General features: G+C 72.5%; 50 protein-coding genes. 26 read left to right on the forward strand and 24 right to left on the reverse strand.

Annotation, left to right across the window (positions count from 1 at the left end; genetic code table 11):
• Nucleotides 1-130: 130 nt before the first annotated feature.
• Nucleotides 131-1,426, reverse strand: a complete 1,296-nt coding sequence (locus ACFVDP_RS09735) for an ABC transporter substrate-binding protein (protein ID WP_383486081.1) — start codon at nt 1,424-1,426, stop codon at nt 131-133.
• A 117-nt stretch (nt 1,427-1,543) separates the two neighbouring features.
• On the opposite strand from ACFVDP_RS09735, the gene ACFVDP_RS09740 reads away from it, so the two are divergent.
• The gene (locus tag ACFVDP_RS09740; protein ID WP_383486084.1) at nt 1,544-2,044 is read left to right on the forward strand and encodes a hypothetical protein; all 501 of its coding nucleotides are present in this window, start codon (nt 1,544-1,546) and stop codon (nt 2,042-2,044) included.
• A 68-nt stretch (nt 2,045-2,112) separates the two neighbouring features.
• Entirely contained in the window at nt 2,113-2,991 is an 879-nt protein-coding gene (gene purU, locus ACFVDP_RS09745) for a formyltetrahydrofolate deformylase (protein WP_383486087.1), read from the forward strand.
• Between the two features lie 215 nt (nt 2,992-3,206).
• Here the strand turns inward: purU and ACFVDP_RS09750 are convergent, their stop codons facing one another.
• Together ACFVDP_RS09750 and ACFVDP_RS09755 are read right to left on the reverse strand one after the other, a co-directional pair.
• On the reverse strand, nt 3,207-4,496 hold the full coding sequence (locus ACFVDP_RS09750) for a zf-HC2 domain-containing protein (RefSeq protein WP_383486090.1): 1,290 nt from the start codon (nt 4,494-4,496) through the stop codon (nt 3,207-3,209).
• A complete protein-coding gene (locus ACFVDP_RS09755) occupies nt 4,493-5,068 on the reverse strand; it encodes a sigma-70 family RNA polymerase sigma factor (protein ID WP_383486093.1) in 576 nt (191 codons plus the stop codon). Before ACFVDP_RS09755 ends, ACFVDP_RS09750 begins: the two co-directional genes overlap by 4 nt.
• A gap of 347 nt (nt 5,069-5,415) precedes the next feature.
• Here ACFVDP_RS09755 and ACFVDP_RS09760 point away from each other — a divergent pair, with 347 nt between their 5' ends.
• Complete coding sequence (locus ACFVDP_RS09760; RefSeq protein WP_383486096.1) at nt 5,416-5,796, forward strand: STAS domain-containing protein; 381 nt, start codon at nt 5,416-5,418, stop codon at nt 5,794-5,796.
• A 162-nt stretch (nt 5,797-5,958) separates the two neighbouring features.
• The gene (locus tag ACFVDP_RS09765) at nt 5,959-6,462 is read left to right on the forward strand and encodes an EF-hand domain-containing protein (RefSeq protein ID WP_383486098.1); all 504 of its coding nucleotides are present in this window, start codon (nt 5,959-5,961) and stop codon (nt 6,460-6,462) included.
• 57 nt (nt 6,463-6,519) lie between these two features.
• Here the strand turns inward: ACFVDP_RS09765 and ACFVDP_RS09770 are convergent, their stop codons facing one another.
• Nucleotides 6,520-8,055: a class I adenylate-forming enzyme family protein gene (locus ACFVDP_RS09770; RefSeq protein ID WP_383486101.1), complete on the reverse strand. Its 1,536-nt coding sequence runs from the start codon at nt 8,053-8,055 to the stop codon at nt 6,520-6,522.
• A 195-nt stretch (nt 8,056-8,250) separates the two neighbouring features.
• On the opposite strand from ACFVDP_RS09770, the gene ACFVDP_RS09775 reads away from it, so the two are divergent.
• From ACFVDP_RS09775 to ACFVDP_RS09790, 4 genes are all read left to right on the forward strand, one after another.
• Nucleotides 8,251-8,379 carry a hypothetical protein gene (locus ACFVDP_RS09775; protein ID WP_383486104.1) on the forward strand — a complete coding sequence of 43 codons (129 nt, stop codon included), beginning with the start codon at nt 8,251-8,253 and terminating at the stop codon, nt 8,377-8,379.
• A gap of 5 nt (nt 8,380-8,384) precedes the next feature.
• Nucleotides 8,385-9,533, forward strand: coding sequence for an acyl-CoA dehydrogenase family protein (locus ACFVDP_RS09780; RefSeq protein ID WP_383486107.1), 1,149 nt, complete (start codon nt 8,385-8,387; stop codon nt 9,531-9,533).
• A 7-nt stretch (nt 9,534-9,540) separates the two neighbouring features.
• Entirely contained in the window at nt 9,541-10,425 is an 885-nt protein-coding gene (locus tag ACFVDP_RS09785; RefSeq protein ID WP_383486110.1) for an acyl-CoA dehydrogenase family protein, read from the forward strand.
• Nucleotides 10,426-10,858: 433 nt separating this feature from the next.
• Complete coding sequence (locus ACFVDP_RS09790) at nt 10,859-11,341, forward strand: ATP-binding protein (protein WP_383486113.1); 483 nt, start codon at nt 10,859-10,861, stop codon at nt 11,339-11,341.
• Nucleotides 11,342-11,675: 334 nt separating this feature from the next.
• On the opposite strand, the gene ACFVDP_RS09795 is transcribed toward ACFVDP_RS09790, so the two are convergent.
• Entirely contained in the window at nt 11,676-12,602 is a 927-nt protein-coding gene (locus ACFVDP_RS09795) for a cyclase family protein (protein WP_383486116.1), read from the reverse strand.
• Nucleotides 12,603-12,726: 124 nt separating this feature from the next.
• Here ACFVDP_RS09795 and ACFVDP_RS09800 point away from each other — a divergent pair, with 124 nt between their 5' ends.
• Genes ACFVDP_RS09800 through ACFVDP_RS09820 form a run of 5 tightly spaced genes read left to right on the forward strand, consistent with a single transcriptional unit; the run spans nt 12,727 to nt 17,147 of the window.
• On the forward strand, nt 12,727-13,641 hold the full coding sequence (locus ACFVDP_RS09800; protein WP_383486119.1) for an SDR family oxidoreductase: 915 nt from the start codon (nt 12,727-12,729) through the stop codon (nt 13,639-13,641).
• Between the two features lie 17 nt (nt 13,642-13,658).
• Nucleotides 13,659-14,843 (forward strand): acyl-CoA dehydrogenase family protein, encoded by a 1,185-nt coding sequence (locus tag ACFVDP_RS09805; RefSeq protein WP_383486122.1) that lies wholly within the window; start codon nt 13,659-13,661, stop codon nt 14,841-14,843.
• On the forward strand, nt 14,840-15,889 hold the full coding sequence (locus ACFVDP_RS09810) for a Zn-dependent alcohol dehydrogenase (protein ID WP_383486124.1): 1,050 nt from the start codon (nt 14,840-14,842) through the stop codon (nt 15,887-15,889). The genes ACFVDP_RS09805 and ACFVDP_RS09810 overlap by 4 nt, the downstream gene beginning before the upstream one ends.
• A gap of 19 nt (nt 15,890-15,908) precedes the next feature.
• A complete protein-coding gene (locus ACFVDP_RS09815; RefSeq protein ID WP_383486127.1) occupies nt 15,909-16,619 on the forward strand; it encodes a hypothetical protein in 711 nt (236 codons plus the stop codon).
• Between the two features lie 12 nt (nt 16,620-16,631).
• Complete coding sequence (locus tag ACFVDP_RS09820; RefSeq protein WP_383486130.1) at nt 16,632-17,147, forward strand: hypothetical protein; 516 nt, start codon at nt 16,632-16,634, stop codon at nt 17,145-17,147.
• 366 nt (nt 17,148-17,513) lie between these two features.
• Here ACFVDP_RS09820 and ACFVDP_RS09825 read toward each other — a convergent pair whose 3' ends face one another.
• On the reverse strand, nt 17,514-18,509 hold the full coding sequence (locus ACFVDP_RS09825; protein ID WP_383486133.1) for a GlxA family transcriptional regulator: 996 nt from the start codon (nt 18,507-18,509) through the stop codon (nt 17,514-17,516).
• Nucleotides 18,510-18,580: 71 nt separating this feature from the next.
• On the opposite strand from ACFVDP_RS09825, the gene ACFVDP_RS09830 reads away from it, so the two are divergent.
• A complete protein-coding gene (locus tag ACFVDP_RS09830) occupies nt 18,581-19,891 on the forward strand; it encodes an MFS transporter (RefSeq protein ID WP_383486136.1) in 1,311 nt (436 codons plus the stop codon).
• 125 nt (nt 19,892-20,016) lie between these two features.
• On the opposite strand, the gene ACFVDP_RS09835 is transcribed toward ACFVDP_RS09830, so the two are convergent.
• On the reverse strand, nt 20,017-20,625 hold the full coding sequence (locus ACFVDP_RS09835; protein ID WP_383487289.1) for a flavin reductase family protein: 609 nt from the start codon (nt 20,623-20,625) through the stop codon (nt 20,017-20,019).
• A gap of 88 nt (nt 20,626-20,713) precedes the next feature.
• Here ACFVDP_RS09835 and ACFVDP_RS09840 point away from each other — a divergent pair, with 88 nt between their 5' ends.
• On the forward strand, nt 20,714-21,256 hold the full coding sequence (locus ACFVDP_RS09840; protein ID WP_383486138.1) for an HPP family protein: 543 nt from the start codon (nt 20,714-20,716) through the stop codon (nt 21,254-21,256).
• 23 nt (nt 21,257-21,279) lie between these two features.
• Here the strand turns inward: ACFVDP_RS09840 and ACFVDP_RS09845 are convergent, their stop codons facing one another.
• From ACFVDP_RS09845 to ACFVDP_RS09865, 5 genes are all read right to left on the reverse strand, one after another.
• The gene (locus ACFVDP_RS09845; RefSeq protein ID WP_383486141.1) at nt 21,280-22,083 is read right to left on the reverse strand and encodes an enoyl-CoA hydratase/isomerase family protein; all 804 of its coding nucleotides are present in this window, start codon (nt 22,081-22,083) and stop codon (nt 21,280-21,282) included.
• A gap of 649 nt (nt 22,084-22,732) precedes the next feature.
• Entirely contained in the window at nt 22,733-24,955 is a 2,223-nt protein-coding gene (locus tag ACFVDP_RS09850) for an acetate--CoA ligase family protein (RefSeq protein ID WP_383486144.1), read from the reverse strand.
• 276 nt (nt 24,956-25,231) lie between these two features.
• On the reverse strand, nt 25,232-25,885 hold the full coding sequence (locus tag ACFVDP_RS09855) for a glyoxalase (protein WP_383486147.1): 654 nt from the start codon (nt 25,883-25,885) through the stop codon (nt 25,232-25,234).
• Nucleotides 25,886-25,954: 69 nt separating this feature from the next.
• Complete coding sequence (locus ACFVDP_RS09860) at nt 25,955-27,478, reverse strand: flavin monoamine oxidase family protein (RefSeq protein ID WP_383486150.1); 1,524 nt, start codon at nt 27,476-27,478, stop codon at nt 25,955-25,957.
• A gap of 201 nt (nt 27,479-27,679) precedes the next feature.
• On the reverse strand, nt 27,680-28,837 hold the full coding sequence (locus tag ACFVDP_RS09865) for a flavin-containing monooxygenase (protein ID WP_383486153.1): 1,158 nt from the start codon (nt 28,835-28,837) through the stop codon (nt 27,680-27,682).
• A 162-nt stretch (nt 28,838-28,999) separates the two neighbouring features.
• On the opposite strand from ACFVDP_RS09865, the gene ACFVDP_RS09870 reads away from it, so the two are divergent.
• From ACFVDP_RS09870 to ACFVDP_RS09880, 3 genes are all read left to right on the forward strand, one after another.
• Nucleotides 29,000-29,449: a DoxX family protein gene (locus ACFVDP_RS09870; protein ID WP_383486156.1), complete on the forward strand. Its 450-nt coding sequence runs from the start codon at nt 29,000-29,002 to the stop codon at nt 29,447-29,449.
• A complete protein-coding gene (locus tag ACFVDP_RS09875) occupies nt 29,449-29,898 on the forward strand; it encodes a Zn-ribbon domain-containing OB-fold protein (protein ID WP_383486159.1) in 450 nt (149 codons plus the stop codon). The genes ACFVDP_RS09870 and ACFVDP_RS09875 overlap by 1 nt, the downstream gene beginning before the upstream one ends.
• Nucleotides 29,899-29,971: 73 nt before the next feature.
• Nucleotides 29,972-30,922 carry a GNAT family N-acetyltransferase gene (locus ACFVDP_RS09880; protein ID WP_383486162.1) on the forward strand — a complete coding sequence of 317 codons (951 nt, stop codon included), beginning with the start codon at nt 29,972-29,974 and terminating at the stop codon, nt 30,920-30,922.
• On the opposite strand, the gene ACFVDP_RS09885 is transcribed toward ACFVDP_RS09880, so the two are convergent.
• The 4 genes from ACFVDP_RS09885 to ACFVDP_RS09900 form a co-directional block, all read right to left on the reverse strand.
• Complete coding sequence (locus ACFVDP_RS09885; protein WP_383486165.1) at nt 30,900-31,613, reverse strand: pyridoxal 5'-phosphate synthase; 714 nt, start codon at nt 31,611-31,613, stop codon at nt 30,900-30,902. The genes ACFVDP_RS09880 and ACFVDP_RS09885 overlap by 23 nt on opposite strands.
• A gap of 20 nt (nt 31,614-31,633) precedes the next feature.
• Nucleotides 31,634-33,799, reverse strand: a complete 2,166-nt coding sequence (locus ACFVDP_RS09890) for a serine/threonine-protein kinase (RefSeq protein ID WP_383486168.1) — start codon at nt 33,797-33,799, stop codon at nt 31,634-31,636.
• Between the two features lie 90 nt (nt 33,800-33,889).
• Nucleotides 33,890-34,462 carry a dihydrofolate reductase family protein gene (locus ACFVDP_RS09895; protein WP_383486170.1) on the reverse strand — a complete coding sequence of 191 codons (573 nt, stop codon included), beginning with the start codon at nt 34,460-34,462 and terminating at the stop codon, nt 33,890-33,892.
• Nucleotides 34,463-34,558: 96 nt separating this feature from the next.
• Nucleotides 34,559-35,728 carry an acetyl-CoA acetyltransferase gene (locus ACFVDP_RS09900; protein ID WP_383486173.1) on the reverse strand — a complete coding sequence of 390 codons (1,170 nt, stop codon included), beginning with the start codon at nt 35,726-35,728 and terminating at the stop codon, nt 34,559-34,561.
• Between the two features lie 281 nt (nt 35,729-36,009).
• On the opposite strand from ACFVDP_RS09900, the gene ACFVDP_RS09905 reads away from it, so the two are divergent.
• Both ACFVDP_RS09905 and ACFVDP_RS09910 read left to right on the forward strand, forming a co-directional pair.
• Nucleotides 36,010-37,212 (forward strand): acyl-CoA dehydrogenase family protein, encoded by a 1,203-nt coding sequence (locus ACFVDP_RS09905; RefSeq protein ID WP_383486176.1) that lies wholly within the window; start codon nt 36,010-36,012, stop codon nt 37,210-37,212.
• Nucleotides 37,212-37,700, forward strand: a complete 489-nt coding sequence (locus ACFVDP_RS09910; RefSeq protein WP_383486179.1) for a nitroreductase family deazaflavin-dependent oxidoreductase — start codon at nt 37,212-37,214, stop codon at nt 37,698-37,700. Before ACFVDP_RS09905 ends, ACFVDP_RS09910 begins: the two co-directional genes overlap by 1 nt.
• 139 nt (nt 37,701-37,839) lie before the next feature.
• Here ACFVDP_RS09910 and ACFVDP_RS09915 read toward each other — a convergent pair whose 3' ends face one another.
• Complete coding sequence (locus ACFVDP_RS09915) at nt 37,840-38,487, reverse strand: TetR family transcriptional regulator (RefSeq protein ID WP_383486182.1); 648 nt, start codon at nt 38,485-38,487, stop codon at nt 37,840-37,842.
• A gap of 174 nt (nt 38,488-38,661) precedes the next feature.
• Between ACFVDP_RS09915 and ACFVDP_RS09920 the strand changes: the two genes are divergently transcribed.
• From ACFVDP_RS09920 to ACFVDP_RS09930, 3 genes are all read left to right on the forward strand, one after another.
• Nucleotides 38,662-39,474, forward strand: coding sequence for a VOC family protein (locus ACFVDP_RS09920; RefSeq protein WP_383486184.1), 813 nt, complete (start codon nt 38,662-38,664; stop codon nt 39,472-39,474).
• Nucleotides 39,475-39,614: 140 nt separating this feature from the next.
• The gene (locus ACFVDP_RS09925) at nt 39,615-41,987 is read left to right on the forward strand and encodes a PQQ-binding-like beta-propeller repeat protein (RefSeq protein ID WP_383486187.1); all 2,373 of its coding nucleotides are present in this window, start codon (nt 39,615-39,617) and stop codon (nt 41,985-41,987) included.
• A gap of 118 nt (nt 41,988-42,105) precedes the next feature.
• Nucleotides 42,106-42,651 carry a hypothetical protein gene (locus ACFVDP_RS09930; protein WP_383486189.1) on the forward strand — a complete coding sequence of 182 codons (546 nt, stop codon included), beginning with the start codon at nt 42,106-42,108 and terminating at the stop codon, nt 42,649-42,651.
• A 10-nt stretch (nt 42,652-42,661) separates the two neighbouring features.
• Here ACFVDP_RS09930 and ACFVDP_RS09935 read toward each other — a convergent pair whose 3' ends face one another.
• The 3 genes from ACFVDP_RS09935 to ACFVDP_RS09945 form a co-directional block, all read right to left on the reverse strand.
• A complete protein-coding gene (locus tag ACFVDP_RS09935; protein WP_383486192.1) occupies nt 42,662-43,435 on the reverse strand; it encodes an enoyl-CoA hydratase/isomerase family protein in 774 nt (257 codons plus the stop codon).
• The gene (locus ACFVDP_RS09940) at nt 43,432-43,896 is read right to left on the reverse strand and encodes a Zn-ribbon domain-containing OB-fold protein (RefSeq protein WP_383486195.1); all 465 of its coding nucleotides are present in this window, start codon (nt 43,894-43,896) and stop codon (nt 43,432-43,434) included. The genes ACFVDP_RS09935 and ACFVDP_RS09940 overlap by 4 nt, the downstream gene beginning before the upstream one ends.
• Before the next feature lie 86 nt (nt 43,897-43,982).
• A complete protein-coding gene (locus tag ACFVDP_RS09945; protein WP_383486197.1) occupies nt 43,983-45,134 on the reverse strand; it encodes a lipid-transfer protein in 1,152 nt (383 codons plus the stop codon).
• A 110-nt stretch (nt 45,135-45,244) separates the two neighbouring features.
• Between ACFVDP_RS09945 and ACFVDP_RS09950 the strand changes: the two genes are divergently transcribed.
• A complete protein-coding gene (locus ACFVDP_RS09950) occupies nt 45,245-46,810 on the forward strand; it encodes a FadD3 family acyl-CoA ligase (RefSeq protein ID WP_383486200.1) in 1,566 nt (521 codons plus the stop codon).
• On the opposite strand, the gene ACFVDP_RS09955 is transcribed toward ACFVDP_RS09950, so the two are convergent.
• Both ACFVDP_RS09955 and ACFVDP_RS09960 read right to left on the reverse strand, forming a co-directional pair.
• Nucleotides 46,785-47,501: a nucleoside/nucleotide kinase family protein gene (locus ACFVDP_RS09955; RefSeq protein WP_383486203.1), complete on the reverse strand. Its 717-nt coding sequence runs from the start codon at nt 47,499-47,501 to the stop codon at nt 46,785-46,787. The two genes, ACFVDP_RS09950 and ACFVDP_RS09955, sit on opposite strands and share 26 nt — an antisense overlap.
• A 20-nt stretch (nt 47,502-47,521) precedes the next feature.
• Complete coding sequence (locus tag ACFVDP_RS09960; RefSeq protein ID WP_383486206.1) at nt 47,522-48,277, reverse strand: DUF4232 domain-containing protein; 756 nt, start codon at nt 48,275-48,277, stop codon at nt 47,522-47,524.
• A 175-nt stretch (nt 48,278-48,452) separates the two neighbouring features.
• Here ACFVDP_RS09960 and ACFVDP_RS09965 point away from each other — a divergent pair, with 175 nt between their 5' ends.
• A complete protein-coding gene (locus ACFVDP_RS09965) occupies nt 48,453-49,724 on the forward strand; it encodes a helix-turn-helix domain-containing protein (RefSeq protein ID WP_383486208.1) in 1,272 nt (423 codons plus the stop codon).
• Nucleotides 49,725-49,761: 37 nt separating this feature from the next.
• Here the strand turns inward: ACFVDP_RS09965 and argS are convergent, their stop codons facing one another.
• The gene (argS, locus tag ACFVDP_RS09970; protein WP_383486211.1) at nt 49,762-51,528 is read right to left on the reverse strand and encodes an arginine--tRNA ligase; all 1,767 of its coding nucleotides are present in this window, start codon (nt 51,526-51,528) and stop codon (nt 49,762-49,764) included.
• A 375-nt stretch (nt 51,529-51,903) separates the two neighbouring features.
• Here argS and lysS point away from each other — a divergent pair, with 375 nt between their 5' ends.
• Nucleotides 51,904-53,679: a lysine--tRNA ligase gene (gene lysS / locus ACFVDP_RS09975; RefSeq protein WP_383486214.1), complete on the forward strand. Its 1,776-nt coding sequence runs from the start codon at nt 51,904-51,906 to the stop codon at nt 53,677-53,679.
• Nucleotides 53,680-53,790: 111 nt separating this feature from the next.
• Here the strand turns inward: lysS and ACFVDP_RS09980 are convergent, their stop codons facing one another.
• Entirely contained in the window at nt 53,791-55,119 is a 1,329-nt protein-coding gene (locus ACFVDP_RS09980; protein WP_383486217.1) for a DUF2637 domain-containing protein, read from the reverse strand.
• Between the last annotated feature and the right edge of the window lie 122 nt (nt 55,120-55,241).

Consider the following 55,241-nt stretch of genomic DNA (forward strand, 5'->3'; position numbering starts at 1 on the left):
GGTTACAACGTTGGAGAAGGATCCCCCGACAACGCCGATACGACCAGGGTGTCCTCCTGCACATTGGCAAGCGGGAGGGGGAAGTGGGCCCCCCCCCCCCCGCCCCTCTCGTCCGTCGCGGCTCAGCGCCTCAGGGCGCGTCCGCCAGGGTCTTCGTCACGTCCACCGACGTGGAGCGCGTCGCCACCAGCCGGCCGTCGCGCACCTGCTGGAACGTGACCCGCGCGTTGACCAGCCGGGGGTAGTCGCCGGCCGCCGACATGTGGTCGTAGTCCCAGCGCAGCGACGGTGTGAGGCCGGCCGTCGTGACCTTCAGGCCCTTGTCGAGGGTGCGGCGCACCGAGTCCGAGGTCACCTCGCCGTCGCCGATCGCCTCGACGACCTGGCGCAGCACGGTGTACGCGATCCAGGTGGTCTGCACCCCGGCGTCCGCCGGGTCGATCCGGTTGTCGCCGAAGGCCCGCTCCTTGATCGCCTTCTTCATCGGGTCCCAGCGCCTGTCGCTCGCCGCCGGGTACCAGCCGGTCACGTACGCCCCCTCGTAGGCGCTCTGCGCGCCGCCGGAGCGGTCGATGACGGACTGGTCGACGCTGCCGAGCACGCTGGCCGTGCGCACCTTCGGGTAGCCGTCGCGCAGCCGCCGGAACGAGTCGAAGAACGTGTCCGTCCGTTCGCCGAGCGCGCCCACCACACAGCCCTTGCCGTCCGGCACGGCGCTTGCCGCGCTCAGCGCCCGGACCGCCTGGTCGTTGTAGTCGGTGGCGTCCTCGGCGGCCCGCAGATCGGTGGCGGCGGGGCGGTCGCCCAGCGCGAGGCCGGTGTTCATCAGGGAGACGAGGTCGTCGCCCGCGACGGTGTCGGGCCGGACCAGGACGGTGCGCGCGCACTCCCCGGCGAGCTGCTGCCCGTTCCCGGCGAGCAGGGCCGCCTGGCCGCCGTTGACCGGGTAGGACAGCGGGCTGGTGAACTCCGTGTCGGTCACCCCGTAGCCGCCTATGTAGGGGATGCCCGCCGATTCGAGCGGCGACATGAACGCCCGCCCGTACTGGCTGTAGGAGCCGACGACGGCGACCGCGTGCTGGTCGACGGCCGCGCGGGCGCACTTCGTGGCGTCCACGCTGTCGTTGTGATCGTTGCAGGTCAGCACCTTCAGCGGGCGGCCGTCGATACCGCCGTGGGAGTTGATCCAGCGCGCGTACGCCTGCGCCATGGCGGGCATGCCCGGCTGGTTCGTCGCCCCGGTCTTCTCCGGCGCCCAGGTCATCACGGTGACCGGCTGGTCCCCGGAGCCCTCCGTGATCCCCGGGATCAGCCCGCAGCCGGCGACCAGGGCCGTGCCCGCCACGAGGGTCGTGGCCCTCCTGAGCAGAGTGAGGGTGCGCTTGACGGTGGTGGTGAGAGGGCGCTCGTCGCCCGTGCCGGTCATGATCCTGCACGATTCCCCCGCCTCCCCAACCCGGAGGTGACCCGTGGTCAACGAGTGGTGACGCGCAGGTGAATTACGGGGGCCGGTCGGCGCGCCCGGTGACGGCACGTACGATCGATGACCGTGCAAAGCTCGGAGAAGTCTTCCCGCCGCGGCCGTCGCTCCACGACTATGGACGGCATGCCACTCAACGACATGCCGTGGTGGCGCTGGCGCAGCAATGTGCGCTCCGCGCTGCACATGCTCTCCGATCCGTCCTTCCAGCGGGAAGTCTGGCTGGCCGGTGTGGACGGGTACGGAGACGTGACCGACGCCGTGTACCGCCTCGTCGAGGACACCTGGCTGGACAACTGGTCCGCCGAGAAATACGTCGGAACGATTTTCCGGGACGCGCAGGAGGCGGCGCTCGTCGACTCCGCGGTGCTCAAGGTGCTGCGCATCATGCACCAGGTCGGCCCCGACGCCCCCGTCTCCGTGTACCTCCAGCACGAGGGGTGGCCGGAAGCGGTGGGCGCGGCCCGCGAGGCGCACGTGCGGCTCGCCACGAGCGACGGCGAGGAACCCGACACGGCGCCGCGGACCCTGGAAGTGCTGCGGATCATGACGCGGGCCGCTTAGGGCCTGGTGCCTGTCCGCGCAGCGGAACGGTGGGCTGTCGTCGGGCGCGGTGTGCGAACCTTGCCCCTATGAATGCGCAGTCCGCGGCCGTCGCCGGTCCCGATCAGTACGTCCTCACCCTGTCCTGCCCCGACAAGCAGGGCATCGTGCACGCCGTGTCGAGCTATCTCTTCATGACCGGTTGCAACATCGAGGACAGCCAGCAGTTCGGCGACCACGACACCGGTCTGTTCTTCATGCGGGTCCACTTCAGCGCGGACGCGCCGGTGACGGCGGAGAAGCTGCGGGCCAGCTTCGCCGCGATCGGTGACTCGTTCCGCATGGACTGGCAGATCCACCGGGCCGCCGACCGCATGAAGGTCGTGCTCATGGTCAGCAAGTTCGGCCACTGCCTGAACGATCTGCTCTTCCGGGCCCGGATCGGCGCGCTGCCCGTCGACATCGCCGCCGTCGTCTCCAACCACACGGACTTCGCCGAGCTGGTCGCCACGTACGACATCCCCTTCCGCCACATTCCCGTGACGAAGGACACCAAGGCGGCCGCCGAGGCGCAGGTTCTCGAACTGGTCCGGGAGGAGCAGGTCGAGCTGGTCGTGCTCGCCCGGTACATGCAGGTGCTCTCCGACGACCTCTGCAAGCAGCTCAGCGGGCGCATCATCAACATCCACCACTCGTTCCTGCCGAGCTTCAAGGGCGCCAAGCCGTATCACCAGGCGCATGCGCGGGGTGTGAAGCTGATCGGGGCGACCGCGCACTATGTCACCGCCGATCTCGACGAGGGGCCGATCATCGAGCAGGAGGTCGAGCGGGTCGCGCACGACGTCACGCCCGATCAGCTGGTCGCCATCGGTCGTGACGTGGAGTGTCAGGCGCTGGCCCGGGCCGTGAAGTGGCACGCCGAACGCCGAATCCTCCTGAACGGCCGCCGCACGGTCGTCTTCGCCTAGCCCACGGTCGGCTTGTCGGTCGGGTGCGGGCCGGTGGCCGCTTCTCGCGCAGTTCCCCGCGCCCCTGAAGGCATGCGCTTCGCGCGCCTTCCCCTCGGAGGCTGCGCCGAGCGCAGCCTCCCGATGAGATGCCGCACGAAGTGCGCATCTCAGGGGCGCGGGGAACTGCGCGACCAGCCACGACGAGAGCCGCGGACGACAACGATGCCCCCGCGCTACATGCGGCTCAGCGACGCGGTGGCGCGGAGGACGTCTCGGATGGCGTCCCGGTCGCCGAGCTGACCCGCCGCGGCCTCCTCAGGGGAGACGTGACCGGCGGCCAGGCGGCAGAACTCCACACCGTCCAGCGCGACATGAGCCACCTCCCGCTCGGCGGACCCCACCCCGGTGGGCGAGTCGAGGGCGATCAGCCACTCGCCGCCACCGGCCCCCTCGACCTCAAGTCGCAGACTGCGCCCGGGCGCCCCGGACGGCGCCGCCAGTCCACTGCGGCGGCGCTGGTCCAGCGAACCGGGAAGCATCCGCGCGGCCAGATCGATCATCCGGTTCAGATGGCGCGGCGACGGCGCGGCGTACGGATAGTCGACGGCGTCCGCGATGTCCCCGGCGTGCACCCAGCACTCGAAGGCCCGGTCGATCATGGCGTCCCGCAGCGGAAGCGTGAAGTCCCCGTACGAGATCGGGAGTTGCCCGGTGCCCCCGGCGCCCGCCGCGTCCTCCCCGGCGAACGACACGGTACGGATGACGGCATGCGTCTGGTCGCGCCACGGAGGGCGCGCGGCACGGGTCGGCGGGAAGTACGAGGCCTTCCAGTACGCCTCGGTGCGCTCCAGCGGCCCGAGCCCGTCGCGGACCGCGGGCCCGGCCGGATCGTCGAGCCCGAGGGACCGGGCGACCAGGCCGTCGACGCAGGTCAGATGGGCGATGACACCGGCGACGGTCGTCTTGCGGCTGACCTGCTCGTCACCCTCGTACCAGCGCAGCCGGACCGGCGCGTGCCACTCCGGGTCGCCGAAGTCCTGGAGCAGGGCGTCGAGCCGGGCGGTCTCGGCGTCGTACGGCACCGTCCAGGAGGGGACCGGGATGCGTGCGGGGCGCCGGGTGAGGCAGCCCTCCAGGACGCGGGCGCGGAGCATCGGGTCGAGGTCGAGGGTCTCCTCGGCGTGCAGCAGCCCGACGGCGTCCCGCAGCCGCAGGGCCTCCTCGGCACAGGTGCCGCACTCGCCGAGATGGTCCTCGACGGCGACGGCCTCCTCGGGCGAGCAGGCGGCCAGCGCCCACGCGCCGAGCAGTGACTTGAGCACGCGGTGCTCCAGGACGAGCGGTGCGGGTGCGGGTACGTCGGGCAGCGGGACCCCGGTGTCCTCGACGGAGCTGCGCGGCGTCGGTATCCGGGCCGCGGCGTCCGCCGTGCCACCGGTCTCCCCGGACCGGTCGGGCTCGTCGCCGAACGGGTCGTAGGGGTCGTACGGGTCGTGGCGGCCCGGTCCGCCCGCGCCGCTCACGCCGGCCTCCCGTAGCCACCGCCGGGCGGGCGGTCGCTGTCGTGGGCCGTGGACAGCAACTGGAGCCCCAGGCGCAGCCGACGACGGGCCTCGTCCTCGGTGACGCCGAGGTCGGCGGCGGTCTGGCGGTAGTCACGGCGCTGGAAATAGGCCAGTTCGAGCGCGGCGCGCAGCGGGGCGGGCATCGACGTGACGATGTAGTCGGCGCGGGCGGCGGCGGAGGCGCGGCGCACCTTGCGCTCCAGGTCCTCGGTGGTGCCGCGGCCGCTGCGCACGAGGGCCGCGGACTCGGTCTGCCGCAGCCGCTGGACGGCCTGGCGGTGGACGAGCGTGGCGATGAAGGAGCGCAGCGGGCCCGACTTCGGGTCGTAGGCCTCCGGGTTCTCCCAGATCTGGGTGAACACCTCGCGGGTGATCTGGTCCGCGGCGTCCTCGTCGTCCAGGACGCGGTGCGCCAGGCCGTGCACCAGGGATGCGAAACGGTCGTACAGCTCTCCGAGCGCCGCGGCCTCGCCGTGCGCCAGACGCTGCTGCATCCTCCGGTCCCAGCGGGACGGAGTGTCCTTGGGCATGGAGCCCCCTCACCGGCTGCCCGTACGTACTGCTACTCCTGAACTGCTTACTTCCGAACTGCGTGCCTCCTACCCGAATGTAGTCCGCGACACCGACAACGCACGCCCCTTTGCGGCATTGTGCGCCCCTGGCGGCGTCAGGTGATAAAGAGCCGGGGCCCTCCCGAGGTGCGCGGACGACCGTCTGACCGTTTTGGCTGAGAAGCAACCGGCTCGGTCTTAACAGAGTCATATGTGATAGGTGTGCGGGGGTGTTTCATCGCTGCGCGGCCGGGCAGCCGCGCAGATGAAACGAAGGCGTGGATTCCGGATCTAGTCAGAAGCGAAGTGACGTCGAGCGAGAGGCGATGAGCGTGGTGCTCAAGGTGACCGAGGCGGCGCAGGGCGACTGGGCCGTCGTGCAGGTCTCGGGCGAGATGGACCTCGTGACGTCCCCGGCGGTGCGCCAGCAGGTGCACGACGCCGTCGCCGACGGCCGGCACAGTGTCGTGCTCGACCTCTCGGACGTGCTGTTCTGCGACTCCAGCGGGGTGGGTGTGCTGATAGCCGCCCGCCGCCTGATGCGTTCGTGCCAGGGGCAGCTGCGGCTGATCCTGCCCGCGCGTGGGGCCGAGGACGGATCGCACGTGAACCGGGTGCTCGCGGCGCTCGGGGTGCGGCGGCTGTTCGAGGTGTATCCGGATGTGGCGGCCGCCGTCGACGAGGACACGGCGCCGATGTCCGCGTGACATCCGCGCGGGTTCCGTGCGCCTTCCGCGCGGTTTCCGTCCGGCTTATGTCGCGGGCATTCTCCGGTCCTGCCACAAACGCGCACTTCGGGCCCCCTGCCGCGCTGTGCGACGTACGCTCGCAGGCGTAGCACCCACCGACGTGAGAGGCGGCTCATCAGCATGGACGAGCGGAGGATCGCTGCCCGGTTCGCCGGCTTCGACCAGGACGGCAACGGATACATCGACCGCGAGGACTTCTACTCCGCCGCGAAGGCGCTGCTCGCCGAGTTCGATGTGACGGCGCGCTGCGACAAGGGGCAGGACCTGTTCGCCGGGGCCGAGGCGTTCTGGCAGGGCATGGCCGGGATCGCCGATGTGGACGGGGATCAGCGGGTGACCCGGGGGGAGTTCGTCACCGGGGCCGTCAAGCGGTTGCGGGACAGCCCCGAGCGGTTCGCCGAGATCGCCCGGCCGTTCTTGCGCGCTGCCATTGCTCTGGCCGAGCCTGATCGGAGGGATGGCGGGGTCGGGGTGGCTTCTGCCGAGCGGGTGTTGCGGGTGTTGGGTGTGGAGGGCGGGGTTGCCGCTCAGGCCGTTGCCTCGCTGGACGGTGACGGGGATGGGCGGGTCTCCGAGGACGAGGCCGTTCGGGGGTTCGCGCTCTATTTCACTGTGCCGGACTGATGCGGTTCGTTGTCGAGTGCCGGCCGGTGGCCTCTTCTCGCGCAGTTCCCCGCGCCCCTATCGGGGCGCGTAGCGCTCCCTCAGTTTGTACTTGAGGACCTTGCGCAGCGCGTCGTTGCGCGGGAGGGCCTCCACCGTCTCCAGTTGTTCCGGGAGTTTGAAGGTCGACAGGCCCTCGGCGCGCAGGTAGGCCGTGATCTCGGCGAGGGTCAACTCCGGCGCTCCAGGCATCAGTTCCAGCACCGCGCAAACGCGTTCGCCGCGTTCGGGGTCCGGGAGGCCGATCACGGCCGCGTCCTGGACCGAGGGGTGGGCGTGCAGGAGGTCCTCGATCTCCTTCGCCGAGATGTTCTCGCCCTTGCGGATGATGATGTCCTTCGCGCGGCCGGTCAGGACCAGATGGCCGGTGGGGAGCACGTGGCCCAGGTCGCCGGTGACGAGGAAGCCGTCCGCGTCGAAGGCGTCCGCCGACTGACGCGGATCCAGGTAGCCCTGGCAGACCGCCTCGCCGCGCAGCCGGACGTTTCCGTCGACGCCGGCCGGGACCTGTGTCCCGTCCTCGTCGACGATCCTGATCTCCATGCCCTCCGGCGGGCGGCCCTCCGTCGTCGCGAGGTTGTCGGCCGTGTCGTCCGGGGCGCCCATCGTGATCATCGGGACCTCGGTCATGCCGTAGCCGTGGGTGAGCTGGACGTCCATCTCGCGGACCACCGAGTGGTAGACCTCCGGCGGCTTCGGGGCGCCGCCGCCCGCGAGGAGGCGCAGGCTCGGGATCACCTTGTGGTCCGGGTCCTTGCGCTGCTCGGCCAGGAACATGGAGTAGAACGCCGTGGAGCCGCCCGCCACCGTCACCCCGTGCCGCCGGTACTCGGCCAGCGCGTCCGGCAGCGCGAACTGCTCGAACAGCACCGCGGGGAAGCCGTAGAGGAGCAGCATCACCGTGTAGTCGGGCCCGGCTATGTGCGCGTACGGGAAGGCCATCGAGCCGACGTCCGACTCCGACAGGTGCAGGGCGTGGGCCAGGCAGGAGCCGCCCGCGATCAGTGAACGGTCCGTGTGGAGCACGCCCTTGGGGTCCGAGGTCGTGCCGGACGTCCAGTAGATCCAGCGGATGTCCGTGCCCGAGGCGGGCGGCGCGGGAAGGATCGCCGGGTCGGCCTCCGGCAGGTCCTCGTACGCCTCGAAGACGCCCTTCGCGCCCAGCCGGTGGGCCATCTCCGTGTGGTCGAAGCCCCGCCAGACGCCCGGCGTCGCGAAGAACTCGGCCTTCGACTCGCGCAGCGCGAAGCCGACCTCGCGGTCCCGGTAGAAGGGGATGACCGGGGTCTGCGTCGCGCCGAGGCGGGCCAGCGCGAAGGTGAGCAGGGCCGTCTCGATCCGGGTGGGCAGCTGCCAGGCCACCACGGTGCCGGGGCGCACCCCGCGCTCGTACAGACCGGCCGCGACCCGCTCGGCCCGGCCGCGCAACTCGCCGAAGGTCAGGACGCGTTCGCCCTGGAGGAGGACGGGGCGGTCGGGGGTCAGGGCGGCGCGGCGTTCGACCAGTTCCCAGAGCGTGCGGGACGCGCCCAGGGCGTGTGCGGTGTCCGTCATCTGCGTACCCCTTCGAACCGGACAGGTAACTGACGACCTGTCAGATGTGAGGGAGAGCGTAAGTCCGTGCTTCTTGTCGGTCCAGAGGTGCGGGGCTAGCCTGGCATCTGACGGAGCATCAGAAACGTACGGATCGCTCGGATCGCTCGGGCCGTACGGATCGTCCGGATCGTTCGGTGGAGGGGCTCAGCACTCATGACGGAACTGCCGCGCATCGTCGGCGTCGACGACCATGTGATCGAACCTGCCCGGCGCTTCGGGACCTGGCTGCCGGCCGAGCACGCGATCCGCAGGCTCGGCCTCGACACGGACCGGGACCGGTAGCACTCGTGGACCTCACGTACACCGGCGAGGAGGAGGAGTTCCGGGCACGGCTGCGGGAGTGGCTGGGCGGGGTGCTGCCCACGCTCGGACCCAAGCCGTCGCCCGGCGACTGGCCCGGCCGCCGCGCCTACGACACCGGCTGGCAGCGCCGGCTGTACGACGCCGGGTACGGGGACGTGCACTGGGACGCCTCACCGACCACCCGGCTGATCTTCCTGGAGGAGACCGAGCGGGCGGGCGCACCCTACGTGGGCGCCAACTTCGTGGGCCTGCTGCACGCGGGGCCGACCATCGCCGCCGAGGGCACTGCCGCGCAGCGCGACCGGTGGCTGACGCCCGTCCTGCGCGGGGACGAGGTGTGGTGCCAGGGGTTCAGCGAGCCCGGCGCCGGATCCGACCTGGCGTCCCTGCGGACCAGGGCGGTGCGCGACGGCGACACGTACGTGATCAGCGGCTCCAAGATCTGGACCTCGCACGCCGAGGTCGCCGACTGGTGCGAGCTGCTGGTGCGGACCACCCCGATCGGCGCCGAGGCGCCCAAGCACCGCGGGATCACCTGGCTCGCGATGCCGATGGACGCGCCCGGCATCACGGTGCGCCCGCTGCGCACCCTCGCCGGGTCCACGGAGTTCGCCGAGATGTTCCTCGACGAGGTACGGGTGCCCGTCGGCAACCGGGTCGGCGAGGAGAACGACGGCTGGCGCGTGACCATGGTGACCCTGTCGTACGAGCGCGGCACCGCCTTCGTCGGGGAGGTCGTCGCCTGCCGCCGGGTCCTCGGCGAACTGGCCGCCCACGCGAGAAAGAGCGGCAAGTGGGACGACGCGGTACTGCGGCGCGAACTGGCACTGCTCGCGGCCGAGTTCGGCGCCCTGTGGCGGCTCACCCAGTGGAACGTGAGCGAGGCGCAGGCGAGCGGCGGCGTGCCGGGGGTCGGCGGGTCCGTCTTCAAGCTGCGGTACTCCCACGCCCGCCAGCGGCTCTACGACGTCGCCGCCGGGGTGCTGGGCGGCGCGGGCGCGCTGGACGCCGGGCAGGAATGGACCCTCGACCGGCTCTCCTCGCTGTCGTACACCATCGCCGCCGGAACCTCGCAGATCCAGCGCAACATCGTCGCCGAGCGCATCCTCGGCCTTCCCAAGGGCGGACGGTGAGCGGGCCGTGCACTTCCAACTGACCGAGGATCAGCGGGCCTTGCGGGACGGGACGCGCGAGCTGCTGGCCGGACGGTTCGGGCGCGAGGCGCTGCGGTCGTGCCTCGACACGGCCGCCGACGCTCCCGCGCCCGTACTCGACCGGGGTCTGTGGCGGGAGCTGGGCGCGGCCGGGCTGTTCGGCCTGTGCCTGCCCGAGTCGGCGGGCGGCGTCGGGCTCGGCCTCGCGGAGGCGGTGCTCGTCTTCGAGGAGTGCGGACGGGCGCTGGTGCCGGGGCCGCTGGTGGCCACGTTCCTCGCGGCGGGCGACGTCGAGGGCGCCGCGTCGGGCGAGACGGTCGTGACGGCGCCGTACAACGGACTCGTGCCGTGGCTCGACGCGGCGGACGTGGTGCGCGGCGACGCGGCGGGCGCCGAGCCGCTGGCCGCGCCCGTCGACCCGCTCACCCCGCTGCACCGGGTGCCCGACGGCGAGCGGTCACGCCCGCCGTGGCGGGCGACCCTGCTGTACGCGGCCGAACAGCTCGGCTCGGCGGGGCGCACGCTCGACATGGCGGTTCAACACGCCCGGGAACGCGAGCAGTTCGGACAGCCCGTCGGGGCCTTCCAGGCAGTGAAACATGTGTGCGCAGAGATGCTCGTACGGGTCGAGATCGCCCGTGCGGCGGTGTACGCGGCGGCCGTGACCGGTGACCCCGTCGAGGTCGCCGCGGCCGAACTGCTCGCCGACGAGGCCGCCGTCCAGGGGGCCAGGGACTGCCTCCAGGTGCACGGCGGTATGGGCTTCACCTGGGAGGCAGACGTTCATCTGCACCTGAAGCGGGCCTGGACACGGGCCGAGTTGGGCGGCCGGGCGCGGGACGCGGAGGAGGCGCTCGCGGCGTCCCTGTGACACCTCCCGGGCACGCCATGACGAGAGGTGCACGCACAGTGACGGAGTGTTGATATCGGGTTGTGTCCTTCGCGGGGCTCGTCACGCCGTGGAGTCGGCCTCCGGCTCCGGTACCTTGTGGCAGATGCGAGTGGTGCTGAACCCGAGCGACAGTGCCGGTGTTGCCTCCGAGGCGGCTCCGGGACCGCGGATGCGCGCCGCTCAGAGTCCAGGGCGGTGCATCACGCCCGCCTGTTCGACCCCCCGCGAGACGCGTCGCACAGTATGCCGTACGGGTACTCCTTCGCGCTGGAATATGCCCGAAGCGCTTGTTGGGGTGACTGTACGTCAACCATGCTGTGCAGCAAGGGGGTCACGGTCCGTGATCTTCCGCAGTGGCCAGCAAGGTCAGTGGCGCGAGGCGACGTGTCCGCCGGTTCGGATGGTGTGAGCGGTGCAGGTGCTTCAGGTTCAACTGGAGGTCGGGGCCGACCCCGCGGAGGTGGGGCGGGCCCGCAGGTGGGCGCGGCAGCGTCTCGCCGGCTCGGGCGTGGATCCCGACGAGCCGGCTGCCGAGACGCTGATCCTGCTCGTCTCCGAGCTCGTGACCAATGCCGTGGTGCACACCGGCCGCCCGGCCGTGCTCCGGATGGTGCTGCCGTGCGCCGGAGGCGCGTGTCCCGGCATGGTGCGGGTGGAGGTCGCCGACTCCAGTGCCCGCCCGCCGGCGCCGCGGCACGCGGACGGCGAGGAGACCAACGGCCGGGGGCTCGAACTCGTCGACGGTCTCGCCGACCGCTGGGGCTGGCGCCCCGAGGGCACGGGCAAGGCCATCTGGTGCGAGATCGACCGGTGCGGGTCCGCCGCCGGGGTCGGCTGGTCGGCGGGAGCCACTGCGCCGGGTGCGCTCCGGTCCAGTGCTTCTGTGAGCGCCTGAACATTTTTCGCATTAAGCACAAATACCCGTACGGCTGTTGACGTGACGTGTCCGTTTGATCACGCTTGTGGATGGCGAATCGCCGCGAGGGGACGTCGAGGGCCCTTGTGACGGGGGCCCTCGGCGAGGAATCCGGCTCCGCCGCGGGGGTGTCCGGTCGTTGCCGGGTGACGGTTCGTCGTGGCTGGTCGCGCAGTTCCCCGCGCCCCTGAGGCAGGCGCTTCGCGCAGCCTCCCCTTGGGGCGCGCCCCTGATGAGATGGCGCACGGAATGCGCATCTCAGGGGCGCGGGGAGCTGCGCGAGAAGCGGCCACCGGGCCGCAGGTGGGAACGGCTAGAAGAGGGCTACCGGGGCCACCGGAGTGCCCGTTGCTCCCTGGAAGGGTTCTGGCATCGCCGAGAGCAGGAAGCTGTAGCGGGAAAGTTCTCCACAGGCTGTGGACAGAGATTCCAGATTCCAGTTCTGGCCCTGCAACATGCCCATCTCGACGAGGTCGAGCGCGTGCACCGGGAGCCACAGGTCCTCGATCTCCGGCGGGAAGATCTCGAAGGTCAGGGTGTCGTTGGCGACCGCCGCCACGTCGCGGGCGTGGAACCACTCGGGGGCGCGCACCGACAGGCCGGGTGAGGGGTAGCCGTAGCCGTGTTTGTCGCCCGCCAGGTACACCTGGATCTGGCCCGTGCGGACCAGGACGATGTCGCCGGACCCGACCTCCACGCGGCCGAACTCGGCCGCCTCGTCCAGGTCTTGGGGGGTGACCGCGTGGTCGCCGGGGAGCCGGTCCAGGCCCTTCGCCGCCGCCACGTCGAGCAGGACGCCGCGCGAGACGATGTACGGGATCTTGTCGATGCCGCCGAACCCGGCGCCGCCGTGCGCGGTGATGGTGTCCGCCGGGCGGCCGTTGTAGAGGCGGCCCGAGTGCGAGACATGGGTGAGGGCGTCCCAGTGGGTGGCCGCCTGGAGTCCCATCGTCACGGCGTCGTCGCTGCACGCCACCGTGCCGGGGCCGAAGATCTCCTGGTTGATCTGCACCATCGAGTGGAACGGGTTGATCCTGCCCGGGATCAGGCCCGACTGGACGCCGTCCTCCTTCAGGGGGAGCCCGAGCGGCACGCGGCGGCCCGTGCGGACCTCGGCGGCGGCCTCCCGGACCACCTCGTCGGTGACGAGGTTGAGGGTGCCGATCTCGTCGGCCGCTCCCCAACGCCCCCAGTTGTTCACGTGTTTGGCGATGTCGTGGAACTCGGCGGGCAGGGGCATCGGGCCTCCCGGGCGTCGTGTGCTGTTGTGTGCCAGGTCTTGTGTTCCGGTATCTGACGGGTCGTAGAATCCGACCGACAGCAAAATCTAACGGGTCGTCAGAAACCGCGGGAAGGGGCCGGGCATGGGGAACTTCTTGGCAGGCAAGGTCGTCGCCGTGACGGGGGCGGGGCGTGGCATCGGGCGGGCCGTCGCGCTCGCGTGCGCCGCCGAGGGCGCCAAGGTCGTCGTCAACGACTTCGGGGTGTCCATCGAGGGCGGTGAGCCCACCTCCGAGATCGCGCTCGGCGTCGTCAAGGAGATCGAGGCGGCCGGCGGGGAGGCCGTCGCCGTCGCCGACGACGTGTCGACCATGGCCGGCGGGCAGCGCATCGTGGACACCGCCGTGGAGACGTACGGGCGGATCGACGGGGTGGTGTGCGTCGCCGGGATCCTGCGTGAGCGGATGCTGTTCAACATGTCCGAGGCGGAGTGGGACCCCGTCGTCGCCACCCACCTGAAGGGCACCTTCACCGTGTTCCGGGCCGCCTCCGCCGTCATGCGCAAGCAGCGCTCGGGCACCCTCATCGGGTTCACCAGCGGCAACCACCAGGGCTCCGTCGCGCAGGCCAACTACAGCTCGGCCAAGGGCGGCATCATCTCGCTGGTGCGCAGCGCCGCGCTCGGCCTGCACAAGTACGGGGTGAGCGCCAACGCGGTGGCCCCTGTCGCCCGTACGCGCATGTCGGCCAATGTGCCCATGACGCTGAAGGAGATCGGGGAGCCCGAGGACGTCGCCGCGTTCGTCGTCTACCTGCTCAGCGACCGGGCCCGCGAGGAGAAGATCACCGGCCAGGTGTACACCGTGGCCGGGCCGAAGATCGCCGTGTGGGCGCAGCCGCGCGAGCTGCGCGCCGGGTATGCCGAGGGTGGGGCCTGGACGCCGGAGCGGATCGCCGACTTCCTGCCGGGCGCCGTCGGCACCGACCCGATGCCGCTGCTCGCCCAGCTGGAGGAGATGGCGCGGGCGGCCGCCGCCGAGGAACGGCCCAATCAGTAGAGGGTGGGGTGGCGGGCGTGGAGTTCGGGTTCGGTGACGAGGACGAGACCTTCCGGAGCGAGGCGCGGGCCTGGCTGGGCGAGCACATCCGGGCGCATCCCGGGATCGCCGGGCGCGGCGGCCCCGGCAGCGAGCACGAGGCGTCCGGTGAACGGCAGCAGTGGGAGCGGGAGTTGGGCTCCGGCGGCTGGATCGGGCTCGGCTGGCGGGAGGGCGGGTACGGCAACCGGGTCGCGACCCTCACCCAGCAGGTGGTGTGGGCCGAGGAGTACGCACGCGCCCGGGCGCCGGGCCGCCACGGGCACATCGGCGAGAACCTGCTCGCCCCCACCCTCCTCGCGCACGGCACCGACGAGCAGCGCCGCCGCTACCTGCCGCCGATCGCGCGCGGCGAGGAGCTGTGGTGCCAGGGGTACAGCGAACCCGGCGCGGGCTCCGACCTGGCCTCCCTGCGCACCTCCGCCGTGCGGGACGGCGACGGGCGGTGGCGGGTCAGCGGGCAGAAGGTGTGGACGTCGCTCGCCCACCAGGCCGACTGGTGCTTCGTGCTGGCCAGGACCGAGCCGGGCTCGCGCCGCCATCACGGCCTGTCCTTCCTGCTCGTCCCCATGGACCAGCCCGCCCACATCGACGTACGGCCGATTCAGCAGCTCACCGGCACCAGCGAGTTCAACGAGGTGTTCTTCGACGGGGCCGTCGCCGAGGACGTGGTGGGCGGTGAGGGCGACGGCTGGCGGGTCGCCATGGGGCTGCTCGGCTTCGAGCGCGGGGTGTCCACACTGGCCCAGCAGATCGGATTCCAGGAGGAGTTGAGCGTCCTCGTGCGCGACGCGGTCGCCTCCGGAGCGGCGGCGGACCCGGTGATCGCGGACCGGATCGTGCGGCTCTGGGCCGAGCTGCGGACCATGCGGTGGAACGCGCTGCGCACCCTCGGCGGCGCCGAGGACAGGGGCGCGCCGAGCGTCGCCAAGCTGCTGTGGGGCGGCTGGCACCAACGGCTCGGGGAGCTGGCGCTGCGGGTGCGGGGCGCCGCCGCGGCCGCCGGACCGCACGACTGGGCGCCCGACGCTCCGTACGAACTCGACGAACAGCAGCGGCTGTTCCTGTTCAGCCGGGCCGACACGATCTACGGCGGCTCGGACGAGATCCAGCGCACGATCATCGCCGAGCGCGTGCTCGGCCTGCCCAGGGAGGCGTTGTGAGGGGTGTGGTGTTCGACGGCCGGCAGACGGTCGTGGTCGACGACCTGGAGATACGGGACCCGGGGCCGGGGGAGGTGCTGGTGGCCGTCGCCGCGGCCGGGCTGTGCCACAGCGACCTGTCCGTGATCGACGGGACCATCCCGTTCCCGCGCCCCGTCGTGCTCGGGCACGAGGGCGCGGGCGTGGTGGAGGCCGTCGGGGCGGGGGTGACCCATGTGGTGCCCGGCGACCACGTCTCGCTGTCCACCCTCGCCAACTGCGGCACCTGCGCCGAGTGCGACCGGGGCCGGCCGACCATGTGCCGGCGGGCCATCGGCCGGCCGCAGCAGCCGTTCTCGCGGGGCGGCGAGCCGCTGTACCAGTTCGCGTCGAACTCGGCGTTCGCCGAGAAGACCGTCGTCAAGGCCGTGCAGGCGGTCAAGATCCCGGCGGAGATCCCGCTGACGTCCGCCGCGCTGATCGGGTGCGGGGTGCTGACCGGGGTCGGCGCCGTGCTCAACCGGGCCCGGGTCGACCGCGGGGACTCCGTCGTCGTCATCGGCACCGGCGGGGTCGGCCTCAACGTGCTCCAAGGGGCCCGGATCGCGGGCGCGTTGAAGATCGTCGCCGTCGACTCCAACTCGGCGAAGGAGGACGTCGCGCGGCAGTTCGGCGCGAACGAGTTCCTGACCGACGTGGCGGCCGTGCGCGAGGTGCTGCCCGACGGCGCCGACCACGTCTTCGAGTGCGTGGGGCGGGTGGAACTGGTGCGGGCCGCGATCGATCTGCTCGACCGGCACGGGCAGGCCGTGCTGCTCGGGATGCCCGCCGCCGACGCCGAGGCGTCGTTCGTACCGGCGGCGCTGTTCCTCGACAAGTCGGTCCTCGGCTGCCGGTACGGGTCATCCCGCCCGCAGCGCGACATCCGCCTCTACGCCGACCTGTACGCCGAAGGGCGCCTGCTGCTCGACGAGTTGGTGACCCAGACCTATCCCGTGGAGGACTTCGGCAAGGCGGTCGCGGACGCGGAGGCGGGGCGGGTGGCTCGGGGGGTGCTGACGTTCTGAGCCGCTCTACGGTCGGGGGATGAGCTATCGACTGCTGTTCCGCGAGTCGGGCACCTCCGTCGCGTCCTGGGCCCTCGTCGCCGTCTGCGCGCGGATGCCGGTCGCCATGGCGCCGCTCGCGCTCGTCCTCCTCGTACGGGAGCGGCCCGGCGGCTACACGCTGGGCGCGGTGCTCGCCGCCGTCTACGTGATCGGGGAGATAGTCGGCGCCCCGCTGCTCGGCACGCGGATGCGGGCGGCGCGGGCCAGACCGCAGCTGGCGGCCGGGCTCGCGGTGGGGGCGTGCGGGTTCGGCGCGCTCGGGCTGCCGTACGGGGTGCCGTCCTGGCTGCTCGGGGTGTCCGCCTTCGTCGCGGGCGCGGCGCCCGGGGCCGCGCCGGGGGCGCTGCGGGCGCTGCTCACCGGCCTCGCGCCGGAGCGGGCCGTCCGGCAGGCCATGTCGTTCGAGTCCGTCCTCTCCTTCGGGGTGTGGGCGCTGGCACCCGCGGTGACGGCCTGGCTCGCGCTGTCCGTGGCGCCGTGGGTGCCGCTGCTGGTGGCCTGCGCTTTCATGGCGCTCTCGGTGCCGGGGCTCTGGCTGCTGCCCGTCGGCTGGGCGCCCGCCTCCGGGGACGAACAGCGGCCCGGGGCAAGGGTGTTGCTGCGGGCCTGGCCCGTGTACGTCACCGGCGCGGCGAGCATGTCGCTGCTCGCCATGGCCGAACTGATCCTGCCCGCGCTCCTTGAGTAGCGGGGCTTCGGCGTGGGCCTCGCCGGGCCGCTGCTCGCCGGGTTCTCGGCCGGGTCGGCGGTCGGGGCGCTCGTGTACGGGCTTCGGGTGTGGCCCGGGCGGCTGCCTGTGCAGGGGCTCGTGCTGGTGCTCGGGGTGGCCGGGTGCGTGGCCGGGGTCGCGCTGGCGCCGTGGGCCGGGGTGATCGCGGCCGGGCTCGTCGTGGCCGGGGTGTTGCAGGCCGGGGCCATGCTGACCCGGAACCTGATGCTGCGCGAGGTGCTGCCCACCGGGGCGCTGGCCGCGGGGTACTCCGTCATGTACGCGGCTGTGGGGGCCGGGTATGCCGGGAGCGGGTCCCTGGCCGGGGTGCTCCTTGGGGTGCTTCCGGCTTGGGGCGCCGTGCTTTCGGGGGTGGGGGTGACTGTGGTGCTCGGGGTGGTGGGGTTCTGGGGGGAGCGGGGGGTTCGGGGGGCGGGGCGGTCTTCGGCGGGTGCGGGTGCGGGGGCCGGGGCGCGGGGGGTTTCGCGGAGCTCCTCGGGGTCTTGAGGCCGTCGCGCGGGTGCCGCTTTCGTCGTGGCTGGGTGCGCAGTTCCCCGCGCCCCTTATGGGGTTGTCGGTTGGGTGCGGGACGGTGGCCGCTTCTCGCGCAGTTCCCCGCGCCCCTTATCGGGTTGTCGTTCGTCTGCGGGGCGGTGGGGGCTGGTCGCGCAGTTCCCCGCGCCCCTGGAGTGCGCACTTCGTGCGCTGTCTCCATCAGGGGTGTGCCGTCTGTTTCGGGTGGGGGCCGTGTGCCCCTTGCCTCTGGGCCTACGAGGGGAGGCGGCGCGAAGCGCCTGCCTCAGGGGCGCGGGGAACTGCGCGAGAAGCGGCCGCCGGGCCGCAGGTGACCGGCGACCTCTTGAGGGCGTGGGCTCAGGTGGTGGAGCGGAATGTGCGGCGGTAGGTGGTCGGGGTTACTCCCAGGGCTGACTGGAGATGCTGGCGCATCGACTGGGCCGTGCCGAAGCCTGATTCGGCGGCCACCTGGTCGATGGACAGGGACGAGGACTCCAGGAGGTGGCGGGCACGCTCCACGCGCTGGCGGGTGAGCCACTGGCCCGGGCTGACCCCGGCCTCCTCGCGAAAGCGCCGGGTGAAGGTGCGTACCGACATGGCCTCCTGCTCGGCCATGTCCCGCAACTGGATCGGCTCGTGGAGATGGGCGAGAGCCCACGCTCGGGCCGCCACGGTGGTGGCCAACTGCGGCTCGGGAACGGGCCGTTCGATGTACTGGGCCTGCCCGCCGTCGCGGTGCGGCGGAACGACGGTGCGCCGGGCCACGTCGTTGGCGACAGCCGCCCCGTGGTCGCGGCGCACGATGTGCAGGCAAAGATCGATCCCGGTCGCGACACCCGCCGAGGTGAGAATGTCGCCGTCGTCGATGAACAGGACGTCGGGGTCGACCCGGACCGTGGGGAACATCCGCTGGAACTCGTCCGCGTGGGCCCAGTGCGTGGTCGCGGGCCGCCCGTCGAGCAGCCCCGCGGCGGCGAGCACCCAGCTGCCGGTGCAGATGGAGACCAGGCGGGTGCCCGGCCGGATGCGGGCCAGCGCGGCCGCGAGGTCGGGGGTGAGGCGCCCCTCCTCGTGCATGGGCCCAAGGGCGTAGGACGCCGGGATCAGCACCGTGTCCGCCGCGGCCAGCGCCTCGGGGCCGTGCTCGACCAGGATCGAGAAGTCGGCGTCGGTCCTGACGGGCCCGGCCGCCCGCACGCCGCAGGTCACGACCTCGTACAGGTCCTCGCCCGAAGCACTGCGCGCACGGCCGAAGATCCGCTGGGGGATGCCGAGTTCGAAGGGGATCACGCCGTCGAGGGCGAGCACGACGACACGGTGCCGGGCGGGCCGGGAGGCCGGGGAGGCGGTCATGGCCCGATTCTAGCGAATGCTGTCATTCGGGCCACTGGTCCGGCAGGGGCGGCTGGCCGAAGCTGTCTGTCGTGACGACGACGCAGACTTCCGAACCCACCGACGCCCCCACCGGGGCCACCGCCGGTCGGCCGGGCTCCCGCTGGGCCTGGGCCGCCGCCGCGGTCACCTTCGTGACGATCATCGGTGCCGCCGCCTTCGCCTCGCTGCCGGGCCTGCTCATCGAGCCGCTGCACGCCGAGTTCGACTGGTCGCGCGGCACGATCGGCTTCGCCGTCTCCGTGAACCTCGCGCTGTACGGGCTCACGGCGCCGTTCGCCGCCGCGCTCATGGACCGCTTCGGGATACGCAAGGTCGTCGCGATCGCGCTGAGCGTGATCTCGCTCGGCTCGCTGCTGACCGTGTGGATGACGGCGGCCTGGCAACTGGTGCTGTTCTGGGGGGTGTTGGTGGGCCTGGGCAGCGGTTCGATGGCGCTGGCCTTCGCTGCCACCGTCACCAACCGGTGGTTCGTGGCCCGGCGCGGGCTCGTCACCGGGATCCTCACCGCGGCCGGCGCCTCGGGCCAGCTGGTCTTCCTGCCGCTGCTGTCCTGGATGGTGGAGAAGCACGGCTGGCGGCCCGCCGCCGTCACCGTCGCGCTCGCGGCCGTCGCCGTGGTCCCCTTCGTGTGGCTGCTGCTGCGCGACCATCCCGCCGATGTGGGGGTACGTCCGTACGGGTCCGAGGTGTTCGTGCCCAAGCCGGCGCCGGTGACGGGGGCCGCGCGGCGGGCCGTGGGGGTGCTGTTCAAGGCGGCGCGGACCGGGCCGTTCTGGCTGCTGGCCGGTACCTTCGCGATCTGTGGCGCCTCCACGAACGGGCTGGTCAAGACCCACTTCGTACCCGCGGCGCACGATCATGGGATGCCGGTGACCGCGGCGGCGTCGCTGCTCGCTGTGATCGGGGTGTTCGATGTCGTCGGCACGGTGGCCTCCGGCTGGTTCACGGACCGGTTCGAGGCGCGGCGGCTGCTGGCCGTGTACTACGCCCTGCGCGGCATCTCGCTCGTCTTCCTGCCCGTGCTGCTCGCGCCGTCCGTCCATCCGCCGATGCTCTTCTTCATCGTCTTCTACGGCCTCGACTGGGTGGCCACCGTGCCGCCGACCATCGCGCTGTGCCGGGAGCACTACGGGGAGGACAGCGCGATCGTGTTCGGATGGGTTCTTGCTTCGCACCAGGTGGGGGCCGCGGTGGTGGCGTTCCTGGGTGGGGTGGCGCGGGATGTTTTCGGGTCGTACGACGTGGTCTGGTACGCGTCGGGTGGGCTGTGCGCGGCCGCTGCGCTGATGGCTTTGGTGATCCGGCGGGGTGCCGGTGCCCGGGTCGGGGTGGCCGTCTGAGGGGGTGCCCCGCGCCTCTTCTCGGGTTGTCGGTCGGGTGCGGGCCGGTGGCCGCTTCTCGCGCAGTTCCCCGCGCCCCTGAGATGCGCACTTCGTGCGGCATCTCATCAGGGGTGCGGAAGGGGTCAGTTCTCCAGGGTGGCGAAGTGGCCCCGGTGGAAGAGGAGGGGGTCCGAGGGGGAGTCCGGGGTGGACAGGGCTGTGATGCGGCCCACCACTATCAGGTGGTCGCCCCCGGTGTGGACGGCGTGGATCGTGCAGTCGATCCAGGCCGCGACCCCGTCGAGGCGGGGCGAACCGGAAACCGGCGCCGCGTCGTACCGGACCCCCGCGAACTTGTCGGCGCCGCTCACCGCGAACCCCCGGCACAGCTCGGCCTGATCGGCGGCCAGGACGTTCACGCAGAAGACGCCCGCGCGGGCGATCCGGGGCCAGGTCGTCGACGTACGGGCCACCATGAACGTCACCAGCGGCGGATCGAGGGAGAGCGAGGCGAAGGACTGGCAGGCGAAGCCCGCCGGGCCGTCCGGGCCGGGCGCGGTGATCACGGTCACGCCGCTCGCGAAGGCGCCGAGCACCCGGCGGAACTCGGCCGGGTCGACCGGAGCCCGTTCGTCGTCGCCGACCGCGCGCAGATCCGGGCGGGGCAGTGCCTCCACGGGCCCGGAAGAGGTGGGGGAGCCGACGGACCTGAGGTACCGGACGACGGTGGCCGCCATTCCTGCGTGTCCCATCATGACGCCATTGAAACTGACGGTCCATCAGATGGGAAGGGGTGTGCCGGAGAGGCAAGAGATTCCGGTTTCAATCAACAGTCTGTTTATGCTCGGGGTTCTGCTGCCGAAGCCGCGGCTGACCTGCACCGACCTGCCCGGAGTACCCCGAGTGACCACCCCGCCGCCCCGCCCGCACGCACTGCACGCCCTGCGCGCCACCACCTTCGCGATCGGCGCCCTGCTGCTCCTGGCCGGGATCGGGGTCCTGCTCCACCAGCCGCTGCTGATACCCCCGATCGCGGCCAGCGCCGCCCTGGTGCACGGTGCGCCGGGGCTGCCGATCTCCCAGCCGCGCAACCTCGTCGGCGGCCAGCTCCTCGCCGCCTGCGTCGGCTTCGCCACCCACGCGGTGACCGGCAGCACCACCTGGGGCGCGGCGATCGCCGCCGGGCTCTCGCTGGGCGCCATGATGCTGACCCACCTGTCGCACTCCCCGGCTGCCGCGACCGCCGTGATCGTGGTGCTCCAGGGGCCGTCCCCGTGGCCGTTCCTGCCGCTGCTCGCGCTGGCCACGGTGCTGCTCGTGGCCATCGGGATGCTGCCGGGGCGGATCGGTGGCCATGCGGTGCGTTATCCCTTGGCCTGGTGACCGGGGGTCCCGCCCGCCCGGTTCTATCGGCCCTCGTACGTGGGTGAGCGGCGCTCCACGAAACTCGCCACGCCCTCCTGCGCGTCCCGCGTCGTCATGTTGATCTCCTGTGCGTTCGCCTCCGCCGCGAACGCGGTCGCGCGGTCGCTGTCCAGGGAGGCGTTCACCAACTGCTTGGTCAGCGCCAGCGCGCGGGTCGGGCCGGTCGCGAGGCGCTCGGCCCAGTCGCGGGCCGTCTTCGCCAGGTCGTCGTCCGGGACGACGCGGTTGACGAGGCCGAGTGCATGGGCGTCGGCGGCCGGGACCGCGTCGCCGAAGAACATCAGCTCCTTGGCGCGGTGCGGGCCGATCAGGCGGGGCAGCAGATAGGCGCCGCCGCCGTCGGGGACCAGGGCGCGGCGGGCGAACACCTCGATGAAGCGGGCCGACTCGGCGGCCAGGACCAGGTCGCAGGCCAGGGCCAGGTGGGCTCCTATGCCGGCTGCGGTGCCGTTCACTGCCGCGATCACCGGTTTTTCGCAGTCGAGGATCGCCGCGATGAGGCGCTGGGCGCCGAGGCGGATCGTTCGGGCTACGTCGCCCGGGATCCGTTCGTCCGTTCCGGGGGCGTTGCGGAGGTCTGCGCCTGCGCAGAAGCCCTTGCCGGTGGCGGTGATGATCACTGCGCGGGTTGTGGGGGTGGTGGTGGCTTCTTCGAGCAGGGTGATGATGCGTTCGCGTTGGTCCCAGGTGACGGCGTTCATGGCCTCCGGCCGGTTGAGGGTGATCCACGAGACGCCGTTCTCGATGCGGTGCAGTACCTGCTGGTGCAGGGGGATGTCTGTCATGCGGGGTCCGTTTCGGCTCGGTTCGGTGTCGTCTGCGGGCGGGTGGGTGGCTGGTCGCGCAGTTCCCCGCGCCCCTGAAAGATCTGCGTCTGCCCCACGGGGTTTCGTTGCGACCTGCGGGCCGGTGGCCGCTTCTCGCGCAGTTCCCCGCGCCCCTGGAGATGCGCACTTCGTGCGCCATCTCCATCAAGGCGCGCCCCCGGCCGAGGGGGGAGAGACGCGCCCCTTGCCCCGAGTGGAAGGCGCCCTCTGCCCCGAGTGGAGGCGCGCCCCTCGCCCTGAGTGGAAGCGCCCCCGCTGCCCCGTGTGGAGGCGCGCGAAGCGCAGCCTCAAGGGGAGGCGGCGCGCAGCGCCTGCCTCAGGGGCGCGGGGAACTGCGCGAGAAGCGGCCACCGGCCCGCAGTCGGCCGACGACCCAGCGGCAAGCCCCACCGGCCGTCGGCCGGCAACGGACCCAGGGGCGCGGGGAACTGCGCGAGAAGCGGCCACCGGCCGTCAGCCGACCGACGGCCCAGGGGTAAGCCCCCACCGGCCGTCGGCCGGCAACGGACCCAGGGGCGCGGGGAACTGCGCGACCAGCCCCCGCCGGGCCGCACCCGAGCGACAACCCAGGGGCGCGGGGAACCGCGCAGTCGGCCCCGCCTACGGGTCACCGGCACACCGCGAGCGCGTCGAGCGCCACGGCGCCCTGGCCTCGGGGCAGCACCATCAGGGGGTTGATGTCCAGTTCGGCGAGATCGGTGCCGAGTTCCAGGGCCATGCGCTGGACCCGTAGGACGACCTCGACCAGGGCGTCGATGTCCGCCGGCGGCGCCCCACGGACCCCGTCCAGCAAAGCGCGCCCGCGCAGTTCGTCGAGCAGCGCCCGGGCCTGGTCCTCGCCGAACGGCGGCACCCGCACCGCGGTGTCCCGCAGCACCTCGACGAGCACCCCGCCGAGCCCCACGGTCACGGTCGGCCCGAACAGCTCGTCGTGGGTGACGCCGACGACCATCTCGACGCCCCGCTCGACCATCTGGCAGACGAGGACCCCGTCCAGGTCGATGTTCTCGTACCGGGCGATGTCGGTGAGGTCGCGGTACGCGTCCCGTACCTGGCTGGCCGACGTCAACCCCACCTTCACCAGGCCGAGTTCGGACTTGTGGGCGAGCTGCGGCGCCGACGCCTTCATCACGACCGGGTAGCCGACCTGCGAGGCCGCCCGCACGGCCGCCGCGGCGCTGGTCACCAGCTGCTCGCGCGGCACCCGGATCCCGTACGCGCGCAGCAGTTGCTTCGCCGCGTGCTCGCTGAGCTGGTGCCCGGGCCGCATCAGGTTCTGCGCCTTGCGGAAGGAGGGCGACGGACCGCGCGGCGCGTCCTCGAACGGGGAGCGGTAGGCGGCCGTGAAGCGGTGGTGGTCGAGGTACGCGCGGACGGCGCCGATGCAGTTGCCGAACGTGCGGAAGGTCGCCACCCGTGAGCTGCCGAGCAGGGTCGTGCGGTACGCCTCCTCGGTGCCTACCGGCGAGCCCCACACCACGCAGATCAGCTTGTCCGTGCGCTCGGCCGCGTCGACCAGGTCCTGCGCGAGCTTGTCGCTCATCGGGGGGAACGGGCCGGTGATCGGGCAGATCAGCACGCCCACCGACGGGTCGTCGAGGATCGCGTCGATGATCTTCGGGCCGCGCCAGTCGCCGACCGGGTGCCCGCCGTTGTCGACGGGGTTCGCGACGTTCAGGTACTCCGGTATCCACTGGTGGAGTTCCGACTGCCTGGCGTCGGAGAGGGTGGGGAGGGTGAGCCCGGCCGCTGTCGCCAGGTCCGAGAAGTGGGCGCCGGTGCCGCCGGATATGGAGTAGACGACGACGCCGTCGGCCTTCGGCGGCTTGGCCCGCGCCAACAGGGCCGCCGTGTCCTGGAGTTCGTCGAGCCCGTCGACCCGTATCACGCCGAACTGGCGCATCGCCGCGTCCACGACCGTGTCCGCGCCGGTCAGTTTCCCGGTGTGGGAGGCGGCGGTGCGGGCGCCCGTCTCGGTGCGGCCCACCTTCACGGCGACGACCGGCACGCCCTCGCGCGCGGCCCGGTCCGCGGCGAGCAGGAAGGAACGGCCGTCCTTGAGCCCCTCCACGTAACAGGCGATGGCGCCGACCTCGGGCCGCTGGGCGAAGTACGAGATGAAGTCGGACGTCTCCAGGTCGGCCTCGTTGCCCGTGGGCGCCCAGTGCGAGAGGCGGATGCCCAGCTCCTGGAGGGTGAAGACCGGGCGGCCCTGGTGGCCGGACTGGGTGATCAGCGCGATCGCCGGGCCTTCGAGGTCGTCGCGGAACTCCTCGAAGGCGTTGAGGTTGGTGTTGGGGCCCAGCAGGCGCAGGCCGGAGCGCTCCACGGCCGCCGCGAGGCGGGCCTGCGCGGCGGCGCCCTCGTCACCGGTCTCGGCGAACCCGGAGGCGAAGGCGACCGCGAACTTCACCTTCGTATCGGCGAGTTGCTCGATGACGGGCAGCGGATCGGCGATCAGCAGCACCGCGAGATCGACCTGCTCCGGCAGGTCCGCGACCGACGCCGAGCAGGGCAGCCCGAAGACGGACGCGCGGGTCGGATGCACCGGGTACAGCCGGGCGCCGACCCGCTCGGCCCAGGCCATCAGCTGCCGCGTGATCCCGGTGTTGGGCCGCCCCTCGGCGTCCGAGGCGCCGACGACGGCGACGGACTCCGGCCGGAAGAACCGGTCCAGGTCCACCACGTCGGCGTGCAGCGGGCGCCCGCTGACATCCACTTCGTCGGAACCGGCCCTGCCGTGCACGGCGGGGCCGGGCTGCTCTCCGCAGGCGATCACGCGGGCCCGGCGGGAGTCGGTGGTCAGGGTGCCGTACGTCGATCCAAGCATCGCTCCGCCCGCTCCTCCTGTGTGACAGCAACGACAGCAGCGGCTGAGGCCCGAGGCTCCGGGCCTTAACTGACGCACTGTCAGATTACTGAACTGACGCCCCGTCAGGAACAGGGCTGCAGGCAAAGGCTGAGTGAGGCGGGTGCTGAGCGGTTCCTTCTGGTCCCTCCGGTCCCTTCCGGTCGGTCCCCTCCGGTCCCTCCCGGGCTCTTCCCACGGTCTCTTCCCGGTGGGCGGGGTGTTCAGTGCGGCGCCGCGGGAGTCCCTACCGGAGCTTCACTTCCCGGCGCCCTCCCAGACGAACCCGTCCAGATCCGTGAAGGACCCGCCCGAGCTGCCGAGGACGAGGTGGTGCGCGTTCGTGCCTGCGTCGGCGCCGTCGTCGGTGACGCCGAGGTCCTTGGCCAGGCCGCGGCGCTTGTAGAGCGCCAGCTTGACGGAGCCGGTGCCGGGCGCGAACTCGGCGTACTTGCCGCCGAAGCTCTTGGCCGCGCTCAGGCCCTGCTCGACGTAGAACTGCTTGGTTGCCTTCACGTCCTCGACGCCGAGCAGCAGGACGACCTCGTCGATCTCGCGGGTGGCCGGGCCGGTGTCCTTCTTCGCGGAGGTCGCGATCTTCCAGATCGTGCCGTCGGGCGCCCGCAGGACACCCCCGTAGCCCCACAGCGACTTCGCGGCGGGCTTCAGGACGGTGGCGCCGGCGTCCACGGCGGCGCTCACGAAGCCGTCGACGGTGGCGGGCCCGGACACCGTGAGGGCCAGGGTGAAGCCGCGGAAGCCGTCGGTGACGGGCCCCTCCGCGGCCTTCAGGTGTACGTACGTGTCCACGCCGAAGGCGCCGTAGAAGACGGCGGCGGCCTCCGGGTCCGCCACCTCGAGGGTGACGGACGCGAGAGACGCGGCGGCTGTGGTGGAAGCGGTGGTTGCCATGTCCTTCACGCTAGGCGTGGCGGGGCCGCCACCGCTTCTCCGATCCTGACCGTTCCGCGGCGGCTCTGCTCAGCGCGCCGCCGCCACCTCCTTGGCCACCCGCTCCCCGGAGCGGACCGCGCCGTCCATGTACCCGCACCAGTACGCCGATGTCTCCGTGCCCGCCCAGTGGATCCCGCCCACGGGCGTGCGCAGCGCCGCGCCGTACTGGGTGAGGACGCCGGGCGGCGCGTAGGCGACCGGGCCGCCGCGCGTGAAGCCCTCGTTGTCCCAGCGCTGGAGGACGAAGCCCGTGGGGTTCGCGGCCTTCTCGCCGAAGTACGTCACGTAGTCCTTCAGGACCGCCGCCCTCACGTCGGCCTCGGACGCGCCGTCGTGCGCGCGCATCTCGTCCGCCTCGATGAACCCCATCAGCGCGCCGTAGGAACCGTCGGGCGGCGAGTTGTCGAAGGAGGAGCGGACGGTGCCGGTGTCGCTGACGACCTGCCCGTTCAGTCCGTCCGCCCGCCAGAACGGGGTGTCGTACACCGCGATCGCCTTGCCGATCGAGCCCATGGGGAGGCGTTGGGAGAGCTGGTCGCGGGCGGCGGGCAGCAGCGGGTCGAAGTCGATGCGGGCCGCGAGCGGGGGCGGGACGGCGACCACGACGCGGGTCGCGGTGACCGTGACGCCGTCGGCGGTGACCGTGTACCGGCCGCCCGCGCCCCGGGTGACCTTCCGCACGGGGGCGGAGAGCCGGACCCGGTCGCCCAGGCGCGCCGCCAGCTTCAGCGGGACCTGCTGCGAACCGCCCACGAAACGGGTGGCCTGCGCGCCGTCCGCCGTCTCCGTGAGGCGTTCCAGGGTGCCCGGCGTCGACTCGTTGCCCGCGCTCGCTATGTAGAACAGGACGTAGAGCAGGGAGAGTTCGCGGGGCTGCGCCGAGAAGACCGAGGTGCAGGCGACCTCGATGAGGAAGCGGGCCGAGGGGATCACCGCGTTGGCGCGCAGCCAGGTCTCGAAGGTCTGGCGGTCCCATTCCTCGGCTTTCGGCGCGGTCCAGGGCGCCTCGACCGGGACCTTCTTCGCCATGTCGTCGAGGAGCGCCTGCACGGCGGCGGCGTTGGCGAGGCCCGCCGCGTCGATCGGCGGGACGGAGCCGAGGAGGCCGTCGGTGGCGTACGGGGTGCGCTTGCCGTCCTTGTAGAGGACGTTCTTGCCCGTGTTGTACGTCGGGAACGTGTCGACGCCGAGGTCGGCGGCGAGCGCCTTCATCCGGTCCTGGGTGGGGCCGATGAACTCGCCGCCGCCCTCCGACGTGCCGCCGTTCGGGAGCTTCAGGTTCACGACCCGGCCGCCGACGCGGTCCCGCGCCTCCAGGACCAGGACCTTCTTTCCGGCGGCGGTCAGGTCGCGGGCCGCGGTGAGGCCCGCGAGGCCGGCGCCGATGACGGCGACGTCCACGTCTGCCGTGTCCGCCGTGTCCGTCGTGTCCGCCGCGCGGGCAGTGCCGGTTGCCGTGCCGGTGGCGAGGAGGGTGGTGGCTGCCGTGGCGCCCAGGAGGGCGCGGCGGCGGGTGAGGTCTTTGTTGAGCGGGTGTCTTTCGCTTGGCATGCGTAGTACTCCGTATCGCTCGGGGTGGACGTTCTTCGGGTGCGGGCCGGTGGCCGCTTCTCGCGCAGTTCCCCGCGCCCCTGAAGGCTGCGGCTTCGCCGCATGCCTTCATCGATGGAGATGGCGCACGAAGTGCGCATCTCCAGGGGCGCGGGGAACTGCGCGACCAGCCCCCACCGGCCGTCAGCCGACGTACGGGCCTCAGGGGCGCTTGGCCACGGCCCTGCCGATGCGGTCGGCGTCGCGGGCCATTTCGCGGAACATGCCGGAGATCGGGTTCGTGTAGCCCTGGAAGTAGAGGCCGGGCAGCGGGTGGGGGGTGCGGGGGCGGCCGGTCGCCGGGTCCAGTACGTCGCCGAGGTGGCCGACCAGATCCTCCAGGCCCTGGCGGTAGCCGGTCGCGGCGATCACCGCGTCGGGGGTGACCCGGGTGCCGTCCGTGAGGACCACCGTGTCACCGTCGAACGACTCGACCGCGGCCACCGGCTCGACCTTCCCGCGCTGGACGGCGTCGATGAGCCCGACGTCCTGGACGGGGATGGACCCGGCCCGCGCCCGCGCGTACAGGCCCGTGTCCGGCCGCGGCAGACCGTGGGCGGAGAGGTCGGGGACGCTCAACTTGCCCAGCGGCACGGCCAGTCGGTCCACCAGGGACACCGGAAGCCGGCGACAGAGGATGCCGGTGAGCTGGGCGGGCCAGCCGAGCGTGGAGCGGCGCACGATGTGCGGGGCGGTGCGCACGGCGAGCCGGACCCGGGCGGCGCCGCCCTCGGCCAGGTCCACGGCGATCTCCGCGCCGGTGTTGCCGACGCCGACCACGAGGACGTCCTGCCCGGCGTAGGGCGCCGGATTGCGGTACTCGCTCGCGTGCAGGAGCCGGCCGGTGAACGTCGCCCTGCCGGACCAGGCGGGCAGTCGCGGGGTGTGGTTGTAGCCGGTGGCGACGACGACGGCGGTCGCCGTCAGCTCGCGGCCGCCGGTGGCCCGCAGCTGCCAGCCGGCGCCGTCGGCGGTGCGCTCGACGCGTGTCACCTCGACGCCGGTCACCACCTCCAGATCGTGGAACTCGGCGTACTTCTCCAGGTAGCGCACGACGTCGTCGCGGGAGACCCAGCGGCCGAAGCGGCGCGGGATCGGCAGGCCGGGCAGCGCGGACAGGCGGCGCGTGGTGTGCAGGTGGAGACGGTCGTAGTGGGCGCGCCAGGAGGCCCCGACGCGGTCCGACTTCTCCAGCACGACGGCGCGCACGCCGTGCGCCTTCAGGCTCGCGGCCGCGGCCAGGCCGCCCGGGCCGCCGCCGATGACGTACACCGGCGGGCGCTCGTGGCTGCGGGCCGGCGTGGGGTGGGCGTCGGTCATGAGCGGGAGCGTAATCCGCGTTCCGGTTGATGGGGTCCGGTCAAAGAGGAAACCGGTTGCGGATTGATCACGGGGGTTCGGGGATGTCCGCGCCCTTGCGGGGGAAGCGCCGGATGCGGTGAACTGACGTACCGTCAGATACGCGAGGAGGGGCCGGACCTCATGGATGCGATTGGCCTCAGTGGTGCCGAGTGGCTCGCCGTGCTGCGGATCGGGCTCGGCCTGTGGTGGCTGGAGAGCTGGCGGCACAAGGACAAGAAGAGCTGGTTCGAGCGCGGGACCGGGATCGCGTGGGCCTCCGGTGTCGCGGACAAGCACAGGTGGGGCGCCGTCCGCAGCGGCTTCGACGTCGTCGTGAAGCCGCGGCCGAAGACCATGGCGTACGTGGTCGTGTACGCCGAACTCGCCCTGGGGATCGGCCTCATCGTGGGATTCCTGACCCCGATAGCGCTGGTCGGCGGCCTGCTGCTCAATCTCCTCTACTTCGTGCTCATGATCCACGACTGGGCCGAGCAGGGGCAGAACGCGATGATGGCGCTGATCTCGGTCGTCGGGTTCTTCGCCATGTCCTGGCAGACCTGGTCCCTCGACCACGCGATCGGGCTGTTCTGATGGGCGCGGCGAGCTCCGGGCCGCGTTTCGACCTGCCCGAGGTCGACGCCTTCACCCGCCCCTACTGGGAGGCCGCCGCCGACGGCACCCTGCTGCTGCGGCAGTGCGCGGCGTGCGGGCGCGGCCACCACTATCCGCGCGAGTTCTGCCCGTACTGCTGGAGCGAGGACGTGCACTGGCGGCCCGCCACGGGGCGGGCCACCCTCTACACCTGGTCCGTCGTGCACCGCAACGACCTGCCGCCCTTCGGCACCCGGACCCCCTACGTCGCCGCCGTCGTCGATCTCGCCGAGGGGCCGCGGATGATGACCGAGGTGGTGGAGTGCGCGGAGGCGGCGCTGCGGGTGGGGATGGAGCTGGAGGTCTGTTTCCGCACGGACCCGGGCGGTGAGGGCGGCGCGGACGGTGGCGTGACGGTGCCGGTGTTCCGGCCGTGGGCGGGCGGGTAGGCGGACGGCGCGGGTAAGTGGCCGGGCGGTTAATGCGGGTGCGGGGCGTCGCGGGCGTCGCCATCATGGGCGGATGACACGGCCGACGCCCACCCGCCCCGCCGCCGGTACCTGGGAACTCACCACGGATCCGGCCGAGTTCGATCGTGTCGCCGGAGCCTTTCTGCGCTCCGACCGCGCCCTGCACACCGTCCAGCTGAGTCTCCTCGCGGGGCTGCTCGCCGGTGAATCCCAGTTCGCCGGGGTGGAGCCGCGGTTCGGGGTGTGGCGGGACGGGAGCGGGCGGGTGGCGGGGAGTTTTCTTCAGACGCCGCCGCGTCCGCCGGTGGTGGGCGCGCTCGGGCCCGAGGCGGCGCGGGACCTGGTCGCCGCGTTCGGCGGCCGCGGACTCCCCGGGGTGAACGGGCCGGTGGAAGATGCCCGCGCCGTCGCCGAGGCCTGGCTGGAGCGGTGTCCGGGCGGCACGCTCGGGGAGCGCAGGACGCATCGGCTGTACCGGCTCGGCCGGCTGACCCCGCCCGCCCCGGCACCGGCCGGCCGCGCCCGGGTGGCCGGGGCGGCGGACCGGGCCCGGGTGGCCGGGGCGGCGGACCGGGCGCGGGTGGCGGGCTGGATCAAGGACTTCAGCGACGAGGGGCACGGGGGGCTTCCCGGGGACTTCACCGAGGAGCAGGCCCTGGCCTGGACCGACTCCCGGCTCTCGTACGGCGGCGTCACGCTGTGGGAGGCGGCCGACGGCACACCGCTGTCGATGGCCTCCGCCACCCGGCCCGTCGCCGGGTGCGTGCGCGTTACGGCCGTCTTCACGCCGAAGCCGCTGCGCGGCCGGGGCTGTGCGGGGGCCGTCACCGCCGAGGTCAGCCGGGTCGCCGAGGAGCGCGGCGCCGACGAGGTGGTCCTCTTCACCGACCTCGCCAACCCGACGAGCAACGCCCTCTATCAGCGGCTCGGCTACCGCCCGGTGCGGGACTTCACCGTGCTGGCGTTCAGGCCGCCGCCGGTCACGGCCACAGCAACTCCTTGAGCCAACCCTCCTCCGTACGCCGGTACTTGAGCCGTACGTGCCGACGGCGCGCGTCGCCCTGGAAGAACTCGACCTCGTCCGGCTGGAGTGCGTACGCCGTCCAGGACGGGACCGGCGCGTCCGGCTCGCGCTGCGCCTGCTCCCACGCGGCCTGCGACGCACGCTCCAACTCCGAGGTGGAGGCCAGGACTTCGCTCTGGTGGCCGGTCAGGGCGGCGGCGAGGGCGCCGGTCGAGCGGGCGTGCAGGTCGGCCTGCGCGACCTCGGCGGGTGAGGTGCGGACGGGGCCGCGCACCCGGACCTGACGGCCCTGCACCGGCCAGTAGAAGCCGAGCGCCGCGTACGGGCGGGCGGCCAGCTGGCGGCCCTTGGCGCTGCCGGAGTGGGAGGCGAAGGTCCAGCCGTCCGCCGCGTCGGCGCCGTGCAGCATCACCGTACGGACGTCGGCCCGGCCCTCGGCGTCGGTGGTGGCGAGCGACGGGGTGTGCGGCTCGGGCTGCCCGGCCGCCACGGCCGCCGCGAACCACTCCACGAACAGCGGGACCGGATCGGCGGGCGTGGCCCCGGGGTCGAAGGCGGGCAGCTCGGTGTCCCACACGCGCAGGGACCGCAGAAGGGCTTCGAGGTCGGGACGGCCGGAGTGACCGGGCTGATCGGGCTGGTCGGGGTGCTCGGAGTGGTCGCGTCTCATGGGGTGATTGTCGCCGGGCGTCAGTCGCGGGTCAGGCCCGCCACGGTGCCGAGCTCGTGCCAGGTGCCCGCCGTGTACCGCTCGGCCCAGACCGGGCGGGCGACGGTCAGGCCGAGGGCGCCGGGCGTGTAGTCGCCCTGGAGGCCGTGGACGCGGGCCGTCGGCAGGGCGGCCCCGAGGTGGGCGCGGACGGCGGCGGCCGTCGTGTCGCGCGTCGCCCGCGCCCGGAACGCGGCGACGACCGCCTGCGTCGCCTCGTACTCCTCCAGCGCCCCGGGACGGGTCATCAGCGGGCGGACGCGGGCGCACCAGGCGGCGTCCTGGGTGCACTCGCCGGTGCGGAAGGGGCCCTTGGACACGGTGCGGAAGCGGTAGACGCCGTCGGGGACCCGCTCGTCCCGGCGGCCCGCGCCGCAGTCGTCGTGGTGGTCGGGGGCGAGCACGATCCGGCCCCGGTAACCGGCCCGGCGCAGGGCCTCGGCGTTCCCGTCCCGGCCGGACCGGTCGGCGAGGTAGACGGTGTCGGGGCGGGCGCGGGCCAGCAGCTCGCGCAGGTCGCCCGCGCGCAGGGCGTCCGGAGCCGTCGCGTACGTCGTGAAACCGTGCCCGGAACCCCGGCTCGCGGCGAACCGGTCGGCCAGCGCCCCGAGGCCCTCGCCCGCCGGGGCCAGCAGCCTCTTGGTGTGCAGGACGTCCTCCAGGTACGCGGCGAACTGCCGTACGTCACCGTCGGTGTCGCCGCGGTCGTCGTGGCAGGTGCCGACGGCGGGGGTGCCCTTCACGAGGCCCGGGCGGCCGGCCGCGGTGCCGACGACCGCGACGACGTCGGGGTACTTCCGCGCGAACTCCGCCGACGACAGCCGGTCCGCGTGCGGCACCGACACCGCCGTCAGCGGCAGCGACCCGGCGTAGTCCCGGAGGGCCCGCGCCACCGCCCGGGTGTCGCCCGTCGCACCCCGGTCGGCCACGGCGATCCGGAAACGGGGCTGGTCGAGCGGCTGCCCGGAGACGGGCGGTTTCGGCGGCTCCTGCTCCCCGCCGTTCAGCGCGGCGGCCACCGAGATGCCGGTGCCCGCGCAGGCCAGGACGACGGCGCCGATGAGGAGTCGGCGGGGGCGGGGGAGACGCGGGCGGGGTGCGGGGGTCGGCGTCGGCGCGGGGGGAGCCGTGCGGGTCGGGGCCGGGGCCGGCACGGGTGCCGTCTGCGGGGCAGCGGGAGCAGCGGCCCCTGAAGTCGCAGGAGCCGCAGGAGCCACGGGAGTTACGGGAGCTATGGGAGCCACGGAAGCCATGGGAGTCGCAGGCTTCTCGTGCGGGGCGGCGCCCGCCGCGACCCCGTCGATCAGCCCCACCACCGCCGCCGCGTCGACCGGCCGGTCCTCCGCCCGCTTGGCCATCAGCGCGGCGATCAGCTCGTCCACACCCGCCGGGAGCCCGGTCCGCGCCCGGCTCGGCCGCATCGGGGTGTCGTGCAGATGGTTGTACATGACTCCGGCGGCCGGGCCGCTGAACGGGGGCCTGCCGACGAGGAGTTCGTAGAGCACGCACCCCAGCCCGTACAGGTCCACCCGCCCGTCGCCCGGCTCCTGCCGGAACCGCTCGGGCGCCATGTACGGCACGCTCCCGATCGGCAGCGTGCCGGTCCTGGTCAGCCGGGTCGCGGCCTCCGCGCCCTCCACGAACGCGGCGATCCCGAAGTCGAGGATCTTCACGTTCCCCGGGTCGCCCGGCGTGACCATGATGTTGCCGGGCTTGATGTCCCGGTGCACGATCCCGGCGGCGTGCGCCGCGGCGAGCCCGAGCGCGCACTGCCGGGCCCACTCCAGCGCCCGCCCGACGGGAAACCGCACCTCGCTCCGCAGCATCTCCTGCAACGACGCGCCGTCGACCAACTCCATGACGAGAAAGGGGACATCGCCGCCACCGGCCACCGCCGCGCCGCTCCCGTGGTCGTACACGGTGACGACGTACGGACTCGACAGCGCGGCGACCGCCCGCGCCTCCCGGCGGAACCGGCCCAGCAGCTCCTGCCGCTCGTCCGCCCCGATGTCGTCCGGCGGCGCGAACAGCTTCAGGGCGACGAACCGCCCCAGATCCTCGTCCCGGGCACGCCAGACCTGACCCATGCCCCCGGAACCGATGGTCTCCAGGAGCCGGTAGCGACCGCTGAGCACATGTCCCCGCACAGCGCCCGACGCTAATCCCGGAACCGACGACTCCCCATCACGGCCGGGGCGTTCATCCGTAACGGTTTCGGTTCGGCGGGGGCCGCCGCGTCAGCGGACCACGTCGAACACCTGCTTCTGCACCCCGTTCGCATACGCCGCGTGGTCCACCAGCGCCAGCTTCCGGGCGTCCTGGTCGGCGGTGCTGAACAGGCGCTTGCCCGCGCCGAGCAGCAGGGGGAAGACGAGCAGGTGGTAGCGGTCGATCAGGCCCGCGTCGGAGAGGGCGTGGTTCAGGGCGATGCTGCCGTGGACGATGATCGGGCCGCCCTCGGTCTCCTTCAGCGCGGCCACGTCGTCGAGGGAGCGCAGGATCGTGGTCGGACCCCAGTCGGAGACCAGCGCGTCCTCGGCGAGCGTGGTCGAGACGACGTACTTCGGCAGGTCCTTGTAGTCGGCGAACTCCTCCATGGCGGGCCACACCGGGCTGAACGCCTCGTAGCTGGCCCGGCCGAGCAGCATCGCCGCGGCTTCCTTCTGCTCCCGGCCCTTCAGCTCGAAGACCTCGGGCAGGAAGTCGATGTCCTTGAACGTCCAGCCCGCGTTGCGGTAGCCGCTTTCGCCGCCGGGCGCCTCCATCACGCCGTCGAGCGAGACGAAAGCGGTGCTGATGAGCGTACGCATGGGAGGTCTCCTGGTTTCTTCTGGTCGCGCCTGGCGTTCCTACGCCCATGATGACCGCGACCGACAAAGAAACTCATCGGTGAAGGTGCGAGCCGGTCACTCCCGGCCCAGCACCACCGTCCCCGACGAGCAGAACCAGCCGCCCGTCCCGGACGCCACGGCGAGGGCGGGGAGCGAGCCGTCCGCCCTGCGCACCTGGTGGTCGCCCGCCTCGCCGCGCAGCTGCCGTACCGCCTCCACCAGCAGAAACAGTCCGCGCATCCCGGGATGCTGGGCGGACAGGCCGCCGCCGTCCGTGTTCGTCGGCAGCTCGCCGTCCCGCAGCAGCCGGCCCTTCTCGACAAAGGCGCCGCCCTCGCCCTTGGCGCAGAAACCGAGGTCCTCAAGGGTCACGAGGGTCATGTACGTGAAGGCGTCGTAGATCTCCGCGATGTCGATCTCGGACGGCGACACCCCCGCCCGTTCGAAGGCGAGGCGGCCGCTCACCGCCGCCGGGGAGACCGTGAAGTCGTCCCACTCCGACATGGTGGTGTGCGAGACGTGCTCGCCCGAGCCGAGCACCCACACCGGGGACGTCGCGCAGTCCGGCACCAGATCGGCCGCGACCATCAGCACCGCCGCGCCGCCGTCGGAGCGGATGCAGCAGTGCAGCTTGGTGAACGGGTCGGCGATCATCGGCCCGTCGAGCACGTCGTCGACCGTGATCGGGTCGCGGAACATCGCGTCCGGGTTCGCCGCCGCGTTCTGCCGGGCCTGGACCGCGACCTGGGCGAGCTGGTCGAGGGTCGTCCCGTACTGGTGCATGTGGCGGCGGGCCGCCATCGCGTACTTGGCGATGAGCGTGTGCCCGTACGGCACCTCGAACTGGAGCGGGCCGCGGGCACCGAAGGAGAGGTTCGAGGTGCGCCGCTTCGCCTTGATGTCGGCGCGGGCCGTCGAACCGTAGACCAGGAGGACGGCGCGGGCGTGCCCGGCGGCGATGGCGTCCGCCGCGTGCGCCGCCATCACCTCCCAGGTGGAGCCGCCCACCGAAGTGGAGTCCACCCAGCGGGGTTTGAGCCCCAGGTACTCGGCGACCTCGACGGGTGCCAGGGTGCCGAGGCCGGCGCTCGCGACTCCGTCGATCACGTCGGGGGTGAGGCCCGCGTCGGCCAGTGCCCTGCGGGCTGCCTGGGCGTGCAGGGCATAGGGGGTGGCTTCGTCGACCCGGCCGCAGTCGGAGAGGGCGATGCCCGTGATGGCGACCTTGTGGTGGGGGCCAGTCATGAATCTGACGGTACATCAGATCCCGGCTCGCCGTCAGCCCCGCCAGGGGCGCGGGGAACTGCGCGGCCCGCCACGACGAGAGCCGCGGACGCGTCTGCCTGGCGCATGAGCAGATGCGTCTGCGGCTTGTACGTGGTTGCTCGCGCCCACGCGGCGGAGCCGCATATCGATACAGCCCCGCCCCCCCTGGCGGGGCGTTCCTGATCCGGGGATGCATGGGAAAGGTCTGGGCATGCACGGCCCGGAGCCTTAACATGACGCCCCGTCAGAAAGGGGCCCGCATGGACGCCACGTTCACCGAGGAACAGCAGGAGATCCGCCGCACCCTGCGTGAACTCACCACAAAACGCTGCACCCCGGACGACGTCAAAGCCGCCACCCGCACCCCGGCAGGCCACGACCTCGCCCTGTGGGGCGCGCTCGGCACCGAGCTGGGACTGCCGGGCCTGGCGCTGCCCGAGCGGTACGGCGGGGTCGGCGCCGCCGTCACCGAACTCGCGCTCGCACAAGAGGAGTTGGGGCGGGCCCTCGCGCCCTCCCCGCTCTTCGCGACCTGCGGCCTCGCCGCCCCGCTGATCGCCGCGCTCGGCACCGACGCCCAGCGGGACGCGCTGCTCCCGCAGATCGCGGCCGGCCGCCTCACCGCCGCCCTCGCCGTCCCCGGCACCGGCCTGGCCACCGCCCTCGGCCTGGTCGCGGAGAACACCGGAGACTGGGCCGGCGGCGGCCGCGCGGGCGGGGTCCAGGCCCGCCGGGCACCGGACAGCGACGGCGGATGGCACCTGTACGGGCAGGCCGAGCAGGTCCTCGACGGGCACAGCGCGGGCCTCCTCCTGGTCGCCGCGCACACCGGCGGCTTCGCCCGCTCCCGGACCCTGCTGTTCCTCGTACGGCAGGACGCCGCCGGACTCGTCCGCACCCGGCAGACGTCACTGGACGAGACCCGGCCGCAGGCCCGCCTCGAAATGCGCGACGTACCGGCCGAGTTGCTGGGGGAGGAGACCGGCGACGTGTCCGGCGCACTCGCCGCGGCCGGTGACACCGCCGCCACCCTGCTCGCCGCCGACGCGGTCGGCGCCGCCGACCGGGCCCTTGAGCGGACCGTCCAGTACGTCAAGGAACGCGAGCAGTTCGGGCGGCCCATCGGCTCGTTCCAGGCGGTCAAGCACCGGCTCGCCGATGTGTACGTGACGGTGCAGGCGGCGCGCTCCGCCGCCTACTACGCGGCCTGGGCCGCGGGCGACACGAGCGGCGAGCGGGCCGGCGGGCTCGCGCTCGCCCAGGCCCTGGAAGCGCTGCGCACCGCCGCCGCCGAGGCCGTCCAGCTGCACGGCGGCATCGGCTTCACCTGGGAGCACGACGCCCATCTGTACATGAAGCGGGCCGCCGGCGACGAGCTGCTCTTCGGGCCCGTGCACCTGCTGCGCGCCCGCGCCGCGCAGACCGCCGCCCTGTTCGGCCCGGCCGCCGCGGTGAGCGCCTGATGGCGCCGCCGGGGATCCGCCTCGTGCAGAAGGTGTCGTCGACCAGGACGTTCGCCCGGCTCGCGCCGCACGTCATCCCGGCGATGGACCGCGCCGTGCACCGCTTGACCAGGGGAAAAGTGCTGGTCAGCGCGCAGATGCTGCCCGGCGTCATCCTCACCGCGCGCGGTGCGAGGAGCGGCCTCGAACGGCGTACACCGCTCGCCTGCATGCCGGAGGAGGGCCCGGACGGTCCGGCCACCTGGCTGCTGATCGGGTCGAACTTCGGACGCCCCGGGCATCCGGCGTGGACGGCGAATCTGCTGGCCCACCCCGACGCCGAGATCAACTGGCGCGGCACGGACATTCCGGTCACCGCCCGGCTGCTCAACTCGGCCGAACGGGAGGAGGCTTGGGCGGCGGCGCTGAAATTCTGGCCGCCGTACGCGGCGTACCAGGCCCGGATCGACCGGGAGATCAGGCTGTTCCGGCTGGAGCGGCGCTCCTGAACGACGCGAGAACGGCACAAGGCACCCGAAAAGGCACCGGAAACGGCACTGAAAAAGGTACCGGAAACGGCAACGGCGGCGGCTCACGCTGAGAACGCGAACCGCCGCCGTCCGACAGGACCAGGGGAAGGAAGTGCCGTTACTTCGTCGGCTTCTTTCCGGTCACGCCCAGGTGCACCAACAGCGCCAGGTTCGGCTTCAGTTCGGCCTGCTTGACGCCCCAGGTCTGGAAGCCCCGCTGGTGCGAGGCGACCGCGGCGAGCATCGCGACCAGTGAGCCGGCCACTGCCGCCGGGCTCACGTCCTTGTCGACCTTGCCCTTGTCCTGAAGGTCCTTCACCGCGTCGGCAAGGGAGTTGTTCACCGAGTTCAGGATCTTCATGCGGAGCTTGTAGAACCGCTTGTCGCCCTCGGCCGCGCCGAGGTCGACGACGCGCAGGATCGCGTCATTCTTGCGCCAGAACTCCAGGAATCCGTCCACGAGTTCCTGCGCGGTCGCCCAGCCGGCCTTGCCGACCCAGGAGCGGTCGGCGACCAGGCCGGTCAACTCGGCCCCTTCGGAGGCCATTTGCTCGGCGATCTCCAGGACGGCGCCCTCGACGTCCGGGAAATACTGGTAGAAGGTCGCGGGCGAAGTGCCCGCCTTTCGCGCGACATCAATGACTTTGACGTCCCGGTAGGGCGACGAGCTGAGCATCTCGCCGAGGCATTCGAGCAGCTTCTGACGTGTCGCCTGACCACGCCGTCCGGCCACACGACCGTCGACGGTACGTACTTGTCCTGTCATGCCGTCAGCTTACCGAGGGGTGATCGGAGCGCGATCTGACCGACTGCAAATGGGGTTGGGGCCCACGAAACGGGACCGGTCACCGGTCAAAACCGGTACCGGGAGCGACCGGAATTGGCCATTCGTTCGAATGTGAACAGTGTGGCCCTGACCTGCGTCGCTAGCGTTTCCGCCATGGCCCCCGTAAGCAGCCCGTTCCCGGAAGGCAGCCCGTGCTGGGCCGATGTCCAGCTGCCGGACGTCGAGACGGGCAAGCGGTTCTACGGCGATCTCTTCGGGTGGACCTTCGACGAGGGCGCCGGGGCCGAGCGGGGCTACTACACGGCGGCGTACAGCGAGGACCGCGCCGTCGCCGCCCTCGCCCCCCTGTTCGGCGGCACGGGCCCGGCCTGGACCGTGCATTTCGCGGTCCGGGACGCCTACGCCACCGCCGCCCGGGTCACCCGCTGCGGCGGCCGGGTCGTCACCGGCCCCCTCTCCGTGGGCACCGCCGCCACCATGGCGCTGGTCACCGACCGTGACGGAGGGCTCTTCGGCCTGTGGCAGGCGGGCAGCGACCTCGGCTTCGAGGTGACGGGGGAGCCGGGCGCCTTCTGCTGGACGGAGCTCCTTGCGCGGGACACGGCGCGGACCGACGTCTTCTACGAGACCGTCTTCGCGTACGAGGCCGGGCCGGACGGTGCCGATGGGGCCGATGGGGTGGACGTGGCAGGCGGAGGAGCCGCCGAGGACGGGCTGCGCTTATGGGCGCCCGCCGGGGCCGTCCTGTCCCGGGCCACCGCGGTCGCCGGCCGGCGTTCCACCCCCGACAGGCCGCTGACCGGGCGTTTTCTGGCGCACTTCGGCACGCGGGAGCTGGAGGCGACCACCGCCGACGCCCTCCGCCTGGGTGGCGAGATCCGGGTGGCGGCGCACGCGACGGGGTACGGCCGGGTGACCGTGCTCGCCGACGATCAGGGCGCCCTGTTCGCCGTACGGGAGGTGTGAGACACCCCGATATGCCCCCGGGTTCGCAACCGGGGCCCCGGACAGGAAGAATCGGGGTGCGTGCCGCCGTAGCGCTTCGGCGGTGAGACGCTGTCGGGGGCCGTGAGTGCGGTGGCCCCGTACGGGGAGGTGGCAGGCGAGTGGTGGATCAGCTGACGCAGCACGATCCGAGGCGGATCGGTCCGTTCGAGGTCCTGGGACGGCTCGGCGCGGGCGGCATGGGTCTGGTCTATCTGGCCCGCTCGGCCTCGGGCCGGCGCGTGGCGATCAAGACGGTGCGCACCGAGCTCGCCGAGGACCAGCTGTTCCGGGTCCGTTTCACGCGTGAGGTCGAGGCGGCCCGCGCGGTGTCCGGTTTCTACACGGCGGCCGTCGTCGACGCCGACCCGCGCGCGGCCGTGCCCTGGCTCGCCACCGCGTACGTGCCCGCGCCCTCCCTCGAAGAAATAGTGAATGAGTGCGGGCCGCTGCCGGCCCAGGCGGTGCGCTGGCTGGCGGCCGGGATCGCCGAGGCGCTGCAGTCCATCCACGGCGCGGGCCTGGTCCACCGCGACCTCAAGCCGTCGAACGTCCTGGTCGTCGAGGACGGCCCCCGCGTCATCGACTTCGGCATCGCGTCCGGCGTCTCCAACACCCGCCTGACCATGACGAACGTGGCGGTGGGCACGCCCGCCTACATGTCGCCCGAGCAGGCCAAGGACTCCCGCAGCGTCACCGGCGCCAGCGACGTCTTCTCGCTCGGCTCCACCCTGGTCTTCGCGGCGACCGGCCACGCGCCGTTCCACGGGGCGAACCCGGTGGAGACCGTCTTCATGCTGCTGCGCGAGGGCCCCGACGTCGAGGGCCTGCCCGACGAGCTGCGGCCCCTGATCGAGGCCTGCATGAAGATGGAGGCCGGACTGCGGCCCTCCCCGGCCGACCTCCAGGCCCAGCTCGCCCCGCACCTCTTCGGCTCCGGCAGCGACGACAGCGGCACCGCGTCCGCGTGGCTGCCCGAGCGGTCCGTCGCGCTGATCGAGTCGCGCCGCGGCAGCCGCACCGTGGTCCGCCCCCAGGCGTCCCGCGCCGTGGGCGGCCCGATGCCCGCGATGCCGCCGCAGCCGCCCCCGTCGCCCGTCTCGACGGACGGCTGGCGCGGTTCGCCCGCCGCGTCGCCGGTCGCCGCGCCCGCCGGCCCTGGCCGCACCGCCGACGGGCCGGTGCATCTGGCCGGGGCGCAGGTGCCGATCGGGCCGGGACCCCGGGTCGCCGACGCGCGGGCCGCCGCCGTGCAGGCGCCGCCCGCCGAGTCGGGGCTCGCCGCGTCCTGGTCCCGCGGGAAACCGTCCGTGAACGGTTCGACCGATCCGGTGGTGCCCGCGCCCGCCCCCGCCCCGGAGGGCCCGGCCGGCTGGCGGCCGTGGCGGTTCCGCATGTCGAACGACGTGTGGGGCACCCCCAAGGTCGCCGGCGACCTCGTCTACGTCACCTCCTTCGAGGTGCACGCCCTCGACGTGGCCACCGGCCGGCGCCGCTTCAAGACCCGCGACGTCGCCTGGTCCCTCACCGTCGCCGACGGCATCATCCACGCCTCCGACGGCCCGACCCTGTGGGCGCTCGACGCCCGCGAGGGCTCCGACCTGTGGCGGCTCCAGACGGACGCCTGGGTCTACGCCGTCCAGGCCGGCCACGGCACCGTCGTCACCGGCACCCGCGGCGGCGGCGTCCAGGCCCGCGAGGCCGTCAGCGGCGACCCGCTGTGGGAGCTGACCGGCTGCCAGACCGACTTCGAGACGGCCGAGGCGGGCCCCGTCGTCCACGAGGGCACCGTCTACGTGTGGCAGGACGCGCGGCTGCGCGCCCTGGAGGCCAGGAGCGGCGAGGAGCGCTGGTCGTACCCGGTCGGCGACGCCGCCTCCTGCGGCGGGGTGCCGGTCCGGCTCACCCCCGCCGACGACGGATACGTGTACGTCGCCGCGGGCACCCGGGTCCTCGCCCTGGAGGTCTCCTCCGGACAGCTGCGCTGGCACTTCGAGGCACCGGCCGTCTTCCTGAGCCCGCCCGCGTTCGTCCCCGGCCCCGCGGTCACCGGCGGCGGGGTCTACCTCGTCGACCACCACGGCACCGTGTACGCGCTCGACGCCGCCGACGGCCGCGACCGCTGGCGCATCGCGACCGAGGCCCGGCCCTCGGCCCTCGACCCGGTCCTCGTCGCGCGCGGCCACGTCCACGTGGGCAGCGGGCAGGGGCTCTACACGCTGGACGCGGTGACGGGCACGCCGAAGTGGCGGTTCCAGGCCGGCGGCGAGATCGTCGGCTCCCCGGTCGTCGCCGACGGCCGCATCCACTTCGGCTCGACCGACCACCTCCTCTACACGCTGAAGGCGGACGACGGCCGCCTGCGCTGGAAGCTGGCCACCGGCGGCGAGATCACCGGCACGCCCGTCGTCACCGACGGCGTCGTCTACGCGTGCAGCAAGGACCGGTGCGTGTACGCGCTGGACGCGGAGAAGGGGACCGGGACCAGTCGGTAGGCCGCGCCCCGGTTGTGTCGGTCGGGTGCGGGCCGGTGGGGCTTCTCGCGCAGTTCCCCGCGCCCCTTACGGGGCGCGGGGTAGGGTGCCCGGCGTGATGACACGGGGACGTAGGGGATTGAAGCTGACGGCTGTCGCGATACTGGTGGTGATCGCGCTGACGGGCTTCTCCAGGGGACATGGCCGCCACCACAGCAGTCACAGCGGCGGCGGGGGTGGTTGCAGCAGCTCGTCGCAGGACCACGACAGCTCGTCGAGCAGCACGTCCGGCGGATCGTCGGGCGGGTCCACGTACGGCGGGTCGACCTATGACGACGATGACGATCCGGTCGCCGTGCCGACCGTGCGGCACCGCGACCGCTCCACGCCGTCGTCGGCCTCCAGCGGCACCGCCCTCCAGGAGGGCACGGCACGGCTGGTGAGCTGCGCGAGCCAGAGCCGGCCCTACTCCACGGTCGAGGTCACCAACCCCAACGGCCGCCAGGCCACCTTCACGGTGTCCACCACCTACTACGACGACGCGAACCGGCGCATCCAGACCAAGACCGCGAAGGTGAAGGTCCCGGCGCAGGGCAAGGCGGTCACGAAGGTGCCCGTCGACACCTCGCCCACGGTCATCGACCGCGTCGACCACTGCGAGGTCGACCCGGCGGCCTGGACCTGAGCCGGGTCCGCTAACGCACCCGGAAGTCCTTCGCCGTACGGGAGTTGAACAGCTCCGCCTGCCGGTCCGGCGGCAGATTGCCGAGCGCGATCAGCTGCGGGGCCTGCGCGAAGGCCCGGTCACGGGCGGCCTCGGTGGCCGCCCACACCGCCCGCACCGTGCCCTGCACCGCCTCCGTGGGGTGCGCGGCCACGGCCGCCGCGCAGCGCACCGCGGCCGCCAACGCCCCACCGGGCGCGGTGACTTCACTGACGAGTCCGGTCTCGTACGCCCGCCGGGCCGACATCCGCTCCGCCGAACCCATCAGTGTCAGCCGCGCCACCTCGCCCGGCGGCATCCGCTGCGCCAGGTACACCGACTCGTACGCGCTGACCATGCCGTACGTGGTGTGCGGGTCGAAGAACGTCGCGCGCTCGTCGGCGACGACGAACTCCGCCTCGCCCAGCAGATAGAACGCGCCGCCGCACGCCATCCCGTTCACCGCGGCGATCACCGGCTTCCACAGGTCGTTCGCCTTCGGGCCGACGTTCAGCAGCGGATCGTCCATGGAGTACGGGGACGAGGGCTGCGGGACGTCGAGATCACGGTCGATGCCTGTGCAGAAGGCGCGCTCGCCCGCGCCGGTGAGCACGACGGCCCGGACGCCGTCGTCGTGGCGGAACTCCCGCCAGGCCGCGACGAGTTCGTCGATCGTCGCCCGGTCCAGGGCGTTGTGGCGGTGCGGGCGGTTCAGGGTGACCACGGCCACCCCGGTCTCCTTGTCGCGGGTCACGTCCACGGTCATGGCCGCTCCAGGACCCAGCGGGGGACGTGCACGCCGTCGATCTCCGTGAACACGGCCTGCACCTTCGCGCCGATCCGCAGGCGCTCCTGGGGGACGGAGTTCAGCGGGGCGTCGGCGGCCGTGACCAGATTGCCGACCAGGCGGATGTGGGGGGCGTCGGCGAGCTCGACGATGATCGCGTTGTAGCCGGTCAGGGCCGCGTACGCGGGGAGCAGTGGGGGGTGCGGGATCACGTAGGACCAGATGCGGCCCTTGCCGCTCATCCTGCGCCAGGTGGTGTCGAAGGACTGGCAGTGCGGGCAGCAGGGGCGGGGTGGGAAGCGGAGTTGCTCGCAGGTGGGGTTGGCGCAGGCCTGCATGCGGAGTTCGCCTCGGGCGGCGTAGTCCCAGAAGGGGGCGCCGTCGTCGTCCGGTACGGGGGCGAGCAGGTGGCCCGTCGTCACGCTCGTCGCGTCTGCCATGTGGGGGTTCCTTTCCGAGTGCCGGTCTCGTCGTGGCTGGTCGCGCAGTTCCCCGCGCCCCTTCGGCGTGCGGCTTCGCCGCTGCCTCAATTGCGGAGCAGCACCGCTGACGTGGGGACGCCCTCGCCCGCCGTCACCAGGCAGGTGCCCGCGTCCGGGACCTGGGCCGTGCTGATGCCGCGCAGTTGCTTCACGCCCTCGTTGATGAGGTTGAAGCCGTGGACGTACGCCTCCGAGAGGCCGCCCCCGCCCGTGTTGATCGGGAGGCGGCCGCCGATCTCCAGGGCGCCGCCCTCGGTGAAGGCGCCGCCCTCGCCGCGCCCGCAGAACCCGTATCCCTCCAGGGAGAGCGGGATGAGCGGGGTGAACGCGTCGTAGATCTGGGCGACGTCCACGTCGTGCGGCGTGAGGTCGGAGCTCTTCCACAGGTGGCGGGCCGCGGTCCAGGCGGGGCCCGTGAGCGGGTCGTCGTTCCAGTAATTGACCATGCCGTGGTGCTGGGCGGGCAAGCCCTGCGCCGCCGCGTGGATGTAGACGGGCTTGTGGCGCAGGTCGCGGGCGCGCTCGGCGGAGACGATGACGCAGGCCAGCGCGCCGTCCGTCTCCAGGCAGTTGTCGAAGAGGCAGAGCGGCTCGCTGATCCAGCGGGCGTTCATGTACATGTCCCGGGTCAGCGGGCGCTCGTACATCATGGCGGCCGGGTTCTGGTTGGCCCGGTTGCGGCAGGCGAGGGCGACGTTGAAGAGGTGGTCGCGAGTGGCCCCGTACTCGTGCATGTAGCGGCGCGCGAGCATGCCGATCTCGTCGGCGGGGCGGAGGAGCCCGAAGGGACGGGTCCACTGGGCGGGGGTGGGGAGTTGGACGGCCGTGTTCTTCCAGGGACGCGGACCGCTGCCGCGTTTGCGCGAGCGCCAGGCCACGCCCACGCTCGCCTGGCCGGTGGCGACCGCCGCGGCGAGATGGCCGATCGTCGCGCACGAACCGCCGCCGCCGTAACCGACCTTGGAGAAGAAGGTGACGTCGCCCGCGCCGATGGCCTTGGCGACCTCGACCTCGTCGGTCTCCTCCATCGTGTACGAGGCGAAGGCGTCCACCTCGGACGCGGCGAGGCCCGCGTCGTCCAGGGCGGCCAGGATCGCCCGGCACGCCAAGGTCTTCTCGGATTCGGTGAGTTGCTTCGCGAAGGGTGTCTGGCCTATGCCGGCGATGGCTGTCGCGTCCTTGATGCTGCTCACCATGGCACTCCCACCTGTGCACCTGGATCTCTGGGCTGACAGCGCGTCAGGCTACAGCTAATCTGACGGATAGTCAGCTACGGGTCGGGTACGGCGTTGTGGGAGGTCGGTCGATGAACTCGGAGACGTGGGGCACCATTCCGGGACTGATCAGGGACGCGGTCGCGCGGTACGCCGGACGGGAGGCCGTGGTCGACGGACGCACCCGGATCACGTACGCCGAGCTCGGCGAGCGCGTGGAGCGGGCCGCCGCGGCCTGCATGGCGTCCGGCGTCGAACCCGGCGACCGGGTCGCGCTCTGGGCCCCCAACACCCTGGACTGGATCGTCTCCGCGCTCGGCGCGGTCAGCGCGGGCGCCGTCCTCGTGCCGTTGAACACCCGCTTCAAGGGCGCCGAGGCCGCCGACGTCCTGGCCCGCTCCCGGGCCCGGCTGCTCTTCGTCACGGGCACCTTCCTCGGCACCTCCTACGTCGCCTCGCTGCGCCGCGCCCAGGAGGCGGGCGCCGGACTCCCGCACCTGGACGAGGTGGTGGTGCTCGCCGACACCGCGCCCGACGCGCCCGGCTACCGCACCTGGAAGGAGTTCCTCGCCGCCGGCGAGAAGATCACCGCGGCCGAGGTGCGGGAGCGGGAGAGCGCTGTCGCCGCCGCCTCGCCCTCCGACATCATCTTCACCTCCGGCACCACCGGCCGCCCCAAGGGCGCCGTCATCACCCACGAACAGACGCTGCGCGGCTACGAGATCTGGGCGGACCTCGCCGGGCTGCGCGAGGGCGACCGCTATCTGATCGTGAACCCCTTCTTCCACACCTTCGGCTACAAGGCGGGCGTCATCGCCTGCCTGATGCGCGGCGCGACGATGATCCCGCAGCCCGTCTTCAACGTGGACACGGTGCTCGCCAACATCGCCGCCGAGCGCATCTCCGTACTCCCCGGACCGCCCACCCTGCACCAGTCGCTGCTCGACCACCCGGCGCGCGACGCCCACGACCTGTCGGCGCTGCGCGTGGTGGTGACCGGCGCCGCCGTGGTGCCGCTGCGGCTGGTCGAGCGGCTGCGCGGGGAACTGCACGTCGCCACGGTGCTGACCGCCTACGGACTCACCGAGGCCAGCGGCATCGTCACCATGTGCCGCCGCGGCGACGACCCCGAGACGATCGCGGCGACCTCGGGCCGGGCGATCCCGGGCACCGAACTGCGGGTGGCGGCCCCGCCCGGCGAACCCGGTGAGGTCCTGGTCCGCGGCTTCAACGTCATGCGCGAGTACTTCGAGGACGCCGCCGCCACCCGCGAGGTCATCACGGAGGACGGCTGGCTGCACACCGGAGACGTAGGCGTCCTCGACGACGGCGGCAACCTGCGGATCACCGACCGCATCAAGGACATGTTCATCGTCGGCGGCTTCAACGCCTACCCCGCCGAGATAGAGCAACTGCTCGGCGTGCACCCGGACGTGGCCGACGTGGCCGTGGTCGGCGTCTCCGACGGACGGCTCGGCGAGGTCGGCAAGGCGTACGTCGTACGGCGGCCCGGCTCGGTGCTCACCGGCGACGACCTCATCGCCTGGGCGCGGCGCGAGATGGCCAACTACAAGGTGCCCAGGACGGTCCAGTTCGTCACGGACCTGCCGCGCAACGCCTCCGGCAAGGTCCTCAAGCGGGAGCTGCGGGCGGGGTGAGCGGGCTTCGCGGGGTGAGCCGCCCGGTGTCCAGGTCCACCATCAGGTCCGCCCGGTCGCGGCCCGTGGCGACCCGCCGGGCGTTCGCCTCGTCCGAGCGCAGCACCCACGCGCGGGCCTCGGCCGGGGGCTTGCCGAACTCCACGTGCCGCGCGATCAGCCGCTCCACCCGCACCGTGTCGTCGACGGCCACCCACCACACCTCGTCCAGGTGCGGGCGGACCGCCGTCGGCCACGGCTCCTCGTCGAGGAGGAGGTAGTTCCCCTCGGTCACGATCAGCGGCACGTCCGGCGGGACGGGCAGCGCGCCGGACAGGGGCTGCTCCAGTTCGCGTTCGAAGGACGGCGCGTAGACCGTCTCGCCGTGGCGCGGTGCCCGCAGGCGGGTGAGGAGGGCGCCGTACCCGTACGCGTCGAACGTGTCCGGGGCGCCCTTGCGGTCCGCGCGGCCCAGCCGGCGCAGTTCGGCGTCGGCGAGGTGGAAGCCGTCCATGGGGACCAGCGCCGCGTCGGCGCCGAGCGCGCGGACCACGGCTTCGGCGAGGGTGGACTTGCCGGCGCCGGGCGGTCCCGCGATGCCGAGAACGCGGCGCGAGCCCCGGGTCACCAGGGCTCGTGCGCGGTCGGCCAGTTCATCGACGTACGACAGGGGGGACGGGACCGGGGACGACGGCACGGGGGACGACGGCATGGGGCGAGCCTTTCACGGCGTCACCACTGGATGGCGTCGCCCATGTCCTGCTGCCAGTACGTGACCTTCAGCGAGTCGTCGATGTACGTGCCGCCGGCGGGCAGCGCCGGGTGGGCACTGGCGCCCGTCGAGCCGCTCATGGAGCGGGGCTGGAACATGACCTCCAGGCTCTTCGCGGTGTAGCCGTGCGAGCCGCTGCCGTCGGCGGCGGACAGCGCCACCGACGCGTAACCGGACTGGCCGGGGCTCAGCGTGACCACGGCCTGCGGCTTGGAGTCCGCGACGACCGGCGGCACCGACTGGGCCTCGCTGAAGCGGACGACCGGGTAGCCGTACAGGTAGCAGGGCTTGCCGCCGGTGTTGGTGACCGTGAGCAGCATGTGGTTGACGGGGCGGGTCAGCGGGGCCGCGACCGTCCTGGTGTTGGCGCCGGTGCAGGTGACCGGCTTCGCGGTGGCCGCCGGACCGGCCGGGGCCTTCGACGCCTTCGACGCGGTGCCGCCCGAGGTCTTCGCTCCCGTACCGGAGCCGGAGCCGGAGCCTGAGTCGGAACCCGAGCCCGAACCCGAGTCCGAGCCGGTCTTCGCGTCGTCGCCCGCCGGGGACTTGGACGCGGCCGACGCGGTCGGGGCGGCCGCCGCGGAGGAGGAGGCGGCTGACGCGCCCTCGTCCTTCACACCCGATCCGTCGTCGCATGCGGTGAGCGAGAGCGCGGCGATCGCGACGGTCGCGGCGGCGGTCAGAAGGCGGGTGCGGGAGGTGCGGATGCTGGACATCGCTTGAGCCCCTTGGGAGTTCGGGTCGGTGTGGTGCTTGGATGACCCAGAGCCTGCGGGGAGATCCGTCCCACGTGCCACAACCCAGGGGGAGTTCGGCACGCTGGAACGCTGAAACGGGCTCTGACCTGGGGGAACGTACGTCCCCTGGAACGCCGGAATGGGACGCGGGGGCATGGAGGAACGGGTGTCTGGAGACGGGTTCGCGCAGCTGCTGCGGGAGTTGAAGGACCGTTCGGGGCTGAGCTACGGCACGCTGGCGAAGCGCCTTCACATGAGTACGTCGACGCTGCACCGCTACTGCAACGGCACGGCGGTACCGACCGAGTACGCGCCGGTGGAACGGCTCGCCCGGCTCTGCAAGGCGGGTCCCGAGGAACTGGTGGAGCTGCACCGGCGCTGGATCCTCGCGGACGCGGCCCGGGGGCGTAAGGGGGATCCGGCGCAGAATGCCGAGCCGGAGTCCCCGTCGCTGTCGGAGCCGGAACCCGGTCCCGCCGCCGACGAGGGTGTCGTCGTGCACGAGGGCGACGGCACCACCTCGAAGCGCACCGCCTCCCGCCGGCGCACCGCCGTCATCGCGGGCGTCGCGGCCGCCGCCGTCACCGGGGCCGTCGTGCTCGCCGTGAACCTCGGCGGCGGGGACGCGGACCGGCAGCAGGCGGCCGGGGCCACGGCCACCGGACCGACCGGCGCGCGGCGGGACCCGTCGGCGTCCGCCGCGCGGTCGCCCTCCGCGAGCGCCTCGAAGAAGACGAAGCCGTCGGCGCCGGCGAGCGCGTCCGCGTCCGCCCCGGCAGATTCCGGGTCCGGGTCGGGCGACGCCGAGGCCCCGGACAGCGGCGCCGCCCCGCTGAGCGTCAACACCCGCCCCTACGTCTACGACAGCCCGTGCAGCCAGCACTTCCTCGTCGACAGCGGACCGGCCCAGGTCGGCCCGCCCGCCGGGGAACAGGACGCGACGCGCTGGGCCGGCGCGTACGGGGCCGTCTCCTCGGGGGAGCAGGAGGTCGCGCTCACCGTCCAGGGCAGCGGCGCGCAGACCGTCGTCCTGGAGGCGCTGCGGGTCCGCGTCGTCTCCAAGTCGGCGCCGCTCGCCTGGAACGACTACTCGATGGGCGTCGGCTGCGGCGGCGGCGTCGAGACCAAGTCCTTCGACGTCGACCTGGACAACGGCAGCCCCACCGTCACCGTCAAGGGCGGCCAGCGCGACTTCCCGTACAAGGTGAGCGAGTCAGACCCGGAGGTCTTCTACGTCGTCGCCCGCACCAAGGCGCACGACGTGCGCTGGGAACTCACCCTCGAATACTCCAGTGGGGGCCGCCACGGCACCGTCCGGGTCGACAACAGCGGCACCCCGTTCCGCACCAGCGCCGACGTCGGCCGCCCCGGCTACGACTATCCCCTCGGCGGCGGCGAATGGATCGAGCGCGAGGAACAGCAGTAGGACCGGGGCGGTCGGTGGTCGGTGACGCCGGTGACCGTCAGAGCTTCTCGGGGGTACGGATCCCGAGGAGCGCCATGCCCTGGTGCAGGGTGCGGGCCGTGAGGTCGCACAGCAGGAGCCGGTTCTCGACGACCTCCTGCGCCGGGCGCGGCCGCACCACCGGGCACTGGTCGTAGAACGTCGTGAACAGCGACGCGAGCTGGTACAGGTACGCGGCCAGCTTGTGCGGCGCGTACTCGGCGGCGGCCTCGTAGACCAGATCGCCGAACGCGTCCAGGTGCAGGCCCAGCGCCCGCTCCGCCGGGGCGAGTTCGAGCTCGGGGTGGGCGATGGGCTCCGCGGAGTCGCCGGCCCGCCGCAGGATCGACTTGATCCGCGCGTACGCGTACTGCAGGTACACGCTCGTGTCGCCGTTCAGCGACACCATCTGGTCCAGGTCGAACTTGTAGTCCCGGCTCGGCGACGTCGACAGGTCCGCGTACTTCACGGCGCCGATACCGACGTACCGCCCGTTCTCGACGATCTCGTCCTCGGTCAGGCCCACCTTCTCGGCCTTCTCGCGGACGACGGCGGTGGCCCGCTCGACGGCCTCGTCGAGCAGGTCCTCCAGGCGGACCGTCTCGCCCTCACGGGTCTTGAACGGCTTGCCGTCCGCGCCGAGCACCGTGCCGTAGCCCATGTTGTGGGCCGTGACCTCGTCGCTCAGCCAGCCCGCGCGCCGTGCCGTCTCGAAGACCATCTTGAAGTGTAGCGACTGCCGTACGTCCACGACGTAGATCAGCGACGTGGCGTGCAGGTCGGTGACCCGGTTCCGGATCGCGGAGAGGTCGGAGGCCGCGTAGCCGAAGCCGCCGTCCTTCTTCTGCACGATCAGCGGGACCGGCTGGTCGTCCTTGCCCTTGATGTCGTCGAAGAACACGACGAGCGCGCCCTCGGAGCGGACCGCGACGCCCGACTCCTCCAGGAGCCTCGCCGTCTCGGCCATCATGTCGTTGTAGGCGCTCTCCCCGACGATCTCGTCGTCGCGGATCTCCATGTCGAGCTTCTCGAAGACCGAGTAGAAGTAGACCTTCGACTCGTCGACGAACCGCTGCCACAGGTCGAGCGTCTCCTTGTCGCCGGACTGGAGCGCCACGACCCGCTTGCGGGCCCGCTCCTTGAACTCCTCGTCGGAGTCGAAGACGGCGCGCGACGCCTTGTACACCCGGTTCAGGTTGCTCATGGCCTGCTCGCCGTCGACGTCGTCGGCCGGGGCCAGCGTGTCGGGGTTCTCGATCAGGTACTGGATGAGCATGCCGAACTGGGTGCCCCAGTCGCCGATGTGGTGCCGGCCGATCGTCCGCTCGCCGGTGAAGTCGAGCATGCCGCGCAGGGCGTCGCCGATCACCGCGGAGCGCAGGTGGCCTACGTGCATCTCCTTCGCCACGTTCGGCTGCGCGTAGTCGATGACGCTGATGCCCGGGGCGGCCTTCGTGGGCACGCCGAGCCGGTCGCCGTCGGCGGCGCGGGCCGCGAGGGTCTCGGTGATCGCGCGGTCGGTGACCGTCACGTTCAGAAAACCGGGGCCCGAGACCTCGACGTCGGCGAGCAGATCGCCGTTCTCGATCTTCGCGACGACCTGGGCGGCCAGCTCCCGCGGGTTCGCCTTGGCCTTCTTGGCGAGCGCCAGGATCCCGTTGGCCTGGTAGTCGGCCCGGTCGCTACGTCGCAGCAGGGGGTCGCCGACGGTCTCCGGGAGGGCGGAGGTGAGGGCGTCGGTGAGGCGCTGGTGGACGTTGGCGGTGATGGACGTGACCGGGGCCATGGGTATGGGCTGCCGTTCTGGTCGGGGCTGGTTCAAAGAGTCCCGCCCAGTATCCCACGGGGCCGCAAAGGGGTTTTCCGGCTGCGTCGCCGGGTGCCGCCCGGTGGGGGCTGGTCGCGCAGTTCCCCGCGCCCCTGAGATGCGCACTTCGTGCGGCATCTCATCAGGGGCGCGCCCCAGGGGGGAGGCTGCGCGGAGCGCATGCCTCAGGGGCGCGGGGAACTGCGCGAGAAGCCCCACCGGGCCGCAGTCGCGACACCACCCGGGCCACCCCCGCATAAGGCGTTTTCCTCCAGCCCCGAGTAACTGGGACAATGGGCCCCGAGCGGAAGCGACCCCGCGCATCCCGATCACGGAGAGAAGGACGAACAGACCGTGGCCCAGAGCACCGGAGCGGAGCCCACCGAGAACGCGGACTGGGTTTCCCGTTACGCGGACGATGTCATCGCCGAGTCCGAGCGCCGCGCCCCGGGCAAACCGGTCGTCGTCGCCTCCGGCCTCTCCCCGTCGGGCCCGATCCACCTGGGCAACCTGCGCGAGGTCATGACCCCCCACCTGGTCGCCGACGAGATCCGCCGCCGCGGGTACACGGTCCGGCACCTGATCTCCTGGGACGACTACGACCGCTACCGCAAGGTCCCCAACGGCGTGCCCGGCACGGACACGTCCTGGGCCGAGCACATCGGCAAGCCGCTGACCTCGGTCCCGGCCCCGGCCGGATCGGCGTACCCGAACTGGGCGGAGCACTTCAAGGCCGCCATGGTCGAGGCGCTCGGCGAGATGGGCGTCGAGTTCGACGGCATCAGCCAGACCGCGCAGTACACCTCGGGCACGTACCGCGAGCAGATCCTGCACGCGATGAAGCATCGCGGCGACATCGACGCGATCCTCGACCAGTACCGCACCAAGAAGGACCCGGCCAACCCGTCCAAGGGCCCGAAGCAGCAGCAGAAGAACCAGAAGCCGGTCGATGAGGCCGAGCTGGAGGCCGCCGAGGGCTCCGGCGCGGCCGACGAGGACGACGGCAGCAGCGGCGCCGGCGGCTACTACCCGTACAAGCCGTTCTGCGGCGAGTGCGGCAAGGACCTCACCACCGTCACGTCGTACGACGACGACACGACGGAGCTGTCCTACACCTGCACCCTCGACGGGTTCACGGAGACGGTCCTCCTCTCGGAGTTCAACCGCGGCAAGCTGGTCTGGAAGGTCGACTGGCCGATGCGCTGGGCCTTCGAGGGCGTGATCTTCGAGCCGAGCGGCGTCGACCACTCGTCGCCGGGCTCGTCGTTCCAGGTCGGCGGCCAGATCGTCGACCAGGTCTTCGGCGGCAAGCAGCCGATCGGCCCGATGTACGCGTTCGTCGGCATCTCCGGCATGGCCAAGATGTCGTCGTCGAAGGGCGGCGTCCCCACCCCCGGTGACGCGCTCCAGATCATGGAGCCGCAGATCCTGCGCTGGCTCTACGCCCGCCGCCGCCCCAACCAGTCGTTCAAGATCGCCTTCGACCAGGAGATCCAGCGGCTCTACGACGAGTGGGACAAGCTCTCCGCGAAGGTGGCGGAGGGTGCGGCGCTGCCCGCCGACGCCGCCGCGTACAGCAGGGCCGTCGGGATCGCGGGGCGCGAACTGCCGCGCACGCCGCGTCCGTTGCCGTACCGCACGCTGGCGTCCGTCGCCGACGTCACGGCCGGGGACGCGGAGCAGACGCTGCGCATCCTCTCCGAGCTGGACCCGGAGCACCCGGTCACCGAGCTCGCGACGGTGCGCCCGCGGCTGGACAAGGCCGAGACCTGGATCACCAAGTACGTGCCCGCCGAGTCCCGCACCATCGTGCGCACGGAGCCGGACACGGCGGCGCTGGCCGCGCTCGACGAGGCGTCCCGCGCCTCGATCCGGCTGCTGCTCGACGGGCTCGACTCGCACTGGTCGCTCGACGGACTGACCCACCTCGTCTACGGCGTTCCGAAGGTCCAGGCCGGCTTCCCCGCCGACGCCACGCCCAAGGAACTCCCCGCCGAGATCAAGGGCGCCCAGCGCACCTTCTTCGCCCTGCTCTACGACCTCCTGGTCGGGCGGGACACCGGGCCGCGGCTGCCCACGCTGCTGCTGGCCGTGGGAGCGGAGCGGGTCCGCAAGCTCCTCAGCGCGTAGCGCCTTCCGGCGGTACCGGGGTCGGGGTGCGTGGGGTGCGCGGTCGGGCGCGACTCTCGTCGTGGCTGATCGCGCAGTTCCCCGCCGGGCCGCAGCCGTGGTCGAAGGGGGCTACGCGATGTGGTCGTCCACGAATTCCTCGTTCAGGCGCTTGCTGAACATCTCGTGGTAGCGGGCCAGATCACGCGCGGACAGCCCGCTGCCATAAGTCGCCTCCACGTTCGCCTGGAACGCCCCCGGCGTCGGCATGCCCTCACCGTCTATCGAGTACCGGAACACCTGGTACAGGTCCTCGTCCGACGGCGCGGACGCCTGCGCCGCCCCGTCACCGAGCGGCCGCGTCCCACCGGCCCCGTTCGGCACCGGGAACGCCGGCTCGGGCTCGACCGGCGCCTCCGGCTGGGGCTGCGGCTCAGCGGCGCGCGGGTGCGGGACCAGGAACCGCTGCTGCACCTGCTCGTCCGGTCCAACCACGGGCGCGGGCGCCTCGAACGCCGGGTCGTAGCCGCCCTGGTACTCCACCGCCCGCTGCTGCGCGAACCACTGGCTCGTCGCCGCGTCCGCCACGGGCTCCGCCGCAGGGGACTCCTGCACCTGCTGCGGCTCCGGCTGAGGCTGAGGTTGGGGCTGTTGCTCCTGCTGGGGCTGCGGCTGCGGCTGGGGCTGCTGTGGAGCCGGTCGCTCCAGTTCGGCGATCTGCGGCACCTGCGGCACCTGCTGCGTCTGCGGCATCGGCGGCAGCAGCTGCGGCTCGATGCCGGCCGCCGCCAGCCCCGCGGGAGCGGTCTCCGCCAGCGGCACCCCGTACCGGGCCAGCCGCAGCGGCATCAGCGACTCCACCGGAGCCTTGCGCCGCCACGCCCGCCCGTACCGGGAACGCAGCCGCGCCTGGTACACCAGCCGCTCCTGCTCCAGCTTGATCACGGCCTCGTACGAGCGCAGCTCCCACAGCTTCATCCGCCGCCACAGCAGAAACGTGGGCAGCGGCGACAGCAGCCAGCGCGTGATCCGCACGCCCTCCATGTGCTTGTCGGCGGTGATGTCCGCGATCCGGCCGATGGCGTGCCGGGCCGCCTCCACCGACACCACGAACAGGATCGGGATGACGGCGTGCATACCGGTGCCCAGCGGATCCGGCCAGGCCGCCGCGCCGTTGAACGCGATCGTCGCCGCCGTCAGCAGCCACGCCGTCTGGCGCAGGAGCGGGAACGGAATGCGGATCCAGGTCAGGAGCAGGTCCAGCGCGAGCAGCACACAGATGCCCGCGTCGATGCCGATCGGGAAGACGTAGGAGAAGTTCCCGAAGCCCTTCTCGATCGCCAGCTCGCGCACGGCCGCGTAGGAACCGGCGAAACCGATGCCCGCGATGACCACCGCGCCCGCGATGACCACGCCCGCGAGTATCCGGTGCGTCCGTGTCAGCTTCAGTGGCCCGGCCACTTCGGTTCCCCTCCCAGTTCGGCATGTTGCGCCCACAGACTGGCACATGCGTGCGGTGCGCTGTGGGCCGGTACGCCGGGAGCCCGGCTCCCAAAAGGGGCCGGGCTCCTCAAATAGCAGGC

The sequence above is a fragment of the Streptomyces sp. NPDC057694 genome (genome assembly GCF_042799415.1).
Classification (GTDB): Bacteria; Actinomycetota; Actinomycetes; order Streptomycetales; family Streptomycetaceae; genus Streptomyces.

Excerpts from the sequence above, each read along its gene's own strand:
- ACFVDP_RS09765 (WP_383486098.1), top strand. The coding sequence starts at position 5,959 with ATGGACGAGCGGAGGATCGCTGCCCGGTTCGCCGGCTTCGACCAGGAC.
- ACFVDP_RS09905 (WP_383486176.1), top strand. The coding sequence starts at position 36,010 with ATGGACGCCACGTTCACCGAGGAACAGCAGGAGATCCGCCGCACCCTG.
- ACFVDP_RS09860 (WP_383486150.1), bottom strand. The coding sequence starts at position 27,478 with ATGCCAAGCGAAAGACACCCGCTCAACAAAGACCTCACCCGCCGCCGC.
- ACFVDP_RS09855 (WP_383486147.1), bottom strand. The coding sequence starts at position 25,885 with ATGGCAACCACCGCTTCCACCACAGCCGCCGCGTCTCTCGCGTCCGTC.
- ACFVDP_RS09815 (WP_383486127.1), top strand. The coding sequence starts at position 15,909 with ATGAGCTATCGACTGCTGTTCCGCGAGTCGGGCACCTCCGTCGCGTCC.
- ACFVDP_RS09880 (WP_383486162.1), top strand. The coding sequence starts at position 29,972 with ATGACACGGCCGACGCCCACCCGCCCCGCCGCCGGTACCTGGGAACTC.
- ACFVDP_RS09850 (WP_383486144.1), bottom strand. The coding sequence starts at position 24,955 with ATGCTTGGATCGACGTACGGCACCCTGACCACCGACTCCCGCCGGGCC.
- ACFVDP_RS09835 (WP_383487289.1), bottom strand. The coding sequence starts at position 20,625 with ATGGGACACGCAGGAATGGCGGCCACCGTCGTCCGGTACCTCAGGTCC.
- ACFVDP_RS09800 (WP_383486119.1), top strand. The coding sequence starts at position 12,727 with ATGGGGAACTTCTTGGCAGGCAAGGTCGTCGCCGTGACGGGGGCGGGG.
- ACFVDP_RS09900 (WP_383486173.1), bottom strand. The coding sequence starts at position 35,728 with ATGACTGGCCCCCACCACAAGGTCGCCATCACGGGCATCGCCCTCTCC.
- ACFVDP_RS09865 (WP_383486153.1), bottom strand. The coding sequence starts at position 28,837 with ATGACCGACGCCCACCCCACGCCGGCCCGCAGCCACGAGCGCCCGCCG.
- ACFVDP_RS09965 (WP_383486208.1), top strand. The coding sequence starts at position 48,453 with ATGGAGGAACGGGTGTCTGGAGACGGGTTCGCGCAGCTGCTGCGGGAG.
- ACFVDP_RS09945 (WP_383486197.1), bottom strand. The coding sequence starts at position 45,134 with ATGGTGAGCAGCATCAAGGACGCGACAGCCATCGCCGGCATAGGCCAG.
- ACFVDP_RS09875 (WP_383486159.1), top strand. The coding sequence starts at position 29,449 with ATGGGCGCGGCGAGCTCCGGGCCGCGTTTCGACCTGCCCGAGGTCGAC.
- ACFVDP_RS09955 (WP_383486203.1), bottom strand. The coding sequence starts at position 47,501 with ATGCCGTCGTCCCCCGTGCCGTCGTCCCCGGTCCCGTCCCCCCTGTCG.
- ACFVDP_RS09885 (WP_383486165.1), bottom strand. The coding sequence starts at position 31,613 with ATGAGACGCGACCACTCCGAGCACCCCGACCAGCCCGATCAGCCCGGT.
- argS (WP_383486211.1), bottom strand. The coding sequence starts at position 51,528 with ATGGCCCCGGTCACGTCCATCACCGCCAACGTCCACCAGCGCCTCACC.
- ACFVDP_RS09895 (WP_383486170.1), bottom strand. The coding sequence starts at position 34,462 with ATGCGTACGCTCATCAGCACCGCTTTCGTCTCGCTCGACGGCGTGATG.
- ACFVDP_RS09740 (WP_383486084.1), top strand. The coding sequence starts at position 1,544 with ATGACCGTGCAAAGCTCGGAGAAGTCTTCCCGCCGCGGCCGTCGCTCC.
- ACFVDP_RS09950 (WP_383486200.1), top strand. The coding sequence starts at position 45,245 with ATGAACTCGGAGACGTGGGGCACCATTCCGGGACTGATCAGGGACGCG.
- ACFVDP_RS09825 (WP_383486133.1), bottom strand. The coding sequence starts at position 18,509 with ATGACCGCCTCCCCGGCCTCCCGGCCCGCCCGGCACCGTGTCGTCGTG.
- ACFVDP_RS09840 (WP_383486138.1), top strand. The coding sequence starts at position 20,714 with ATGCTCGGGGTTCTGCTGCCGAAGCCGCGGCTGACCTGCACCGACCTG.
- ACFVDP_RS09870 (WP_383486156.1), top strand. The coding sequence starts at position 29,000 with ATGGATGCGATTGGCCTCAGTGGTGCCGAGTGGCTCGCCGTGCTGCGG.
- ACFVDP_RS09775 (WP_383486104.1), top strand. The coding sequence starts at position 8,251 with ATGACGGAACTGCCGCGCATCGTCGGCGTCGACGACCATGTGATCGAA.
- ACFVDP_RS09935 (WP_383486192.1), bottom strand. The coding sequence starts at position 43,435 with ATGACCGTGGACGTGACCCGCGACAAGGAGACCGGGGTGGCCGTGGTC.
- ACFVDP_RS09960 (WP_383486206.1), bottom strand. The coding sequence starts at position 48,277 with ATGTCCAGCATCCGCACCTCCCGCACCCGCCTTCTGACCGCCGCCGCG.
- ACFVDP_RS09910 (WP_383486179.1), top strand. The coding sequence starts at position 37,212 with ATGGCGCCGCCGGGGATCCGCCTCGTGCAGAAGGTGTCGTCGACCAGG.
- ACFVDP_RS09760 (WP_383486096.1), top strand. The coding sequence starts at position 5,416 with ATGAGCGTGGTGCTCAAGGTGACCGAGGCGGCGCAGGGCGACTGGGCC.
- ACFVDP_RS09795 (WP_383486116.1), bottom strand. The coding sequence starts at position 12,602 with ATGCCCCTGCCCGCCGAGTTCCACGACATCGCCAAACACGTGAACAAC.
- ACFVDP_RS09940 (WP_383486195.1), bottom strand. The coding sequence starts at position 43,896 with ATGGCAGACGCGACGAGCGTGACGACGGGCCACCTGCTCGCCCCCGTA.
- ACFVDP_RS09770 (WP_383486101.1), bottom strand. The coding sequence starts at position 8,055 with ATGACGGACACCGCACACGCCCTGGGCGCGTCCCGCACGCTCTGGGAA.
- ACFVDP_RS09735 (WP_383486081.1), bottom strand. The coding sequence starts at position 1,426 with ATGACCGGCACGGGCGACGAGCGCCCTCTCACCACCACCGTCAAGCGC.
- purU (WP_383486087.1), top strand. The coding sequence starts at position 2,113 with ATGAATGCGCAGTCCGCGGCCGTCGCCGGTCCCGATCAGTACGTCCTC.
- ACFVDP_RS09845 (WP_383486141.1), bottom strand. The coding sequence starts at position 22,083 with ATGACAGACATCCCCCTGCACCAGCAGGTACTGCACCGCATCGAGAAC.
- ACFVDP_RS09915 (WP_383486182.1), bottom strand. The coding sequence starts at position 38,487 with ATGACAGGACAAGTACGTACCGTCGACGGTCGTGTGGCCGGACGGCGT.
- ACFVDP_RS09920 (WP_383486184.1), top strand. The coding sequence starts at position 38,662 with ATGGCCCCCGTAAGCAGCCCGTTCCCGGAAGGCAGCCCGTGCTGGGCC.
- ACFVDP_RS09755 (WP_383486093.1), bottom strand. The coding sequence starts at position 5,068 with ATGCCCAAGGACACTCCGTCCCGCTGGGACCGGAGGATGCAGCAGCGT.